The following is a 57,259-nucleotide window of genomic DNA, read 5'->3' on the forward strand; positions in this document are numbered from 1 at the left end:
TTTAAAAATTAAATTGTGGGTTTGTAGCTCAGTTGGTAGAGCATTAGATTGAAGCTCTAAGTGTCGGCGGTTCGATTCCGTCCAAACCCACCATATTTTTGCCGGTGTAGCTCAGTTGGTAGAGCAACTGACTTGTAATCAGTAGGTCGAGGGTTCGACTCCTTTCGCCGGCACCATTACCTGGAGGGGTAGCGAAGTGGCTAAACGCGGCGGACTGTAAATCCGCTCCTTAGGGTTCGGCGGTTCGAATCCGTCCCCCTCCACCATCCTTTTGATAGGGGCATAGTTTAAAGGTAGAACTACGGTCTCCAAAACCGTCAGTGTGGGTTCGATTCCTACTGCCCCTGCCAAATAACTTATAAATACTTAAAATAATATAGTGGCGGTTGTGGCGAAGTGGTTAACGCACCTGATTGTGGTTCAGGCATTCGTGGGTTCGATTCCCATCAGTCGCCCCATTTTTATTTAGGTTTAAGTATTAAAATTATATTATAGTGGCGGTTGTGGCGAAGTGGTTAACGCACCTGATTGTGGTTCAGGCATTCGTGGGTTCGATTCCCATCAGTCGCCCCATTCTATATAAAATTTAAATATTTGGGGTATAGCCAAGCGGTAAGGCAACGGATTTTGATTCCGTCATGCCCTGGTTCGAATCCAGGTACCCCAGCCATTTTTTTATTTGCGGAAGTAGTTCAGTGGTAGAACACCACCTTGCCAAGGTGGGGGTCGCGAGTTCGAACCTCGTCTTCCGCTCCAAATATGGCGGCATAGCCAAGTGGTAAGGCACAGGTCTGCAACACCTTTATCACCGGTTCAAATCCGGTTGCCGCCTCCATATTTTATTAAATCGGAAAACCCGATTTTTTTTTACCTTATTTTGCCGAGTTGGTGGAATGGCAGACACGACGGACTCAAAATCCGTTGCCGCGAGGCGTGTGGGTTCAAGTCCCACACTCGGTATCTAAAAAAAGACTTCACAGTTCATACTGTGAGGTCTTTTTTTATTTTTATAATCGATATATAAAGTCCCATAATCTTTTTAAAGAGCATAGAATAGATTATAGAATCCGACTTCAACAGTGTTATTTATAATTGAAATTAGGAAAGAATATATTTATAAATTCTTTTATATGATAATGAGAAAAATGAAGTCTGCGTACGGAATATTGGGAAATTAGTATTGGAGAATATTATATTATATACAAAGAAAATTAGTATTTTTTTCAGAAAATCCTGCACGTTTTTTCTGGCGTATTAAAATTATTTACTATAAAATTAACATAGTGATGTTAGGAATGAATTTAAAAAAACGTATTTTATTTAAGTGATCTATAAATTATGGAATATAGCGAGGAAGTAGGGAATTAAATAAATGAATGTAGCAACAAACTTTAAATGGATTGAAGCGGCGAACTATGATGAGATGAGTAAAATTGCCGCAACAATTTTTATAGACCAACTGAAAAAGAATAGTGAAACGGTATTAGGATTGGCTACTGGAGGTACTCCTGAAGGTTTTTATAAAGAGCTGGTAGCAGCATACAAAGCAGGCGAGGTCTCTTTTGCACAGGCCAAGTCCTTTAATTTGGATGAATATATCGGCATTAATCCGGCAAATGAATCGAGCTACCATTATTATATGGATCATCATCTGTTTAATCATATCGATATGAAACAGGTAAATATTAATTTACCTGCAGGCAATAAATCAAATTTAGAAAAGGCCGCTGCTGAATATGATGCGATGATTAAGGAAGCAGGAAATATTGATATCCAGCTTTTGGGAATTGGTGTAAATGGACATATTGGTTTTAATGAGCCGGGAACTCCCTTCGATTTAGGTACAAATATTGTAGAGCTTGCACAGTCTACACGTGAAGCGAACCAAGTTTATTTTGATTCAATTGATGATGTGCCGACACATGCTATTACAATGGGTATCAAAACAATTTTGAGTTCTAAAAAGATTGTATTATTAATTTCGGGTGCATCAAAACAAGAGGCCTTTGATTGTTTGCGCAGTGGGATAGTAACAGAAGACTTCCCTGCAAGCGCTCTGCACAACCATCAGGATGTGACCGTTATTTATACAGATGTAAAATAAAATAAAGGAGTGCATACAATATGCACTCCTTTTTATATTATTTCATCGTCGAAATAAATACCCCAGCAATAACAGCAATCCCACCGATTACTTGTGCAAGCAGGAGTTGCTCATTTAAAAACAGCACGGCAAAGATTGTAGCGAATAGTGGAATGAAGTTAAGGTAGATTCCTGCTTTGTTTGCACCTAAGGAGACAACTCCAGTGTTCCAGCTTAAAAAGGCAACAATTGAAGCAATGATCCCTACATAAATAATCGCCCCCATTGTCGAAGCGTTCCATACGATTGCTTGTGACGTTGTAAGTTGTTCATATACTGCAAACGGGAGTAACATAATGGCACCGATTACGATCGTCACTAAAAATGTAGAGTATCCGGGCAGTTTACCAGAGTACTTTTTAATGAGTAATGAGTAGACACTCCAGCACACTACCGCAACTAATACGATTAAGTCTCCTTTGTTAAATGAAAATGAAAACAGGCTTTGTACTGAACCCCCAGATATAATAAAGAGCACTCCGGCTAAAGACAGCAGCGTGCCGAGCAGTTGAAATTTTGTTAAACGTTCTTTTAAAAAGATGAAGCTCAGTATGTATATAATAATTGGTGTTGATGAATTCATTAATGATGCATTAATGGATGTCGTATAATGCAAGCCGATATAAACGAGCGTATTGAATGCAGCAACTCCTGTAAGTGCTAAAACAATGACGACGCCCCAATGCTGTCTCAGTGCAGACCATTCTTTTTTCGTACGTTGGTAAGCGATAGGGAAAAATACGAGAAAGGCGACTATCCATCGCAAAAAAGCAAGAGTAATCGGAGGAATATCTCCAGAAACAGCGCGTCCAATTACAAAGTTACCGCCCCATAATAAAGTAGCTAAAATGAGCAGTAGCGGTGGTGGAAATTTCATTATTGTACATCTCCTTATATTGGAAAAATGATTTTATCTATTATAGGGACAACCCCATGGAATTTGCAATGCGCTTTACATAAAACGCTATGATACAATAGCGACAGAAGTAAAAGGAGGTCATTAACATGAAAATTCGACCAGCAAGATTACAGCATGGCGATACTGTAGGATTAGTTAATTTAAGCAGTCCGCTTAAGACAGAATCATTAGGTGATAAATTAGCGCTTTTAGAAGAGCTTGGTTTAAAATATAAGCTTGGTAATACGGTACAGGATTATGAAGGCTATTTGGCAGGTTCCGATGAGGAGCGAATTAAAGATTTCCACCAGATGATTGTCGATCCAGAAGTGAAGGCAGTCTTTTTAGTGACGGGCGGCTATGGGGTCTCAAGAATTATCGATAAAATAAGTTACCCATTAATCGAGGACAATCCAAAAATTATTTGGGGCTTTTCTGATGTGACGGCTTTACATACTCAAGTAAACGAGTTTGCAAATTTAGTGACATTCCATGGCCCGATGATGTCCAGTCCAAAAGGGGAGCTGGATACTCTTTCTAAAAAGATGTTCCAACAGCTTTTCCAACCGATTGAAATTCAGTATACGGAAAGCATTTCTCCTCTTACGACAGTTGTACCGGGAGTTGTACGCGGAGAATTGATAGGCGGAAATTTAAACCGTATTGTCAGTACGCTAGGAACTAAATTTGAGATTGATGTACGTAATAAAATTTTACTTCTTGAAGACATAGGGGAAACAATTGAGCAAATTGATTTAATGCTGAACCAGTTGCGTCTTTCAAGAAAGCTGGAGCTTGCAGCAGGTTTTGCTATAGCAGATTTTAATATGCCGGATGATACATATAGCTATGAAGATGTATTGAAGGTAATAGAAGGGTATTTGAAGCCGTTTAACAAACCAGTATTAGCTGGTTTCAAAATTGGCCACTGCGAACCTAATATTGCGATTCCATTAGGTGTGGAAGTAATTTTGGATGCAGATGAAAAAGCATTAAGAATTTTACCAGGTGTAGAGTAAGAATTATATATAATTAAAAGCAAAGACACCTTTTCACAAATGTGAGCAGGTGTCTTTTAATAACGAGCGAGCAAAATTACTCTATAGTTTGTGTTAGCCTTTACTATGGTTGGTTATGAGTTAAAGGTAACATTGTAAACGGTAAAGAGTTATTGGTTTCACCAGTTGTTGGGAATGCCGAAGCATAATCGCTCGTTATTACCTAGTTTGGAGTCTCACCGCCCTAGGTTTAGAAATAATTGCTGTCATCAAATTCAATTTCAACTTGATAGTTTTTGGCATTAATTAAGTTGGAAAGGCGATGTGCCTCTTTTTCAAGCTCGTTTGCACGGTTTCGATATGTCATTGGATCATACAATGCTACGCGGTAAAGCATAGCATCACCGGAATTGTGGTAAAATGCTTCTTTTTCTTCTGAACCAAGGTTTTTACAAAATTGTGCTTCTGCGCGTAATTGGCTCGCCAGTTCAATCGCTTCGACAATAGGCATTTCCTCATCTTTAAATACAACCGTATTGTCGATGTTAGCTCGGTAGATTAGGGCATCAAGCTTACGTGAATCATAACGAAGCTCTTTTAGCTCTCCTTCAAGCATTTCAAGAGAATAGTCAGGTGTTTTTGGCTGTTCACCTTTCTCGATAATAACATGTGTTAATGAATGCACTTGCATTGTTCGTTCCTGTATTCTTTTCGTAATGATACTTTTCAGTTTTACTGCCTCAGCTAAGTTAATACTCAAATGATTCCACTCCTTAAAAATGAACTTTTGAATTTTCCTTTGATAGAATATGTACTTCATATTCGCCACCGCTAATTTGTGTAAACATGTTTCCTGCACTGCTCAATAGTTTAGTTGCTTCTTCTTCACTTAAGGAAGGGCGTAAATAAAAGATTTGCAGCGCATTTGTCGTAGCTTCTGTTACAGCCGTCCTTTTTGAATCAACAAAGGGACTGCCGAATGGGCCGAGCGCATCTTTTGAATGGATGATATTTTCCAATGAATTAAACCGTCCATTGATCCCCTCGTAGCCTGTCGATGCATTACCAACTTCGATTTCCACGTCCCCTTTAATAACATCTAAATCATATATGCCAACAGGAATCTCGTATTGCAGTGAAAAGAAGTTGTTTAAATCAACAGCCGAATGGAACGGTGCTAAATATTGCTGTTTAGCGATACGTCGCATTAAACTTTCGGCAGAGTGACGGTAACGGTTCGGATCACCGCCGAAAGCCTTCCAAAGCTGGCGCCACTCTTTAATACCAGGTCGTTCTGTCACAGGTGTTTCCTGTAATTCCAAATATAGATTTTCCTGATAAAGTTGTGTACGTCCTTTAATCATTTGAGGAGATTCTTCAACGATAATTTTGCTATAATGGATAAGGCCAATTTTTAATTGTTCATTTACAGAAAAAAGAGCTTCATTTATTGAAATAGTCATGTAGAACACCTTCTTACATTGTTTTTATGGAATAAATACTAAAATATGTAATGAGAAATAAATTTATATTTATTGTACCATTTGAAAGGAGCATGTGAAATGAAAGTACATCAACTTCAAGAAGATTTAGTGAAATATGCAGCATCCATTGGTGTTGATAAAATCGGATTTACAACCGCTGCTCCGTTTCATGAATTAAAGAATCGTCTACGTCGTCAGCAACAATTAGCATACCAATCAGGCTTTGAAGAAGCAAATGTAGAGCTGCGTACAGAGCCTTTAAAATTATTAGATGAAGCAGAAAGTATTATTGCGATTGCGATTGCGTATCCTTCACGCATGCAAGATGCCCCGCAAGGAAAGAAAGGGGAGCGTCGCGGCATTTTTTGCCGTGCTTCATGGGGAATTGATTATCATACAGCAGTTCGTGAACGTCTGCAGCTCATTGAAGCTTGGCTGCAGGAACGTGTGCCGAATGTAAAGGTAAAATCGATGGTAGATACCGGGGAACTGGTAGATCGTGCGGTTGCAGAACGAGCAGGAATCGGCTGGAGCGCCAAAAATTGCTCTATCATTACACCTGAATATGGTTCGTACGTCTATTTAGGCGAAATCATCACGAATATCCCGTTTGCTCCAGATACACCGATGGAAGATGAATGCGGGGACTGTACATTATGTATTGATGTATGTCCAACTGGAGCAATCGTTGCACCAGGGCAGCTGAATTCACAGCGTTGCATAGCTTTTTTAACTCAGACGAAAGGATTTTTGCCCGATGAGTTTCGTGCCAAAATCGGAAACCGTTTGTATGGCTGTGATACATGCCAGACAGTGTGTCCGAAAAATAAAGGAAAGCTAAACTGGATTCATGATGAATTCACGCCGGATCCTGAAATCGCAAAACCGTTACTTCAGCCGCTTTTATCGATTTCCAATAAGGAATTTAAAGCAAAGTTTGGACATGTATCCGGCTCATGGCGCGGCAAAAAGCCGATTCAGCGCAATGCCATTTTAGCGCTTGCCCACTTTAAAGAAGAAGCGGCAATGCCTGACTTAGTTCAAGTATTGCAAAAAGATGAACGCCCTGTATTAAGAGGGACGGCTGCATGGGCAATCGGAAAAATTGGAACAGATGGGGCAGAGGACATTTTATTGGCTGCCAGAAAAACAGAGCAGGATGAAGAAGTGCTGGCCGAGATTGAAAAAGGGCTGGCAATGTTAAATCATTAAGAGAGAAGGATCAGAAGTGCCAAACCATATTGTATTATATCAACCAGAAATCCCAGCAAATACAGGCAACATTGCCCGCACTTGTGCTGGAACGAATACATCATTACATTTAATCCGTCCATTAGGTTTTTCAACAGATGACAAAATGTTAAAGCGTGCTGGATTGGATTATTGGGAACATGTGAATGTCGTATACCATGATTCTTTAGAAGATTTTATCGAGTACAGTAAAGATGGCGATGTTTATTTAATTGAAACATATAGTGATGAGCCATTTACGACACATGATTTCAGAAATTCAGAACGTGACCTGTACTTTATGTTCGGAAGAGAAACGACAGGCTTGCCGAAAGAATTTGCAAAAGAACGTGCCGATATGTGTCTGCGCATACCGCAAAGCGACCATATCCGCTCGCTGAATTTATCAAATACAGCGGCAATTGTGATTTACGAAGTACTAAGACAGCAAAACTATCCAGGTTTAAAATAAAACAAGGCAAGAAGCGACTGATGCTTCTTGCCTTGTTATTATTTCATCTTCGTTTTTATCACTTGCTCAAGCTTTGCCTGGATATTGTCGTGTTCGGATAATGTGAGGCGGATGAAGCTTTCATCCATATCGAATGCTTCGGATAAAAAACCTCCAAGTCCGCGTGCACGTCGATCTACCTGCAATAAAATTTCGACTGAGTTTGGTGATTGATGTAAAAAGACAACTTCAAGTTCGTCTAGATACCGGCGATAAGTGTTGTTTGTTGGTGTAAACTCAAATTCCTGGACAATCGGTGTTTGGCGGCGTAAATAAGAAGGGGCTTGTTCGTTATCTACTTTACGCAACCGGAAACCCATGTTTTGAATCGCTGTTAACACACCATTCGCAAGACGGGTCGGCTGAATCTCGATAAAGTCTTTATCTTTAGGGTCTACCGCATTTTTAATATCTAAGCCGGTTTGAATCCATACACGCGAGTTGCCCGTCGTTACCGGAACAACAGGGGGCAGGGCGAATGAAAATGGGATTTGGCGTTTTTCTTCTGCCTGAATTGTAAATGGCTCATTTAATTTGTATTTGTGCAGCACCGCTACATCTTTAATCTTTTTATCATCAATTTCGCGGATAAAGTTTGTATGAAGTGTTAGATAGATTGCATCAACCTGCTGTTCCGTGCTACCCCCGATGATTTCGACAACACCTGAAATATTTTCATTTAACGTGTAAGTTGATTTGTGCAATTTTGTATCAACTTTTGCTGCTCCTATACCAACACTTGCTAAAACTTTATTAAATAGTGACAAATGAATTCCTCCGTTTATTGTAATTAGTTATGTATACGTAGGACAGAAAAGAAAGTTTCAAAAAGAGCCCGAAAAATTTTTCGGGCTCTTGCTTTAGGTTACCGGTAATTATTCACCGTCTAATGTAAATACGATGCGTAAACCGTTTGGATCGACTGTTGAGAATAACTGAGTACCACCGTGTGATGGTGCTTCTGCAAAGTTTTCAACGATGAATCCGTTATTTGTCAGGCTTTGTTTTACTTCTTCAGCATATTGCGCATCCTTTAACACGACAGTAAAGGATTTTAAGCCAACCATATCGTTCGTTGGAGCATGGCCGTTGTTGCTGTTCCAAGTGTTTAATCCGAAATGGTGGTGGTATTTTCCTGTTGATACGAACAATGCCTGTGCACCGTAACGAGTCACAACATTATAATCTAATACATTTGTATAAAACTGCTCCGATTTGTCCAGATTTACTACGGATAAGTGTACGTGCCCCATAACAGTGTCAGCAGGCAAACCGTTCCAGTTGCCGTCTGCAGCTGCTAAGATCGGCTGGAAATTCAGCTGTTCTGTCACCATATGCACTTGTTCGTCCTGATTCCAAGTCCATTCCGATTCATGACGATCGATATAAATTTCGATTCCGTTTCCATCCGGATCGTTCAAGTAAAGCGCTTCTGAAACATCATGGTCTGCAGCACCGAGACGAATATTCATGTTAACAAAATGCTGTACGATGTTTCCTAAGTCCTTGCGAGAGGGTAATAGTAATGCTAAGTGGTATAAACCTGCAAAGCCTTGTTTAAGTGGCTGCGCATTTTGTACTTCGACTAGTGATACTAAGCTTGTTTGTCCGTCTGCTGTTAAGTATGCTTCCGTTTCTGTTTGCTGTAATACTTTAAAGCCGATAACCGTTGTGTAGTATTCGATCGAACGTACTAAGTTAGAAACCTTTAATTGAACATGAGCTGGGTATAGATTAGGTTTTTTATGAAAATGTGTAGCCATAATATATGAACTCCCTTAATGGTTATTTTTTATAATCAACTTACTTTATGTAACTAATATAAAATATGCGACAATAAAAGTCAAATGAAAAAGACAATCGCTACTCGACGATTGTCCTTTACTGGAAAGCTAGTGGAATTATCTTTCTTTTGGGAATGGTTTGCTATCATAGCCAGCTGTGAAAATAGCGATTAAAAATGATATGCTGACACCAAGAATTAAAAGTAATTTCATGGAAGAATCCTCCTCATGTTTTAATTATCTCTTTTTTCAGTATAGCATAAATTATTTGAAGGAATACTTTATTTATGACAGAAATCAGTCAAAATTGGAAAAAAATAATACTAAATTAATTTGGAGGGATTTATATGAAAAGAGAAGAAATCGTTAATGGAAATATGGCGAATACGATGGATGAGCTGAAAATTCTCGGGAAGCAAATGGAGAATTTAAGAGATGGCGGACAACTGGAAGAAGCGGAACGCATTTCAGATCCGCAGCAATATGATGATGAAGAGGATGAAGGGAAATAAATAAATGTGCACTGAAATTTACGTTTCAGTGCACATTTTTTTTTCGTTAAATTTGAACCTTATAGTCTTTTAATTGTTCTCGTAATGTTGCTTTTAAAAATTTGCCGACAGAAGTTTTTGGAATTTCATTTAAAAATACGACATCATCCGGAAGCCACCATTTTGCAAAGTCCAGTTCGATTGACTCGATAAGCTCTTCTTTAGAGGCCGTTGCACCTTCTTTTAAAACGACACATGCCAGCGGACGCTCTTGCCACTTCGGATGGGGAACTGCAATTACGGCTGCCTCGAAAACAGCAGGATGTGACATAAGGGCATTTTCCAGATCAACGGACGAAATCCATTCTCCGCCGGATTTGATAAGATCCTTTGTACGATCGGTAAGTTTGATATAGCCTTCTTTTGTGTAGACCGCAATGTCACCTGTATAAAGCCAGCCATCTCGGAATGCTTCATTCGTCCGTTCATCGTTGTAGTATTCAGAGGCAATCCATGGACCGCGGACACGCAGTTCACCCATTGTTTTGCCATCCCATGGAACCGGGCCATTTTCATTCACAACTTCTGTTTCAATTAGCGAAACTGTCAAACCTTGAGAAACGCGGATATTTAACTGTTCATCTGCTGTATAGTCGTTCATATCGCTTGTTAGATGCGACATACTAACAAGTGGTGAAGTTTCCGTCATACCATAGGCGTTGATATACGGAACATCAAGTTTTTCATTGTAAGCTTGAATTAAGCCTTTTGGTGATGCGGAGCCACCTGAAATAATTAAACGGACAGATGAAAGGTCACGTGGATTTTTTTCCTGTTCAACCAGTGCGCCTAGCCAAATTGTAGGGACACCTGCTGTAATTGTGACCTTTTCTTGTTCAATCAAGTCCAGTATTAAACTTGGTGTCATCATTGGTCCTGGCAAAACGATATTGGAGCCGAAATTCAATGCAGCAAACGGGAAGCCCCATGCATTTGCATGGAACATCGGCACAACAGGAAGGGCAGTGTCACTTTCTTTTACTGCAAAGGATTCAGCTAGACCAAGTGCCAGGCTGTGAAGCACGATGCTTCGATGTGTATAGACGACACCTTTTGGCATACCTGTCGTTGCAGAAGTATAGCACATCCCAGCTGGCAGATTTTCGTCCAGATCAGTCGGGAACTCGTAATTTTCATCCGCTTCCTGTAGAAGCTGTTCGTAGCTGTATACATTCGGGAAACTGGATTGTGGAGCGCTTAATTCATCACCCATGACGATAATATGTTTAACCGTTTTCAAGTGGCCAAGAGCAGGTTCGACTAACGGGAATAAGTCGCTATCAATCAATAAAATTTCATCTTCGGCATGATTGATAATATAAACAATATGTTCAGGGGCAAGGCGGATATTAATCGTGTGTAAAATTGCACCGCCGCATGGAATCGCAAAATACGCTTCTAGGTGACGATGATGATTCCAGGCAAATGTGCCGACTTTTGTACCACGCTTCATCCCTAGCTTTGTCAGGGCATCCGCTAATCGGTGCGTTCTTTTTACATAGTCATTGAATGTAATGCGATGTGTTTTAGTGGGGCTTGTACGAGAGATGATTTGTTTGTTCGGGAAGTACCGCTGTGCACGCTTTAAAAATCCAGTCAAAACTAGTTGTGTATCCATCATAGTTTTTCAGCTCCTCAATGAGAATATATTATTATATATACTCCTGAAGTTGGAGGATTATTCTGTAAATAGTAATATACTAGATAACAAGTTCACAAGACTGTATATATTAACAAATACTAGCAATTAATAAACGATGAATAATTAGAATGTTATAATAAAGACAATCAAATTTAAGAGGTGAACAATATGAACTTACAATCAACGAAAAAGTTAATGAATGGCGCAGAAATGCCTTATTTAGGTTTAGGGGTTTATAAAATGACAGATCGTGATGAAACACTTCAAGCGATTGAAACAGCGCTGGATTTAGGCTACCGTGCAATCGATACAGCCGCGCTTTATTACAATGAAGAAGAAGTAGGGGAAGCAATTCGCCATTCTTCTGTACCGCGCGAGGACATCTTTGTTACAACAAAAGTTTGGAATAGCGACCAAGGGTATGACAATACATTACGTGCATTTGAAACATCATTGAAAAAGCTTGATATGGATTATGTGGACCTTTATTTAACACATTGGCCGGTTGAGGATAAATATGTAGATACGTACCGTGCAATTGAGCGCTTGTATAATGAGAAGCTTATCCGTGTACCTGGGGTATCCAATCATCATGAACATCATTTGAAAAAAATCATGGCAACTTGCAATGAAGCGCCAATGGTCAACCAAATCGAAGCACATCCGTATTTGTCCCAAGAACCGCTGCGCACATTTTGTGAACAGCAGCAGATTGCTGTAACAGCGTGGTCACCGCTAGGCCGCGGAAATGTTTTAAACGATGAAACGATTATTCGTATTGCAAATGAATATAATGTATCACCGGCACAAATCATTTTACGTTGGCATTTACAAAATGATGTCATCATCATTCCGAAATCTGTTACTGCTTCACGTATTAAAGAAAATAGTGAACTATATCATTTCGAATTAACAAATGAAACAATGCAGCAGTTAAATGCATTGAATCGCAATGAACGATTCGGGAAAGATCCGGATAATTTCAGTTTTGATTTCTAACATCGTTTTTACTTAGGGGGAGTGAAACTGTGTTTAAAAAATTTTCACCGAGTTTGTTTTTCTCAATGTCAGCAGTAACGGTTATAGTTGTTGCACCATTTTTTATGATATTCCATCCGATTTTTCAAAATGAGTTTTTTCAGTTTAATAAGTCGTCCGCTACATTTATTCCAAACCCTATTAATTTTAGACTTGTACTTGTAACAGGTTTGGTTTTGATTGTGATGTTTTGGCTTTTAGCGTACAGGCGTAATATGAAAGTTTATTTGATCGGTCTGTTACTCTTTATATTGAGTATTGGCATTGGTTATTTATCGACTCAAAATTATTTGTTGATTAGCCAGGAACAATTGGAACGTCACTATTTATTTGAGGAACAACAATATCGGTGGGAAGAATTCGATGAAGTTGTTTATGAATATGTGGTAGGCAGTAACAAGGGAGATATCACATTTACAACAAAAACAGGGGATCAGTTTGTTATTAAAGAAAAAGAATTGCACTCAACTGGTAGAAGCTTAATTTATCAACTTTCGCGAGAGAATGAAGTAACCTATATTGAGCGTGAAAAAAGATAAGAAACAGGCGTCCGTAGTTTAATTACGGACGCCTGTTTTTTAGTTATCTTTAACGATGATTTGCTCGTCTAAAAACGGGTGCATAAATGCTAGTTGAATGGCATGCAGTGCATAATCGCCTGATGCAGTTTCACGTGCACCGTACATTGCATCGCCTACGATCGGGTGACCTAAATGTGCCATATGCACGCGGATTTGGTGAGTACGACCTGTCTCAAGAACAACATGGACAATACATGTGCCTTTATAGCGATTCATTACTTCATAATGTGTCACGGCATGCTGGCCAGTAGGTGACACGACGCGGCGAGTATTGTGATGACGGTCTTTACCGATGGCCGCGTTAATCGTACCGCTGTCAGTACGGAGATTGCCCTGAACTTCTGCAGCATACGTACGGACGATTGTTTTCTCCTCGATCATACGGTCAAAAATAGACTTAGCAATCGGATGCTTTGCGACAAGCAGTAAACCGTTTGTCCCTTGATCGAGACGGTGTACGTGCTCTGCATAGTGTCCGCCGTTGTCCAGAATGTGACGCATTACATGATTCATGCATGTATCATTGTCAGTTGGTTCGTTTGGATGTGTTGCCATCCCTTTAGGCTTTGAAACAATTAGGCAGTGCTCATCTTCATAGCGGATCTTTACATCACAGCTGTCCGTTGGAATATAGTTCGAAGCGGGTATATCAAAAGCAAATTCGATTTTCGTTCCTTTTTCGAATGGCTCCTTCCAAATAACAGGCTCTCCATCGATTGTAACTGCCTTAGCCATACGCAATTCATGAACAAGCTTTTTGCCTAAGCGCCACTTTTCGCGCAGCAGGTCTTCAACGGTTTGTCCGTTTTCGTGAATGATATATGTGAACATTAATTTTCCTCCAAATGAAAAATCGTGCTCGTAAAGAACACGATTTTGAATATAGTCTTATTTTAACACAACATCGTTAAAGAATTGACGCGTTGTTTCATCTGGAGCGTCACCTTCTAAACGAGCAACTTCTTCACCGTTTTCGAAATAGATAAGTGTTGGTGTTGCTTGAATATTATAAGTATTCCACTCATCCGTATACTCAAGAATGTTTAATTGATCAACTTGAACATCTAGTTCATCGGCAATTGGCATAAGTTTTGGAGTGTAGTTTTGGCAGTGTGAACATTCGGGACTGAAGAAATAGCCGACAACGCCGTCACCTGACTCGATTTTTTCTGCTAAAGCATCCGGTAAAATGATATTTTGATAGTTTTCATCGTCCAATAAGTCGATTGTTGATTGTTTTAAGTTGTCTGTACCGTACGGATTGTTTTCTAGTTTTTCATTGTTTTTCATGTTTGTCAGTACAATAATTGCTGCGAATAATAACACAATAACCGCACCGACAATCGCTAACTTTTTCAAATTATTTCTCCCCCTTTAAAACCTTTAACATATAAAAACTAACTGCTGCTATAATAACAAAAGCAGTAAGCGCCAAAAATGGGATCGTAATGAAGCCTAGCCAGTTAATATACTGACCGGTACACGCTACTCGACCACAAGCAGGTGCTGCATCCTGCATAAAAACTAACTTTTGCAGGCTATAATGATAAAGAGATGTTGCCGCTCCAATTGTAGAGAACACGGCTGTTGTTAATGCAATTTTCGCATTTTTCTGGATGTAGGCAATCGTTGAAATCAGCACAATAGGGTACATTATAATGCGCTGGTACCAGCATAATGTACATGGTTCATAGCTTCGTATTTCAGAAAAGTACAATGATCCGAGCATTGCTGTCAAAGATACAACCCAAATAATAAGCAAGGCATTTTCAAGTTTTTTGGACATAGTGCTACCTCGATATTCAAATTTTAACTTCTATCGGCAGAAGTTTTTCATATTTATTCTCATTGATTATAGTTTGAATTCGAGAAAAAGTAAATTACTACGTTTATCAAAGGCTATTAAAAGGAAAGTTAAATATGGAGGGGGAGTTTTGCATGACAGATTCATTAGATATGTCCCAATTTGAAAAACCAATGATTATCCGAAATATGACAACAGAGGATATTGACTCGATATTAGAAATTCAGCGTATATGCTTTCCAGGTATGGAGCCATGGGAACGAGCGCATTTATACAGCCATTTAACGATTTTTCCTGAGGGTCAAATGGTGGCCGAGCTTGATGGGAAAGTAATCGGTTCCTGCTCAAGTTTGCGCATTAATTTCGATGAATACGATGACCGCCATACATGGAATGATATTACCGACAATGGCTTTATTACAAACCACAATCCGGATGGCTATAATCTGTACGGAATTGAAGTAATGGTACACCCGGCATATCGACGTATGAAAGTCGGTCAAAGGCTTTATGAGGCGCGGAAAGACCTGGCACGAACACTTAATTTAAAATCCATCATTATTGGCGGCCGTATTCCAAACTACCATGTCCATTCGGATGAAATGAGTCCGCGTGATTATGTGGATGCGGTAAGCCGCCATAAAATATATGACCCGGTGCTGACATTCCAGATGATGAACGGCTTTATTTTAATGCGTATCAATCCAAACTATCTGCCGGACGATAGAGCTTCGGGCAAGTATGCGACATTAATGGAATGGAACAACGTGGATTATCGTCCGCTGACAAAACGTCATTTCAAGACAAGTTATCCAGTGCGTATTTGTGTTGTGCAATATATGATGCGCGCGATCGATTCTTTCGAAGACTTTGCGAAACAGTGCGAATACTTTGTGGATGTCGGGTCTGATGCAGGCTCGGATTTTGTTGTCTTTCCGGAGATTTTTACGACGCAGCTGATGAGTTTCTTAAATGAGAAATCACCATCACAGGCTGTCCGTAAATTGACGAAATATACACCTGAATACATCGAACTGTTTACAAGTCTGGCGGTCCGCTACAATGTCAACATTATCGGCGGTTCGCATTTCGTTGAGGAAGAAGATGAGGAAATTTACAATATCGCCTACTTATTCAGACGTGACGGGACAATTGAAAAGCAGTATAAAATTCACATTACACCAAATGAACGCAAATGGTGGGGAATCAGTAACGGTGATAAAGTACGCGTATTTGATACGGACTGCGGCAAGATCGCCATTCAGATTTGCTATGATATCGAGTTTCCGGAACTTGCACGCATTGCGACAGATATGGGCGCGAATATTATTTTCACGCCGTTTTGTACAGAAGATCGTCAAGGCTATTTACGCGTGCGCTATTGTGCACAGTCACGAGCAATTGAAAACCAGATTTACACGGTTATTTCCGGAACGGTCGGCAACTTGCCTGAAACGGAAAATATGGATATCCAATATGCGCAATCGGCCATTTTCGCACCAAGCGATTTTGAATTTGCGCGAGATGGAATTGTCGGAGAGACGAGTCCAAACCTTGAAATGGTATTGATCGGGGATGTCGATCTGGAAATATTGCGCCGACAACGCCAAGACGGTACCGTAAAGCACCTTAAAGACAGACGCCATGACGTATATCGCGTGGAATATTTGAAATAAATTACAGGGGAATTCTGCTATTGTAAAAGATAGCAGGATTTTTTTCATTCAAAAGTATGAGAGGGATAGCGGTGCGTTCTATTTAATTGAAATGGTATGATAGAGAAAAGTGAAGTTGCAAAGGAAGAGCCAGTATGACAAAAGACCAATCGAATATTGCCATATTAAAAGAAATTGCTGAGCTGTTAAACGAGGAAACAGAGATGATTCCGATGCTGAATGGTGCGCTGTCGAAATTTTTAAGCGGTACGAAATTCGAGACAGGCTGGATTTTCTTTATCGATGAAAAAGGAAAGTCGGAGCTTGTAGTGAAGCAGGATTTACCGGATGCGCTTAGCCATAACGATTGCCATTATTTAAAGAAGGGCGGATGCTGGTGTGTGTCCCGTTTCCGCAATGAAGAATTAAAAAAAGCTTCGAATATTATTGAATGCCAGCGCATTGAAAGTGCCATCGCAGCAAATGTAGGCGATCATAACGAAATTACCCATCATGCGACTGTACCATTGCAGTCAGGACAGGAACGCTTCGGGTTGCTTAATGTCGCTTCAAGAAATACAGTCCGCTTTTCCGACGAAGAGCTGGATTTACTTGAATCCGTAGCCTTTCAGATGGGTTCGGCGATTAAACGTATTTATTTAACAAATGAACAGCAGGAAATTGCGCTTGTTCAGGAACGCAACCGTTTAGCGCGCGATTTACATGATTCTGTCAACCAGCTTCTTTTTTCAGTAACACTTACAGCCCGTGCTGGAGTAGAGATGAGCAACGAGCAGGATATTAAAGAAACATTTAAAGATATTCAGCAGCTTACACAGGAGGCTTTGACGGAAATGCGTGCACTCATTTGGCAGCTCCGTCCAAAAGGTTTGGAAAGCGGGCTCATTGAAGCAATCAAAGTGTATGCAGAAATGCTGAGCCTGAAATTAACGGTTAATGTTTCGGGGGTCATTCAATTCCCCTCAAGAGTAGAGGAAACGCTTTTCCGAATTACTCAGGAAGCATTGAATAATGTACGTAAACATTCAGGTGTAAAGACTGTGGAAATATATATCAACGTGACCGCTACCGATGTATTACTCGTTATAAACGATACAGGCCAAGGCTTTAATGTGGAGGCGCATCGCCGCATACCATCAATCGGCATGCAATCAATTATTGACCGGGCACATGCAGTTGGAGGCACCGCAGATTGGGTAAGTGAAATTGGAAAAGGAACAGAATTGCTTGTTCGTTTACCATACTAGGGGGGATTTGATGATACGGGTACTAATAGCAGATGACCATCATGTAGTAAGACGGGGGTTATTATTCTTTTTAAAAACTCAAAAGGACATCGAAGTTGTAGGCGAAGCGAAAAACGGATTAGAAGCAGTAGATCTTGTTGAACAACTTTCTCCCGATATCGTTTTAATGGACCTTGTCATGCCTGAGATGGACGGCATCCAGGCAACTAAAAAAATAAAAAAGAATTGGCCGCATATTAAAATACTGATGCTGACAAGCTTTTCAGATAAAGACCATGTGCTGCCGGCAATGGATGCAGGGGCATCAGGCTACCAGCTAAAAGATATTGAACCGGATGATTTGGTGGAATCAATCCGTCAGATTATGCGCGGAGAAAATACGATCCATCCGGAAGCGACTACGCAATTAGAAGAAGGGCTGCGCGAAGATGAGAACAAGCCCCATATTTTAAATCCGCTGACACCGCGGGAACAGGACGTATTGGCGGAACTGACAAAGGGTAAAAGCAATAGGGAAATCGCTTCTTCGTTATATGTGACGGAAAAAACGGTTAAAACCCATATATCGAATATTTTTGCGAAGCTCCATGTACAGGACCGTACTCAGGCCGCTTTATATGCTGTAAAACATAATTTGACTGAGACGAATGAAAGCTAAACGAAGTTAATTTAAATAGCAATCAGATAAAATTAAAAACCTCACTTTTTCTCCGGTAGGAAAAAGAGTGAGGTTTTTTGTATTGATTATAGAATTTCCTCGTCTGTCGTTTCAGACGGCGGAAGTTTTGTTACTTCAATATACAAAATGTGGTGACCATCGAGTTCGGTTACTTTGAACCTATAGCCCTCTGATTCAATGATATCGCCTTCTTGAACATCGAAGCGTTGTGTCATGAACCAGCCGCCGATTGTGTCGATATCTTCATCTTCAATTGTTGTACCTAAAATATCATTCATTTCCTGCAACAACATTTTAGAGTCAAAGATGTAGTGATCCTCTGCGATTTCCTGTATTTCCGGAATTTCATCTTCATCGAACTCATCTTGAATATCACCGATAATTTCCTCGATAATATCTTCAATTGTTACTAAACCGGAAGTACCACCGTATTCATCCATTAAAATAGCCATGTGAATACGTTCGCTTTGAATTTTTAATAATAAATCACTAATAGGAATTGTTTCGATTACCCGAATCACCGGTTGCATATAGTCATCAACAAGCTTATCGCCATTTGCTGAATCTTTAATATAGGCTGTTAATAAATGCTTCATATTAACAAGGCCGATGACATGGTCTTTGTCGCCATCTGTAACAGGGTAACGTGTATATTGTTCAATGCCCATTACTTCAAATACTTCGCGAATCGTTTGACCTCTTTCAATACTGATAATTTCAGTACGAGGTACCATTATCTCCTTCGCTATTCGATCAGAAAACTCAAAAATACTATTTACATATTCGTATTCCGAGTGGTTAATTTCCCCACCTTTAAAGCTGTCTGATAAAATCATGCGAAGCTCTTCTTCAGAGTGCGCTTCTTCAGATTCAGAAATCATTTTTAAGCCGAAAAGTCCAGTTAATCCACGTGCCGATCCGTTTAAAGCACGGATGAAAGGATACATGATATTGTGGAACAGAATTAAAAATCCTGACAGCTTTAATGTTACGGCTTCTGCTTTTTGAATAGCGAGAGTTTTTGGTGCTAATTCCCCTACGACAACGTGTATGAACGTTACGAGTGAGAAGGCAACAATAAATGAAAGAACAGTTGTGACATTACCGCTTAAGTTAAAGAACTCAAATACTGGATGAAGAATTATTTCGAAAGTCGGTTCTCCGAGCCATCCGAGTCCTAATGCCGTAATCGTAATTCCGAGCTGACAAGCAGATAAATACTCATCGAGGTTTGAAATTACCTTTTTTGCCCGTATTGCAGATTTATTTCCTTCTGCTACAAGCTGATCAATTTTTGTCGTTCTTACTTTAACTATTGCAAACTCAGTTGCAACGAAAAATGCCGTAGCGGCAATTAAGATAGCAAATGCTATCAACCTAATGGTTAGTTCGATTCCTATGTCTACGTCCAACTATATTCCCTATTCGCGGCGCAAATGAGCGTGGCAAATAAAGAGTACACCTCCTAAAAAAATTTTAATACTACAATCATAAAATATTTACGTAAAAAAAACAATTTATGAATTTGAAAATTGAGGAAATAATTTGAAGTGGGATTGATGTCTATAATAAAAAAATGAATGATTTACCAGATGTGGATAAATTGATAGAAAATTGAAATTTCAATAGATTTATGCTACTGTGAAATGGTAGATAATGATAATTTAGTAGGCAGAGTAATTAGCAAACGCCAGCAGCTATAATTACCTGCAGCCAGCTATTAAATTATGATTACTCGAAACGCGCATAAAAATGGGAGCATCGAAAATTCGACTGCTCCCATTTCTTTTTTATTCGTAAACATGAAAGAGCATTAACTCGTGAATCATTTTCTCAAGCTGTTCTTTCTGTTCTTCAGCAGGACTTTCCCCAAAGAATTTGATGCTTCCATCTTTATAATATTCCGCTACATAACGTTTTTGCTCATAGAAAAAGCGGATGGACCACCCCGGAATTTGACTGTTTTCAAATAATGGCTTATAGCTAAAATGTTGAATCATGAAACTTCCCTCCCTATTTTATCGTACAAGAAAGTAGTACATTGTTGCAATTTTTCTTTTTTGAAATTAATAATAGAACATACACATGATGAAGAAAGAGTGAGCAAAATGGGAGAATTTATTTCGCTATTATTCCTGCTTGGTGTTGTAGGGGCTGTCGTTGGTGCAGCGACAAATTATATGGCAATCAAAATGCTGTTTAGACCTTATAAGCCAATCTATTTTAAAAAATGGAAGCTGCCGTTAACACCGGGGCTTATTCCGAAACGCCGTGAGGATTTGGCGATTCAGTTAGGAAAAACCGTTTCGGAATATTTACTGACACCCGAAACAATTAAGAAAAAGTTTTTATCAAAAGAAATACGCGAAAATGTATTAACTTTTGCGCAAAATAAAGTGTCGCAAGAAATTTTTACTAACGAAAAAACGATTAATGACTGGATTCGTTTGGCGGGTTTCACACAATTACCGCAAACAGTGGAAGGGAAAGTGGATGAACTTATTCACCTACAATTCCATAAAGTAAAAAATACGTTATCATCAAAATCGATCCGTGAATTATTACCGAATGATTTGGAGCCTATGCTGGACCAGAAAATCGATGAGGCTGTCGTACAGATATTGCAAAAGGGCGAAGATTATTTTATGTCGCCAGAAGGTACGATGACAATCAAAAACATGCTGGATGACTTCTTATCGACAAAAGGTTCATTTGGCGGAATGATCCAGATGTTTTTAGGAGACTCCACATCACTCGTTGATAAAGTACAGCGTGAACTTATAAAGTTTTTAAAAGCTCCAGGAACAGCTGCACTTTTAAATCGAATTTTCACAACAGAATGGGAAAAAATTAAAAATCGCCCGGCAATGGACTTTATGAATGATGTAAACTTTGATACGATTGAAACGAGTATCCAAAGCTATGCAAAAAATGCATTGGCATTGGAGGCACGCCTGGATAAAACGATTAATGACTATTGGCCACAAGGAAAAGACTGGGCTACAAATGATTTGCTCCCTAAAATGATGGATAAAACATTTATTGCAGCAGAAGGAAAAATCGAAGACGTACTGAAGCGATTGAATTTAGCGGAAGTCGTTCGAGAGCAGGTAGATTCTTTCCCTATCGCCAAATTAGAAGAGCTTGTACTAGGTATTATTAGTAAAGAGCTGAAATTAATCACATGGCTGGGCGGCATTATTGGTGGTCTTGTCGGGATCATTCAAGCGTTAATCGTCTTTTTGACGAACTAAAAAGAGAAAGTAGGAATATTACATGATTAATATTTATGAAGATATTAATAAACTTGAAGCAACATTCCGCAAGACTGATGAGTTTCAAAATTTAAAGAACGCAGTGGAAACTGTACGTGCAGATGAGGAAGCTAAAGTATTATTCACAAACTTCCGCGATGTTCAATTAAAGATGCAGGACAAACAAAATGCTGGTGAAGAAATTACAGAAGAAGAGTATGTATTTTTACAAAAAACAGCACAGTTGGCTCAGCAAAACGCTAAAATTATAGCAATGCTTGAAGCGGAGATGGCTTTAAGTGCAGTAATTCAGGAAATTAACCGTATTATCACACAGCCAATCCAAGCAATGTACGACGGACTATAAGATTCAAAGGGGTCACACTTTTGTGTGGCTCCTTTTTATTTTGAGGATAATGAGGGCAATATCCCAATTAAATTTACTAACAATAAACATGTTTTTTTTCTTCTACCTTAATATTTGTTACAATGAGATAGATTTTTTATTTAATATCATAAGAAGGTAGAGAATAACATGAAAACGATTCATATTAATGAGCAATTCAAAGAAGACTGGACACGTGTTCTTAATCATATAGCCAATTTATTTTACGAGGATTCCGTTATTCAAATCGATCAGGATGGTTCGGATATGTCGATTGAATTTAACAAGTCTATTGATGAAACTTTTACGATTTACACATTCGCCAAGTTAAAAGTGGATGGGCAGGAATATACGAGCGACTATTCGATTAAGTATGAGACAGAAGGAACGGAAAAAGAACAAAACATCCGAATGAAGCGTGCATTGTCACATGTCATGCTTGATGTACTTGAACAATATTCCGGTATGACTCAGCAGTGGGGTATTTTAACAGGAGTGCGTCCGACAAAGCTTTATCATAAATATCGGAAAGCCGGTATGAATGATGAGCAAATTGCCGCGGTACTAAAAGAGGATTACCGAATTTCGGATCAGAAAATCGCTTTGATGAAAGCGATTGTTGAGCGACAACTTACGGTGATTCCGGATTTGGACGAGCTTGGAAAGGAAATTTCAATTTATATTGGGGTTCCATTCTGTCCGACAATGTGTGCATATTGTACATTCCCGGCCTATGCAATCCAGTCAAATCGTAAGGCAGGACGCGTAGAGAAATTTATCGATGGCCTTCACATTGAGCTGCGTGAAATGGGCAAATGGCTGACAGAAAAAAATATGCGCATTACTTCGATTTACTGGGGCGGGGGCACACCGACATCAATCGAAGCACATGAAATGGATGCATTATATAAAACAATGTTCGATGCTTTCCCGAATCCAGAGTCTATTCGTGAAATTACTGTAGAAGCAGGGCGCCCGGATACGATTACACCTGAGAAGATCGAAGTGTTGAAAAAATGGGGCATTGACCGTATTTCCGTTAACCCGCAAAGCTATACGCAAGAAACATTAAAAGCAATTGGCCGCCATCATACTGTTGAAGAAACGGTTGAGAAGTTTTGGCTATCACGCAATTCCGGTATGAATAATATCAATATGGATTTGATCATCGGTTTGCCGAATGAAGGTATTGAAGAATTCGAGAATTCATTAGCAGAGTCTGCTAAAATGCAGCCTGAAAGTTTAACGGTTCATACACTCAGCTTTAAGCGTGCATCGGAAATGACGCGAAACAAAGATAAGTATAAAGTAGCCGACCGTGATACAGTAGGGAAAATGATGCAAATGGCAACAGAATGGACAGCTGAAAACGGCTATGTTCCATATTACTTATACCGCCAGAAAAATATTTTAGGAAACTTGGAAAACGTCGGCTATTGTAAACCGAAAGAAGAGTCGATCTACAATATTGTCATTATGGAAGAAGTGCAAACAATTTTAGGTATCGGCTGCGGAGCTTCCTCGAAGTTCGTGCATCCAACGACGGGTAAAATTACACAGTTCCACAACCCGAAAGATCCAGCAGCATATATCCTTACATTTGAAGAATCAATCGCCAAGAAAATCGCTATTTTAGATGAGCTTTATTCTTAATTTGATGAACTTTAAATATCGCCAAATAGCACAGCCAAACAATTGGCATGTGCTATTTGGTGTTTCTGCGAAGGGGAGATTTTTATAATATGATCAACTTGTGTAAACTAGTAAGAGAGTAAAAGAAAAGGATTTGTTGCAATGAAAAAAATAATGGGACTGATAATGTTCACGTTACTATTCGTAGCAGGATGTACAGAAACAGCCGAAGACACATATGAAGAACCACTAAAAGAAATGGCCGTCCACTTTATTGATGTAGGACAGGGGGATTCCATTTTCATCGAAGCACCGAACGGGAAAACGATGCTGATTGATGGTGGCGTAAAGGGTGCCGGTAAGGAAGTTGTCGCCTATTTAAAAGCACAGGGAGTCAATCGTTTGGATTATGTAGTCGCTACACACCCGGATGCCGATCATATCGGTGGATTGATTTCAGTGCTAAATTCCATCTCCATTAAGGAGTTTATCGATTCGGGAAAAGTACATACATCCCAAACATATGAAGAAATGTTAAACCTCATTCAAGCTAAAAATATTAAGTTCACGATACCTGAAGCAGGCGATGAAATTCAACTTGAAGACAACCTTATTGTAGAAGTTCTTGCTGCAGATGAATCTGCTTCTGATAATAATGACGCTTCAATCGTTCTACGCGCGGAATACCAAAATATTTCGTTCTTATTAATGGGGGATGCCGATCACGGGGTAGAGCAGGAGCTTCTACAAAAGGGAACCGATGTACAGGCAACCATTTTAAAAGCCGGTCATCACGGATCGAATACGAGCAGTTCGCCAAGGTTTGTTGAAGCGGTGAGTCCACTAGCAACAATATTAAGCTATGGACAGGACAATAAATACGGTCACCCGCATGCAGAAGTAATCGATATACTGCAAAACGTAAACAGTGAAATATATAGTACCGCAGAAGCTGGAACGATTGTGATTACAACAGATGGGGTAACATATGACATAGATGCACAGCAGTGGACAGGTATCGGGGCAACGAGTTCGATACCGTTACCAGCTTCAACAAAGAGCGGTAAAGTCGAATTGGTCAGCAAAGATGTGCATGAAGAAATTGTTGTCATTCAGAATAATAGTAATCAAACTGTTAATTTGGAAGGCTGGGAAATAGTATCTGTTGAAGGCAATCAAGTATTTAATTTCCCGGATATTAATTTAGCACCAGGGAAAAAGCTATCGATAACAAGTGGTCCCAATGCAAAAACAGGTGAGGCCACACTGGAATGGTCGAAAAGACAAATATGGCTAAACAGTGGTGATGCAGCCCAATTAGTCAATACGAAAGGGGAAGTTGTAAGTGAACTACAATAAATACACGCTAGACCGATTTGATGGAGATTATGCGATTTTTTTAAAACACCCGAAAGAAACGGAACAACTTCTGATCCATCATGCTGAAATTCCATCAGAGCTTAAAGAAGGCGATATTGTAAATATTATGGATGATGGTTTTGATTATAAGTTTGAGTTACTGAAAGAAGAAACTGAAAATCAAAAAGCACGGGTCAATAATCTGTTACAGCAATTAAGAAACAAGGAATAACAGTCTTTATTTCTTAATGCTATTTATCCTCAAAAATTAGAAAAATCAAAAAGTACCGGAAATTGGACGCTTTAGTATGGTAAAATATATGGGTACATATATTAATTTTAGGAGCGTAACAATGGCTATTAAAACAATAATTTTCGATTTAGATGATACTTTATTATTCGATCAACATTCAGTAAAAACGGCATTTGAAAAGACATGTGACTATGCAGCGACTAAAAAAAACGTCGACGCACAGGAATTGGAAGAAGCGGTAAGATCGGCAGCGCGCAGTCTTTATGAAAGTTATCCTACATATGACTACACGGTCTTAATCGGTATTAATCCATTTGAAGGTCTTTGGGGTACGTTTGATGATCCGACACCGCAATTTCAGCAACTGAAAGAAATTGTACCTGCGTATCGAGCTGAAGCTTGGACAAAAGGTTTGGCGGCAGTTGGAATTGAAGATGCAGCATTAGGTACAGTACTTGGGGAGCGTTTCGTAGAAGAACGTAAAAAAGCACCATTTTTCTATGAGGATACATTTGCCGTATTGGATGAATTAAAAGGGAAATACGAACTTGTGTTATTAACGAACGGTGCACCAAGTTTACAAAATTTAAAGTTGGAGATTACTCCGGAGATTGTACCGTATTTTGACCATATTATTATTTCAGGTGATTTTGGTAAAGGGAAACCGGATGCTTCCATTTTCGAGTTTGTAATGGAAAAAGCGCAGGTTACGAAAGATGAAGCCATTATGGTCGGCGATAATTTAATGACCGATATTTTAGGTTCTTCTCGTGTCGGTATGCGCAACGTTTGGATTAACCGCGAAAGTAAACCGCGCAATCCGGAAATTGTTCCGACATATGAAGTAACATCTCTTACAGAATTTTTACAGTTAGTGAAAACATTATAAACTAGCAGACGCACTTTACTTTAAGTAAGTGCGTTTTTGTATTAAAAGAATGAATTTTCTAAAAATTCATGTTATAATGGGTGAATGAAAGGGATGAAAGAGGTTTTTCTATGGTAAATAATAATATATGTCGCTGTGAAAACTGCGGCCGCACAAACAATTCAGTACAGATCAATCCGATAACGATTGACCATCATACAGCATACCTTTGTTTGGCATGTGAACATGTGCTTCATTTACCTGAAAACAAAAACCGCTTCTTCAGCCTTGTACGCAGTAAAAACAGAAAACAGGCCAATCCGGAAATGCTAGGAGTTCACCGTATATTGTCTGCATTTATTGCAGTTGGTGTCTTATTTTTCGTTGCGATTGCAGCATTAGGAGTAGCGCAAAGTGCTGACATTGTGACATTGTCACTATTTGAAACGGAATCTATTTTAATAAATGAGTATTTATCTTTTTTACAGCTAAAATCATTGTAAATTATAGACCTGGTGAAACCATTCACCAGGTCCTTTTATTATTTTCCTAACAGTTCGGAGACAGTCACAAATTCGAAGCCCTGTTTTTGTAGTGTTGCAAGCACATCATCCAATGCATCGGCGGTTGCCTGATGAATATCATGCATTAATATGATACTCCCATTTTTTGCATGTTCTTTTACTGCCAGCACCGTTTTTTCTGGATCACGATGCTTCCAGTCAAGTGTATCAATTGTCCACAGCACATTCGGAACATTTAATTGATCAGTAATGGTTTCATCATAGCTCCCATACGGCGGGCGGAAGACGGTTGCCCGTTGACCGATAGTCGATTTAATAATTGCATCGGTTGACTGGATTTGCTTCTTTATTTCCTCAGGTGTTAATGTTGTCAGTCTTTCATGATTAAATGTGTGGTTGCCGATTTCATGGCCCGCGTTATATACGGCTTTTAAAATTTCTGGATGTTCCTTCACCTCTTGCCCTACAACAAAAAACGTCGCCTTTGCCTCATACTTCTCCAATGTTTTTAAAATTTGTCTCGTCACCTTTGGGTGGGGGCCATCATCGAATGTTAAGGCGATCTTCTTATCCGTTGCTGGTTTAGGATTAACTGGTTTCTCTGGCTTCTCTGGTTTCTCCTTTTCAACTGGTGGTGTAACCAGTCCGTTCGTCAGCACATAGCCAGATAGCTTATCCGTTGTGACAAACGCCCAACCTTTTAAATTAGTAAGCATTTTAACAGGGCTGTTTTTACGTAATACACCAATTTCAGTACTCGAAGAACTGGCAATCTCTCTTACAACTAAATCGGCTGAGCTTTTGACGATCATCGCTTTTGAAGCAGGTTTCACAAGTGCCTGCTGATTGACAAAACCGGTAAGACGTCCGTATTTTACAAAAACAAAGTCGGCAGTTGCAGATCCGTAAAGCTCTACAATTGTATTTAAGTGAAGTTTTCCTTTAATCTCGCTCTCTTGTTTATTCGTCACACGCACAAGTGGCTCTTCTTTCGCTTGTACGAGCATATATTGAGGGGTTGCAGACATTAAATATTCGCTTGGAATATAGCCGATCACCGTTTTATATTGAACTTCAGCCCATCCATCCGCTTCTGAAAGTACGATAACGGGTGTTGCTTTAGACAGTGTAATCACTTTTTGCTTTAAAGTTTCATCAAATACTCCGGTCTCTATTGCCGTGATTTTAATTGTGGCAGAAGGGGCTGCTGCATGGACACGCCCGTTATTTACTAGGGAAACACCAACGATACAGAAAACAATTAATAAGAAATAAAGTATTTTTCTCAACTAAACTCTCCTTTTAGTAAAAAGTGAGCGAATAGAGTGAACGGTTGGTGGGAATCGGGTAGGGGTCTTCACTTTCGCCAAGTTTTATGTAAGATTTTATCCAATCGAAGTTTCAAATAATAAAAGATAAAATCGTCCTTTAAACTTATGTATGCGAATGGGGAATATGTTAAAACAAAAAACTACTGATGAAGGAAATTTTCGTTCATCAGTAGTAGGAATGATTAAAGTGAAATGGCTTTTACTTCATCAATATTTTCAAGTTGTGCTACAAAAATTAAATCTTCTGTTGTTACTTCATTATCTACGACAAGCATCATGACTGCAGAGCCGCCGATTTGATCGCGACCTACTTGCATTGTTGCGATATTGATATCTTTTTCTGCCAGCTTAGTAGCTACACGGCCGATTGAACCTGGCTTATCTTGGTTTTTAATGTAAAGCAGGTTGCCGTTAGGAATAACATCCACTACGAAACCTTCCACTTTAACGATGCGGGCACCAAGACCATTTAATAACGTACCAGCTACAGTATGTTTTTCTGTTTCTGTCACGATTTCGACCGTAATTAAATTTGTGAAGCCTTTAGCAGTTGTTGTTTTATGCTCATTAATTTGAATGCCGATACGCTCAGCCAAGTAACGTGCATTTACATCATTTACGTGAGAGCCGTGGTTCGTTGAAAGCAGACCTTTAATAGCATTTGCTGTTAATGGGCGTACATCAAAGTTAGCGACTTCACCAGCGTAAGAAATGTTCAATTGTTTGATGCTTTCTTCTGTAACCTGAATTAAAAACTTACCAAGCTTTTCAGCTAATGCGAAGAATGGCTCTACTTCCGCAAGCTTTTCTTTCGGAATAGATGGCATGTTTACCGGATTTGTTACAGTACCTGTTTTAAAGAACTTAATAATATCGTTTGATACGTCGACTGCTACTGATTCCTGTGCTTCCACTGTAGATGCACCTAAGTGAGGTGTTGCAATCACTTGCGGCAATGTTAACAGTTTATGGTCTGTTGCGGGCTCTTGTACGAATACATCTAGTGCAGCACCAGCTACTTTACCTTCAACAATCGCATCGTATAAATCATCTTCGTTAATGATACCGCCGCGAGCACAGTTGATAATACGGACACCGTCTTTCATAATGGCAAAGCGTTCTTTGTTAATGATGTTACGAGTTTCAGGTAAAAGTGGTGTATGAACTGTTACAAAGTCGGCTGCAGCACATACTTCGTCAACAGTACCTTTTGTAATACCTAATTCTTTTGCACGCTCTTCAGTTAAAAATGGGTCATAGGCGATCACGTCCATACGTTGACCTTTTGCACGGTAAGCCACTTCAGCACCGATACGGCCCATCCCAATTACACCTAATGTTTTGTTTTTAAGTTCAACCCCAACATAAGATTTACGATCCCATTTACCATTCTTTAATGTGTTGAATGCTTGTGGAATAAAGCGGGCAAGTGATGTCATCATTGCGATTGTATGCTCAGCCGCAGAGTTCGTGTTCCCGTCTGGAGCGTTTACAACAATAATTCCGTACTCTGTCGCGGCATTTAAATCGATGTTATCAACACCTACACCGGCACGCCCGATTAACTTCAAGTTTTTCGCTGCTTCAATAACTTCGCGTGTAACAGTTGTTTGAGAGCGGACAAGTAATACATCCACATCTGCAATTCGAGCGATTAATTGTTCTGGAGATAATCCTGTATCGACGATGATGTTTAAATTTAATTCTGTTTCTTGACGAAGCGGGAAAATCCCGTCATCACTTAGTGGATCTGCAATGAATACGTTGATTGTTTTTGTTGCCTTTTCGATTAATTGTGTTGCTGTCATAATAATCTCTCCTTAAATTTCACTATTATTTTTAAATTACTATACAAAAAAAGCCTTCCGTCCCTTACGAATAACGTAAGGGGCGAAAGGCATTCAATAAACAAATCGCGGTACCACCCTTATTCGTTGCCGACTATTTGAAAAAATAGTCATACAACCTTATCAATATGCGTAACGTGCATGGGACGGAATAACTTACTTGGGATTTTCGGCTATTCTATTCAAGAGTGGAACTTATTTAGCGTATACACTGGTTTACACCGACCACCAGCTCTCTTTGCTATACAAAACTAAATAGTATGTCTCTATCACAATAGTTTTTCGTTTTTAAATTTGATAACATCATAAACCTGATTGTTCATCTTTGTCAACGGAATTTTCAAAATTAATAAATAATTAGTGAATTAATTAGCGGATATATGGTTGTTTCACGAACTATATTTAGGGTTTCTAAATTTAATGTTCGTAATTTAGGAAAAGTATGAAAGCGCTAACGATATTGATTTAAAGGGATTTGTTTGAATTTACAGAAAAATAATGATTTGTAGAATTCATCGGAAAAATAACGGTTTTACTATTTCACTAAAATTTTCCCTTGTTTAAATTTTCAATGCTTTAAAGAAAAATAATAAAGAAGGTGAAATAAAAAATACCACGAAATTGTATAACATATGCACTGACAAAGGGGGAGTAGAAAATGCATTATGATGCAATCGTAATTGGAGCGGGGTTAGCAGGATTAACTGCGGTTTGTCAGCTCATAGATGCGCAAAAAAAGGTATTGCTTGTTGATCAAGAGCCCGAAAATTCAATCGGAGGTCAGGCATTTTGGTCATTTGGGGGACTGTTTTTAGTAGATACCCCTGAACAAAGAAGGTTGGGTATAAAAGACAGTAAGGAGCTCGCATGGCAAGATTGGCGCGGTTCTGCAGGATTCGACCGGTTAGAGGATGAAGATTACTGGGCATATGAATGGGCAAAGGCCTATGTAGATTTTGCAGCGGGAGAAAAATATGATTGGCTAAAATCACAGGGCATTCAATTTTTCCCGGTTGTTGGCTGGGCAGAGCGTGGGGGTGCTTTAGCAGGCGGACATGGGAATTCGGTTCCCCGCTTTCATATCGTTTGGGGAACTGGACCCGCGATTGTAGAGGCATTTTCGAATAAAGTATTGGAAGCTTCGGAAAGTGGTTTAATCGATTATTTGCCACGTCACCAAGTAACGGATTTAATGACTGAAGATGGTGCAGTTACCGGCATTCAAGGCAATATTTTAGAAAATAGTATCATTCGCCGCGGGGAAGAAAGTTCAAGAGAAGTCATCGGAACATTTGAATATACAGCAGATGCTGTCGTAGTAGCTAGCGGTGGCATCGGAGCAAATTTAGAACTTATCAAAGAAAATTGGCCGTCACGACTAGGTCTTCCACCGGAAAATATGGTGTCCGGCGTACCTGCATTTGTTGATGGGAAAATGCTCGAAATTACCGAGCGGGCAGGCGGACGGATCGTCAATCGAGACCGGATGTGGCATTATACGGAAGGGTTGAAAAACTGGGATCCGATATGGAAAAACCATGGGATTCGTATATTACCCGGACCGTCATCGATGTGGTTTGATGCAACAGGAAACCGATTTAAAGCACCGAACTTTCCCGGTTTTGATACCCTCAGCACACTAGAAGCAATTCAAAAAACAGGGTATGACTATTCCTGGTTTATTTTGACGGAAAAAATAATTGAAAAGGAATTTGCATTATCCGGTTCTGAGCAAAATATGGATCTGACAAATAAAAGCATAAAGGACGTGCTGAAGCGTGTTTTACCAGGGCCGCCTAAAGCCGTTCAGGCATTCAAAGAAAACGGGGAAGACTTTGTCATAGCGGATAGTTTAAAAGATTTAGTGGATGGTATGAATAAACTGGCAGGTAATGACTTGCTTGATTTTATGCAAATTAAAGAGCAGATTTTAGCGCGGGACCGTGAAATCGAAAATCTCTTCTCAAAAGATGCACAAATTAATGCTATGCATGGAGCGAGAAACTATATCGGTGATAAATTGATCCGTGCAGCCAAGCCCCACAAAATTTTGGATCCAAAAGCTGGACCGTTAATTGCCGTACGCTTAAATATACTCACAAGAAAAACATTAGGGGGATTACAAACCGATTTAAACGGGCAAGTAATAAATGACGAGGGCAACCCTGTTCAAGGACTCTTTGCGGCAGGAGAAGTCAGTGGCTTTGGTGGCGGTGGGGTACATGGTTACCGCTCATTAGAAGGGACGTTTTTAGGAGGATGCTTATTTACTGGATTGCAGGTCGGTAAATATTTATCCAATTATAAGCCGGTACCGAACAAAGCTAAAGTGTTAGAAGTATGAAAATAAAGGAGATATGAAGTCATTTGTCGAAATGAATGATTATTCATAAATAAGGGGTGTATACAATTGAACTTTGAAACAATTAACTTGGAAATTGCGGAGCGAAAAGCAACATTAACATTAAATCGCCCAAATGCTATGAATGCAATGGATTTTACGATGATGCGCGAGTTGGCGGATTGCTTTGAAGCGCTACATAATGAAAAGGATGTTCAAATTCTTATCATTAGAGGGGAAGGGAGAGTCTTCTCTGCTGGTGGCGATGTAAAAATGATGGTTTCATCAGACGACTTTTCTGATTTTGGAACAATTATGGAAGACATTTCACGTTTAGTGAAGGCTTACTATACACTTCCGATGATTACGATTGCACAAATTCATGGAGCTGCAGCCGGTTTAGGATTTAGTCTGGCATTAGGAAGCGATATCATCGTTGCGGAGCAATCTAGTAAATTAGCGATGAACTTTATCGGAATCGGTTTAGTTCCTGACGGTGCAGGACACTTCTTTATGAAGGAACGTCTCGGGACACCAAAAGCAAAGCAAATGATATGGGAAGGAAAAGTGTTAAGCGGCGATGAAGCGTTAACATTAGGACTCATTGATTATAATGTGGAAGATGGTCAGGCACTAGTAACAGTTGACCAACTTGTTGGCAAGCTGTTAGCATCACCAATTTTGGCGAAGATTGAAACTAAGCTGATATTGCATAATGCGAACTTGCCTGTGTTAGAGCAGATATTGGAAGGCGAATCGGCAGGACAGGTGAAAATGCGCCAAACACAAGACCATTTAGAAGGTATTCAGGCTTTCGTTGGAAAGAGAATGCCGCAATTTGAAGGAAAGTAAATAATATCGGAGGATGCTGGTGAAACAACGCTGGCTCCTTCTTTTTTATTGGGAAATAAAATATTACTGTACAACATTACCGAATGCTTATATGATAGTGAAAGACGAAAAATGGAGGTAACTTCATGGACCAAATTTGGCTATCAAACAACCGGCGACAAATCGTACACAATGTGTATTGTCCCAATGTAAATGATGCGATTGCAATTTGCGAAATTGAACTAAAACAGCTAGATCAGGAACAAAGTAATTACTTGGAAGTTCCTTTTGAGCAATATAATGAAATACATGCACATTTTAATAATAGCGATATTATTAAACAAGGTGCATTCACATATGAGCAAGTTCGTCACATATTAGATGCTGGAAATATCCATAATCTAGTCATTGATGAAAGAGGCTGCATCGATTTTAAGAAAGAAACGATCGGAATGAGTACCGCAATTTCTTTCGCCCAAAGTAAGTGGAATGGTGCAGAACGAGGTACCGCAGTTGAAAATGCTGTACTGACAGGTTTAACAGTTATAGGAGAGCCATTTGCTGAAGAAATTATTGAAAAGCAAATCGACAACCTGAATATTGTTGACCATATTGAGCTGGATGAAGGTATTGCAAGTGCCGTAAAGAAAAACGGTGCAAAAGCAGTAGTGAAGAGGATGGCTAGTACGGCCACGAAAAAGGCGATGTACAGCTCTGTTATAGCTAAAAAAGCTATCACATTACTGAATGCAAATGTTGTAACAGGAGCAATCGTAACAGGTGTCATGTCGAGCGTCGATATAATTCGCGCAATTAAAAAGCAGATGTCTCCGGCACAGCTATTTAAAAATATTTCCAAAACGGCTGCAAGTGTTGCAGGGAGTATTATTGGTTTAATCGTAGGTGGAGGAGTCGGCTTATCGATTCCGAATGTTAGTACAACTGTCATTAGCTTAATCGGCGGGATCATCGGTCTTATTATAGGGAGTATATTGACGACGACGCTTGTCAAAAAAGTGCTTGATCTATTTATAAAAGATGATGCCGTTAAAATGCTGGAGATCTTTAATGAGGAGCTTGTCAATTTAGTAGAGCAATATTTATTAAATGAAAAAGAACTTCAACTAGTGTTAAGCGATTTTAATGAAATGTATAATATGCAGGAAGAGTTCCGGAAGATGTATGCTACTGAAGATCGTGTGATGTATGCACGATGTATGATTGAAAAGGAATTGAATCGTATTGTAAGGCTGCGCATGTATTTGCAAGTACCAACAAATGAAGAGCTCTATGGGGCGATCAAACGTTTAGTATAATAAAGAGGTGCCCTGAATTTCAGGGCACCTCTTATTTATCCCGCATAGGCGGAAGATCAACTACCGGTAAAAGCCGGATTGATAGTTTCATTATGTACGTTTAATTTTAAACGTGGAATAAAATTAATTTACCTGATGAGTTTACTAATCGGTGTGTTTTCTCAGCAATACCTTTTTCTTCGATTTGCTTTTGACCTTCGATTTTTGCAGCATCATCGTTTGCGAAATTCCACACTTCATCAAATAATGTTTCCCCAGTTTTTTCAAATGCAGTAAAACGATAATTCTCCATTTAAACCACCCTTTATAAGCAAGATAATATAATTATACTAGAAATTTTCCGAAAATTCACGAAGCAGCTATCATTATTCGAGAAATATTTGCAGTTTATGAACTGTTCATGAACATTTTAATTCATCGAAATTTACCCGGATTTTTGGGTTGCTAAACGCTATTTTGTGAAAAAAATTCAGCTTTCGGTAACGGAGGAGCAATTGATAGTCTTTTAATCGATAAATAACGCATATACATGTTACAATAAATTGTAATAGAGTTATAAAGGGGCGATTGCTTGTGAATGGAATTACAAAACTCCAACCTGGTGAACAAGTGGACCAATATTTATTGATAAAAGAAGCAAAAAAAGGCGTAACGACTGTCGGTAAGCCTTTTATGTCACTAATTTTACAGGATCGTAGCGGCGATATTGAAGCGAAGCTATGGGATACAAACGAGGAACATGAAAATCTATACCGTGCGCAGGTTATTGTGAAAGTTGGGGGAGAGATTCACGACTATCGTGGAAAAAACCAACTGCGTGTGAAACAAATCCGACCTGCACGTGATGAGGAAGGCGTTCAAATCAGCGATCTTTTGCCAACGTCTGCGGTGCCAAAGGAACAATTATTTGAAGAGCTGACACAGTACTTCTTTCAAATTCAAAATCCGAATATCTCGCGTATTACACGCAATCTTACAAAAAAATATCAAGATCAAATACTGATTTACCCTGCGGCAACTAAAAATCACCATGACTATGCGTCAGGCTTACTTGATCATGTTGTATCGATGCTTAAATTAAGTGAGGCGATTTGTGATCTATATCCAACGCTGAACCGTGATTTATTATATGCAGGGGTTATTTTACATGATATCGGTAAGGTCATTGAGCTGAGCGGTCCGGTAGGTACTATGTATACGGTGGAAGGCAACTTGCTTGGTCATATTTCGATTATGGTCAATGAAATTGGTCAAGCTGCCAATGAGCTGAAAATCGAAGGAGAAGAAGTGATGCTGCTTCAACATTTAGTGTTGTCACATCACGGAAAAGAAGAGTGGGGCAGCCCGAAAAAGCCTATGATTCAGGAAGCGGAAATTCTGCACTATATTGATAATATCGATGCGAAGATGAATATGCTGACACGTGCCCTTGATAAAACGAAGCCTGGTGAATTTACAGAGCGTCTATTCCCATTAGATAACCGTTCATTCTACAAACCGATGATTTAAGCTGAAAATTTAGTTGTTCGGAGTGAAGGCGGCGACTCCCAGGGGAAAAGCACGTGGGAGAGACTTGGAACAAAAGCTAGGAGCGCCACGTCCTGTGGCAACGCTTTTGTGACCAACATCGTTTTGGCCTCGTGCCCCCAGGAAAGCGTCCGCCGTAACGGAGAACAATGTATAAAGAGCAGGAACTAAATAAGGCCGTTCAAATTCTAAAAATTTGAACGGCCTTTAATTATGAGTTATGGTACTTGTTATTGATTATCCTGCTGGAATTTCAACATGAAATCAGCAAGGGCTTTGCATGTTTCGACTGGGACAGCGTTGTAAGTAGAAGCGCGGCAGCCTCCTACAGAACGGTGACCGTTTAAACCGACAAATCCGGCTGTTTTTGCTTCAGCAAGGAACTTTTTCTCCAGCTCTTCATCTGCTACACGGAACGTAATGTTCATCAATGAACGTGAATCTTCAGTTGCATGCCCGTAGTAGAAGCCGTTCGAATTGTCGATTACATCATAAATAAACTTCGCCTTTTCTTCATTACGCTGCTCGATCGCTTCTAAGCCACCTTCAGCTTTCACCCATTTTAATACTTCGCCTAACATATAAATACCGAAAGTAGGAGGCGTATTGTACAACGAGTTATTTTTAGAATGTGTTGCGTATTTCAGCATTGTCGGGATATTTGAATTTGCTTTTTCAAGAAAATCTTTACGGATGATGACAACAGTTACACCTGAAGGACCTAAGTTTTTCTGTGCACCTGCATAAATCATGGCAAAATTCGATACATCAATTTTCTTCGATAAAATATCAGAAGACATGTCCGCAATTAGTGGAAGGTCACCAGTAGTCGGGAATGTTTTCCATTGTGTCCCGAAAATTGTATTGTTTGATGTTAAGTGAAGGTATGCTGTATCTTCATCGATTTGGATATCTGAAAGTGCCGGGATATTTTTGTAGTTATTGCTTTTTGAGCTTGCTGCCTCTACAGGTGTCCCGAATAGCTTCGCTTCTGCAAAGGCTTTTTCTGACCATGCACCTGTTTGGATATAGCTCGCCTTTTGACCTTCACTTAAGAAGTTCATTGGAATCATTGAAAATTGAAGGCTTGCTCCGCCTTGTAAAAATAGTACTTCATAGTTTTCAGGGATTTCATATAATTGGCGTAAATTTGCAATCGCTTCATTATGTACTTCTTCAAATGCAGCGCTACGGTGGCTTAATTCCATTACAGACATACCAGTACCTTTAAAATCTACTAGCTCTGCCTGTGCTTTTTGTAAAACTTCTAATGGTAATGCCGATGGACCAGCATTAAAGTTAAATGCGCGTTTAGTTGTTACTGTCAATGCAATCACTCCTGAATTTTAGAATTAGAATATAAATTGATAATATACTCTTTCCGAACAAATATGTGAAAATTCTTGAAATTATTTTTTTAATAGTCATAAAAGAGAAGAACTTATAGAAAATTTATAGATTTTTGTCACAAAGGAAAAGGGAATGTTCGTGTTTTGAGCATATTTACTTTTATAACCTTGTTTATAAACAGGAACTATGCGAGTATAGAGGGGATGAAATACAGGAGGTAAATAAAAATGGAACAATTACCGAAATGCCCGGAATGCGGATCAGAGTATACGTATGAAGATGGACAAAATTATGTGTGCCCGGAATGTGCGCATGAATGGTCTCAAGCAGTTGAAACAGTGCAAGAAGAAGGATTAGTCGTTCGTGATGTAAACGGTAACCTGTTGGCTGATGGTGATACCGTAACAGTTGTAAAGGATTTAAAAGTAAAGGGAAGCTCCTCTACGCTAAAAATCGGTACACGTGTTAAAAACATTCGACTTGTAGAAGGCGACCACAATATTGATTGTAAAATCGACGGGTTTGGTGCAATGAAGCTGAAATCGGAATTCGTAAAGAAAAACTAAAAAATGCGAGACCCGTTTGTGGGTCTCGCATTCATATGTCAACGATTATTCAGCTTTGAAGCCTGAAAATGCGTCTTTTAAATCTTCGTCTTTAACTTTTACATCAGCATCGTTGATTAACTCTGCCATTTTCGTGTTCCAATCAGCTTTTGTAGCTGCAATTGACTCACGGATTTCTTCTTTTTTGTCTTCAAGTTTACCGTAATCTTTAACATCACGTTTTTCAGTCACTTGAATAATGTGGAAACCATGTTCAGATTGTACAGGCTCGCTGATTTCATCGATTTCCAATGCATATGCAGCATCGTTGAATTCAGGCACCATTGTACCTACTGTAAACCAACCTAAATCTCCGCCTTGTGCTCCAGAACCAGGATCAGTTGAGAATTCTTTCGCTAGTTTAGCAAAATCTTCTCCAGCATCTAATTTAGCTTTGATTTCTTTTGCAGTCTCTTCATCTTCCACTAAAATGTGGCGAGCGTTTAATTCTTGAGATGCTTGGTTGTAGTACTTTTCGATTTCCTCGTCAGTTACTTCAACATCTTTTAAAGCTTTCTCTTGTAACAATGTGAAACGAATATTTGTTTTTAACGTTTCTTCCGTTAAATTGCTTTGTGCTAAAACAGACTCATAGCTCTCGCCATACTGCTCTTTTACACCCTTCAATTCTTCTTCGATTTCTTCATCTGTTACTTTATATTTATCGTTTAAAATCTGTTCAACTACTACTTGTTGCAGTAATTGGTCACCTGCGATGTCCTTCATTGAATTATAAAATTCTTCTTGAGTGATATCGCCTACACTTGTTGATACGACAACTTCATCTCCAGGATTACTGCATGCAGCTAAACCGATTGAAGCAGCAACTGTTAATGCAAAAATGGTCTTTTTCATTTGAATACGCTCCTAACTTAACTTTAATGCACTTGTAACTATAACATAAACGATTTAAAAACAAAATGGTTGCATGTGAAGAGTGCCTAAGTTTTGTATCAACAGGTGCATACGATATTGAGAGAAAGAGAGAAGGGAGGTGGCAATATGGGTGGCGGAGGTTACAATGGCGGCGGCTCAGGCTACGGCTCTGGCTTTGCTTTATTAGTTGTGTTGTTTATCTTATTAATTATTGTAGGTGCAGCTTTCATCTACTAAGAAAGAAAGGTGTGTTAAAAGTCTTTACGGCTTTTAACACACCTTTTCCAATTATTAAAGTATGGACAAAAAAATTATTACATAAATAAAATTTTTTTAAACGGCTAGCAGTACTTCAACGTACATGCTTACAAGTAAAATTGTAATCAGTACATTAATCGTACGGAAAATTTTTGGCTGTTTTTCTTCTGGAATTTCACGTCGACTGCATAGCGCCGCAGTCATTCGATTTATTTGGAATAAGTATATTACTGAGAATAAGATCACAACAAGTAGTAACAAATTTATTCCTCCCCTCTAAAGCATCAATAAAAACCTAAATATCAAGCGGAACTAAAATTTCATAACCTCTTGGCGTTTCTTCAATTATAGCATTGTTTGGTGCATACATTAAATTTTTCACATATAAAAAATCCATAAGACATATACAGCAGTGAAATGCGAGCAAACCACTGAAATAATGCGCATATTCAGGATAGTAAATGCCCCCAGCGATCAATGCAGCATTAATAACGATAAAAGGTGTTACGAGTGCAAAAAGGTAAGACTTTTTTGGAATGCCGTTTTGCAGGCGCATCCGGACAACCGGCATGAGATGTTGAATTTTAAAGCGAATGACGAGTGATTTTCTATGTTGAAACAGAGCGAAATAATGTATTAATTTATGCATAGGATAAATAAAAGGTATTACTAATAAAACTAACCATAAATGTCGATCGATATGCTTACCGTTAAAATTAAAACTAAATGCAATGTATGAAAAGCAAAATACAAGGACGAAAAGAGTGATTGCCAATAATACAAGTCTTCCCGTACCATACTCTCGCTCAATGTTGATCGTTTTCCAACAATGCATGTGAGCCCCCCTAAAATATTATGGAAAAGGACGTATAATGCTTTTCCATTAACGAAACATTATTAAACATAAAACTAACTATAATAAATAAAAAAAGAAATGTCATCAATTTAAATTGGCGACATTTCTTACTGGGAGTTTTATAAAGTTGTAGTGATTGATGGCTTACCTTTGTCATCAATTGTTTCTTTAAAGTTAAAGAAAGAACGTTCAAATATTTCGATGAAGTCATCCCCGTAAATATTGCGAATAACAGCCATTACATCTAAAAACTCAGGGAAACGTCCGTATAGTTCTTTTAATGGCAATGCGCCTGTTAAAATCGTATGTTCTGTATCGTGATAATGATCGTACATACGTAGAATGAGTTCTGCGCCTTTATCAGTTAACTCAACATATGTATTACGTTTGTCTTCATCACGTTTTGAGAAAGTTAGTAATCCACGTTCTTCTAATTTTTTTGAAAAGTTGAAAGCGGTAGATACATGCATGACACCAAATTTAGCTACATCTGAAATGGAGGCACCTTTCAAATGATATGAAATCCATAAAATATGGTGTTCATTAATATTTAAATCAAAAGGTTTAATCCATGTTTGCCAATCTTTTTCGATAGCTTTCCATAGTGCTTTCGAAAGTTGTGCGACTCTTTGGCTAAATAACATAGCCTCTCGTTGTGAGTATAAATCTTCTGTCAAAGCAATCACCTTCTTCTTTCATTTACATTTTAAAATTATTATAGCAATAAAAGAAAAGAGTTTAAAGTTAGAAAAATGGAATAATTCAACATTGGTTGATTTATGCTATAAAAAGATAATTTTGGGATTAAATTGACCGTTTTCAAACTTTAATGTAGTTCTAAAGTTATATTGGTGAATCGCTGTTCATTACTCGTTATTTCTATTTGAAGGTATATTTTTCTCGATTTCACTTATAGAATTCTGTAATTTCTCGATTTCTTGTTTTAAATTTATTGCTTCCGGTTCTATCTGGGTTTTGAAATTTGCGAAATTATCCTTTAATTCATTTACTATACTAGGCATACTATTTTGTACTTCTGCCTTTAAAGTTGTAATCGATTGCTTGACGTTATTTAGTTCATGTTGTACGTCTTGGAGCTTTGATGTGGCCTTTTTAGTATTCTCCAATAAGTTTTGTCGTAAAGCTGTCCCTGATTGCGGTGCTGTAAATAAAATAACAGCCGCACCGCCAACGATGCCAGTTGTAATACCTAGTAAAAATGATTTTGCTTTCATATTGATAACCTCACTTTATTTATATTTGTTATCCAAATCTTTTTCCAAATCCATGTTCCAATAAACATTGGAAAGATTGGGCGGGGAAGTAATAAAAGAAAAACCAGCATTTTCATAGATGAAAAAGATGCTGGCCATAGTCTCCTCATACAGTCGTGTAAATATAACTGATAGGAGCAATTATAAGTGTGATTTAATTTCCTCAGAAAGTGTCGACAGCACATCTGGCGGGAATTCCTGTGAACGACCATTCCAGTTGACAACTAGTCCATCTTTTTCGTCATAGCGGGGAACGAGATGCAGATGGTAATGGAAAACGGTTTGGCCTGCTTCAGCACCGTTATTATTAATCGTATTCATACCAGCCGGGTTAAAAGCAGCTTTAATGGCATTAGCCACTTTCGGGGCAGCAGCATATAAATTACGTGCTACATCTTCTGACATTTCAAATAGATCTTTACAATGTGTTTTCGGGATTAACAGTGTATGGCCTTTTGTTAATGGGGCAATGTCCATGAAGGCAAAAGTATGCTCGTCCTCATAAACTTTAATACTTGGAATTTCACCGGCAATGATTTTGCAAAATAAGCAATCACTCATCTTATTTATCGCTCCTTTTTTATTTTTGATTTTCACCATTAGAAGTTAGAAAATAATGTTATTGTAAGTTATGTGGAGTACAGGGCGGCAATTCCGTTGGAAAGCATCCGCCAACAATAAAAATCAACTGTACCACCCCAATTTATGGTGAAGATACTATTATTTTTCTTTATTCTATCATAGATTATTCGGAAAACTACTTTCTTATATGAAGGATTTACTTTTTGTTCTTTGAATTGAGTGTTGCATTCAGTGTTCAATTTTATTCGCTTTTGATAAACTAAATTTTAGAAAAGAGGAGTGACGACTGTGACAATTTTACAACTGCAAAATGTAACAGGTGGTTATACGAGAAAGCCTGTGATTCAAGATTTATCATTTGAAATTAACAAAGGAGAGCTCGTTGGATTAATCGGCCTTAACGGTGCTGGGAAAAGTACGACGATCAAGCATATTATTGGCACGCTCTTACCGCGCTCTGGAGAAATTCGTTTAAACGGTGTGACGTTAAAGGGAAATTTGGACAAGTACCGATCAAGCTTCTCCTATATTCCGGAAACACCCGTACTATATGAAGAATTAACATTAAAAGAACATTTACAATTAACGGCAATGGCCTATGGTTTAGATGAGAGAACATTGGAAGAACGCTCTGAAGTTTTATTGAAGGAATTCCGTATGGAAAAGCGATTAAATTGGTTCCCTTCGCACTTTTCTAAAGGGATGCGCCAGAAGGTAATGATTATGTGCGCATTTTTAGTCGATCCAAGTTTATATATTATCGATGAGCCGTTTGTCGGTTTAGACCCGCTCGGCATTCAGTCATTGCTTGATCAAATGGATGATAAAAAACGTGCAGGGGCATCGATTTTAATGTCGACACATATTTTATCGACTGCAGAAAAACATTGTGACCGCATCATCTTACTTCATGAAGGACGTGTTCGTGCACAAGGAACAATGAATGATTTGCGCAAAGCGTTCAATATGCCGACTGCGACACTGGATGATTTGTATATTGCAATGACAAAGGAGCAGGACAATGAACAGCATGCATAGTGTATGGGCTAAGCGCTTCGAGCATTACATCGGCGAAGTGATGAAGTATATGCGCTTCGTCTTTACAGGGCATATTGCGATTGTCCTTGTCTTTATCGCAGGGGCAGGGGGATATCAGTACAGTGAATGGCTGAAGGTCGTGCAGCCTGATTTTCCGGCAGAGTGGCTCATTGCCCTTGTAATCGGGTTCTTAGTTGCATTAAGTAGACCTGTCACATTGCTGAAAGAACCCGATCAAGTATACTTATTGCCGCTAGAAAGCCAAATGCCGAACTATTTCAAAAAGGCGATGAACTGGACGTTTTGGTCACAGCTATTGTTGCCGGTCGTTCTGTATATTATAACGATTCCGTTATTGAAAGAAGTTACGACACTTAGCGTAGCTGAAATTTGGCTGACAGCTCTATTTATCGCGGTGCTGAAATTTATTAATGTGCGCGCCGAATTCAATTACCGTTATGCAAATCGTGGGAATGCCATTGTACTCGACCGATTTGTGCGGGCGATCGTGTCGATTATCGGGATTCAAATGACATTGACAGACGGTTTGCTGGGCATCGTATTTCTTATTATGATGACTTATTATACATTTACATTGAAGAAAAAAGTGCAGGACAATCCAGTGCCTTACGAACATTTTATTAAGCTTGAGCAAAACCGCATGATGCGTTTTTACCGTTTTGCCAACTACTTCACAGATGTCCCGCATTTAAAGGGCTCTGTAAAACGTCGTGCATGGCTGGATATTGCGTATAAAGCAATCAGCTATAAAAAGGAAAATACACAGGCATATTTAATTTACCGCACGTTTATCCGTACAGATGACCATTTTTATTTATGGGTACGGTTAACAGCAATTTCAGCTGTTGTAGCCATGTTTATTACAATTCCGTTTGTAACTTGGATTGTTGCAGGAGCACTTGCATTTGCGACAACGCTTCAGCTTAAGTATGCACTTATGTCAGCAGGGGATTTCCGAATGGACATGCTTTACCCGATTCCCCGTGATACGAGAAAGCAGGCTGTCGCAAAACTGCTTCGTCAATTGAGCATTGTACAGGCTATTATTGTGACACTGTGTGCAGTAATGCAGCCACAGTTTTATTTCATTCCGATTGTCATTATTGCAGTCAGTGAACTGACGATGAGAATGTCAAAATAATAAATAGAATTGTAAAACAAATAAGGCACCCATTTTCTAGAGCGAAAATGGGTGCCTATTATGTTTATAACAAGAATCCGCCAATTAATAATCCGGCGGCGATTACTATAATAGAAGGAACTTTGAATTTTTCCAGAGCAATATAGCTGCCGACAATCATTAAAATCGTTGGAATCAGTTTATTTGATTCATAGGAAGACTTGGCGAAATCGAATGTTAATGTAATTAATAATACGGCAATTGCAGGTAATACAAAGCTTGATAACCGCATTACTTTAGGCGAATCTCTATATTTTTGTAGAAGATTCAAAAGTGTAATCATTAAAATCAGGGTGGGGGCTACTGTCGCAAATAACGCTATAATACTCCCTAAAATACCACCAACTTCAAAGCCGATATAACCCGCCATCTTCGTTGCGATAGGACCGGGCAATGAATTTGCCAAAGCAAGAAACTCACTGAATTCACTTTGGGTCATCCATTCATACCTGTCTACCACTTCATGTTCAATTAACGGGATTGAAGCAGGCCCGCCTCCGTATGCCAAAAGGTTCGGTATTAAAAATGCAATAAAAAGCTCCCAAAATATCATTGTTCTTTTCCTCCTTTATTGGGCAATGCCAGCGCCAATATTAAGAGGGAACCGATGATAATCCCAGGGTGGAGATCGAATACAACAATCGTTATAAAACTGAACACGAAAATAATTGCGCTGATTTTTAGACCTAAAGCTTTATGCGATTTCTTTAAAAAGTCAAATGCATAAATCCCCATCATCACTGTCACAATGGGGATGACGCCATTAGACATGTTGTTGATAAAGTCAGAGTTACTGAATTGGTTTAATGAATTTAATAATAAAATAATTAATAGTACAGTAGGCATAACCGAAGCAAACAGAGCGTTAATTAATCCGAGAAAACCGCCTATACGGTAACCAATGTAGCCTGCCATCTTTGTAGCAATTGGACCAGGCAATGTGTTTCCAATCGATAACACATCTGAAAAGTCATCATCTGTCATAAGTTTATATTTTTCAACTACTTCTTTATGAAGCAATGGAATGATTGTCGGACCTCCCCCGAATCCAAGAATTCCTGAAACAAAGAAAGCTTTAAACAACTGAATTTGTATTTTCACATAATAACCGCCTTTTGTTTAGTGAGAAGCAGAATAGTTCGGAAAACGAAATATTTTCTAAATATGTATTATTTTATATAAAAATGCTACGAAACACAATCGTAGCATTTTTTATAAAAGCATTATTCTTTTGAAGCTGCACTATATGTCGTAATATAGGATGATGAGTTAAACATCGACTGTAGCACTTGTGTCGTGCCTTCAAAGATAGGGGCAAATGAAGTCTTATACTCATTGCTGGCTTTCCAGACTTCATAAGAAGCAGGCCCGCCCCATTGAATAATAAATAAATAGGTTTCTGCTTTAATCGGACGCAGTAAACGATAGGCAATTACAGCGTCATTGGAGTTCAAAGCAGGGATGACATCGAGAGCTTTTTTCTCGAAAACCGGGCGCTCATCTGACATAATGGGCATATTGAAAAAAGTATAATAGCCCTTTTGTGTAAACTGTCCATCTTGAGCAATAACTTCAAACTTGCGGGGTACTGCGAAAATAGATTTGTTCTCTGTTTCATGCAACACCACTGAATTACCATTTCCGTGTAATAAAATTAAAGGGTGCTGTGGATTTTTTGTGATTAAATTTTCCATATAGTCAGGTGTTCCTGAAGTTACATAAAAATTCATATATACCGACCTCCTTACACTATTATTTCCATTTATAAAGATATTCAAGCCATTTGTCAAAAAGTTCTATAGCAGAAAAGACAAATTCATGACATTTATTGAAGAAATCTATACAATTATTTATGAAAAGTTTATAGTCGATGATGGATATCAATGACGTTTTTGAGTTATAAAATAAAAAAGAATTTACTTTAAGGGGTAGAAATCAAAAATGATGAAATTTAATGACACATTATTACGTGCTGCTCGCGGTGAGCAAGTTGAACATACACCAGTTTGGTTTATGCGCCAGGCAGGCCGTTCACAGCCAGAATATCGTGAAATAAAAGAAAAATATTCATTAGAAGAGATTACAATGCAGCCGGAGTTATGTGCATATGTGACGCGTTTACCTGTTGATCAATACAATGTAGATGCAGCGATTCTTTATAAAGATATTGTTACCCCTTTACCAGGAATGGGAATTGATGTAAAAATAAAAGCGGGAATCGGTCCGGTTATTTCAAATCCTATCCGTTCAGCAGCTGATGTAGAAAACTTACGTGATTTCAACGCACAAGAGCATACACCTTACGTGCTAGAGACAATTAAAATGTTAACGACAGAACAGTTAAATGTTCCGTTAATCGGTTTTGGCGGTGCTCCGTTTACGCTTGCGAGCTATATGATCGAAGGCGGCCCAAGCAAAAACTATGCTAAAACAAAATCATTCATGGTTTCACAGCCAAAAGCATGGTTTGCTTTAATGGAAAAACTGGCTGATATGATTATTGTGGATATTACAGCGCAAGTAGAAGCTGGTGCAAAGGCAATCCAAATTTTCGATTCTTGGGTTGGTGCATTAAATGTAGAAGATTACCGAATTTTTATCAAGCCGACGATGACACGCATTTTTGCTGAATTGCGCGCATTAAATGTACCGTTAATCCAATTTGGTGTAGGTGCATCACATTTAGTAAAAGAATGGCATGACCTGCCAGTTGATGTAGTAGGTTTGGACTGGCGTTTACCGATCCGTGAAGCAGAATCTCGCGGCGTAACAAAAGCGGTACAAGGGAACTTGGATCCTACATTATTACTTGCTGACTGGAATGTAATCGAAGCACGAGCGAAAGATATTGTGGATCAAGGATTAGCACATACAGGCGGACATATTTTCAACTTAGGCCACGGTGTCTTCCCAGAAGTAGATCCAGCTGTATTAAAACGACTAACAACATTTGTACACGAATACAGTCGCGAACAAATTGCAAAACGTTCAATACAACAATAAATTTAATTTGATTATTCACCGGTGAAGGTGAGAAAACTATATAGATGAAAAGTTGATTGGAATGGAGGGGAGGCGACTCCAGCGGGAACAGTACGACGCCTGAGACTACAGGCTCTGGCCGTGCCCGCGGAAAACGTCCGACCCGGAATGTAAATCAACCCCTTATTAAGATGAAGAATCTTTAATAACTTACTAAAAAAGAAACGTGTTAAAAAACATGCAGAGGTGAACTTACATGAAAGAAGTACGCGGGTTATTAGTAATGGCTTATGGTACGCCATATAAAGAAGAAGATATCGAACGTTATTACACACATATTCGTCATGGCCGTAAACCGAGCCAGGAACATTTGGACGACTTAACAGAACGTTACCGTGCAATCGGCGGTATTTCTCCGCTTGCGAAAATGACGGAAGCACAAGCCCATGCATTATGTGCACGTTTGAACGAAGTACAGGACGAAGTGGAATATAAAGTATTTATCGGCTTAAAGCATATTGAACCATTTGTAGAAGATGCAGTAGAAGCAATGGTGAAAGAAGGGATCACTGAAGCGGTATCAATCGTTTTAGCACCACACTTCTCAACTTTCTCTATTAAATCGTACAATGGACGAGCAAAGGAAGCTGCTGAAAAATTAGGCGGTACGTTAAATATCACTTCTGTTGAAGCATGGTATGACGAGCCTAAATTCATTGAATTCTGGAAAAATGCCGTGAATGGCGAGTTGGCAAAAATGACAGAAGAAGAGCGCGCAAATGCTTGCTTAATCGTGTCCAACCACTCATTGCCGGAAAAAATTAAGCTTGCGGGCGATCCGTATGAAGAGCAGTTAATCGAAACAGCACGTTTAATTGAAGAGGCTTCTGATATTGTGAATGTTGAAGTAGGCTGGCAGTCAGCCGGACAAACACCAGAGCCATGGCTAGGACCGGATGTACAGGACTTAACGAAGGAATTATTTGAGCAAAAAGGTTATAAAGCATTCATCTATACACCAGTAGGATTTGTTACTGAGCATTTAGAAGTGCTATATGATAATGATATTGAGTGTAAAGTTGTTTGTGACGAAATCGGTGCAAGCTACTATCGCCCGACAATGCCAAATACACATCCTTTATTCATTGATGCAATGGTAGATGCTATCAATAAAAAATTAGCGAAATAGTAGAGAGTGATGATGAGGGTGACTTTAAAAAGGAACAAGGTTGTTATCGTTGGCGGTGGCATCACTGGTTTAACGACGGCATACTATTTACAGCAAAAAACGAAGGCGCATAATTTACCGATAGACATCGTGCTGATCGAAGCGTCACTACGTTTAGGTGGTAAAATCCATACAGTACGTCAAAATGGATATATTATCGAACGTGGGCCTGAATCGTTTTTTGATACAGGTAGCAGTGTCCGAAAGTTGGCACGTGATTTAAATATCGAACATGAGATGATTCAAAATAATTATGGTCGAACATTCATCGCAGTTGGTAGCAAGTTGCACCAAATTCCGAGTAATATCCTGCTCGGAGGGTCACCTAAAATCCTCCCGTTCATGAAATCGAATGTTCTATCTCTAATGGGGAAATTCCGCGCAGCAGGGGATTTGTTATTACCGAAATTACCGCATGCGGCAGACGAACCGATTAGTGAATTTTTCAATCGACGCTTTGGTAAAGAGGTTGTAGAAAATTTAGTTGAGCCGGTGTTGGCAGGTACATTTGCAGGTGATATCGACCATCTTAGCATGCAATCGATGTTCCCGCAGTTTTATCAGTTGGAAAAGGATTATCGCAGTTTGCTGCTCGGTATGAAAAAAACCGGTAAAGGTATTTACGCACTCGTTGACACTCCAGGTGAACTACATTATGAATCATTTGAAAACGGGCTGGAATCATTAATTGAAACTTTGGAAAATGCTTTAACCGATGTAACGATTTTAAAAGGTTTGAAAGTGAATTCCATTGAAAAAAATAATGATGATACTCATCTTATTGAATTGAATGATGGGACGTCCATTCAATCAAATAATATCATTGTAACGACACCGTTTAATGTAACGAAAAGAATTTTCCCGGACTCTGTAACAATGCAGCAAGTTCCGGATATGAATTATGCTACAATCGCAACGGTTACGATGGCATTTGAAAAAGGTTCGATGCAAAAATATGAAGATGCACTTAACTTCTTCGTTTCACGCAATAGTCATTTTGCCATTACAAGCTGTACGTGGAGTCACCGGAAATGGGATAATGTTTCCCCGGATGGCCATGAACTACTTAGGGTATACATTGGCCGTGTAGGGGATGAATCGATTGTAGAGCTCTCCGACAGTGAAATTGAAAAAATCGTATTGCAGGATTTGGAACGGGCGGTAGGTTTAGATGCCCAGCCATTGTTGACGACAGTTGCACGCTGGAAGGAAGCAATGCCTCAATATACAATTGGTCATGAGTCTCGTATGTCAACTATGAAAAAACAGTTTTATCAAGAGTTTCCGAATGTCTTATTAACAGGAAGCTCCTATGAGGGAATTAGTATTCCGGACTGTGTTTTACAAGGAAGAAATACAGCCGAGCAATTACTCAACCAGTTGGCCGAATCAAAATTAGCAATGTAACAACAATTCAATAGACTAGTTGAACGACATGCTGTATTAAAAGTGAACCGCTTTTAATGCAGCATTTCTCGTTTGAAGAGTTTCCGAATGGTTCACAAATTTATCTTAATTATAGTAATGCATCTGTCCGGATTTTTTAGTACGCTAATAAGGATGGAGAAAAGATTGCAATAAATTACATAATTATAGCAAGGATGGGAGATTTCACGATGAAAAAATGGTTTTACAGTTTAGTTGCAGTACCTTTTTTGTTAGTTGGGTGTGGGGATGATCCAAAAGTGGAGACACTTGATACTGCCGAGGTACCGGCAATTGTAGATGTACATATTCAAACGGCTGAACAATTGAATGCTGGGGAAACGATTCAGCTTGCGGCACGTGTGACTCAAGATGATGAAGCGGTAAATGATGCGAAAGAAGTGAAGTTTGAAGTATGGGAATCTGGCCTTCGCGATGAAGGGGAGATGCTGGACGGAGAACTGACAGAAGACGGAATCTATGTCGCTGACTATACGTTTGACCATGATGGCGTATACTATATGTTTGCCCATACGACGGCGCGCGGTATGCACGTGATGCCAAAGCAGGAGCTGATTGTCGGCAACCCAGATATGAGCAAAGTGCTGGAAGATACAAGTTCTAATTCGATGGAACATGACGAAGAAATTACAGAAGAAAAAGAAGACGATCATAACCATTAAATATTGCAATATAAGAAAATGGGTGTATAATAGTGACTGAATGACCGAAGTGTTCATTTGGTCACTTTTTTGAGGAGGTGGATTTATGGATCGTCGACATGAAATTTTATTAGCTGCTACAAAATCTTTCACATTATTTGGATATAAAGCGACAACGATTGAACAAGTTGCTAAAATTGCAAATGTAGGAAAAGGGACTATTTATACTTTTTTTAAAAATAAAGAAGAGCTGTTTCAGGAAGTTGTATTCCATTTAATCGGTGAAATGAAGCGTGAAACAGATCAGCTAATCGATGCAAATGCGAGCTTTATGCAAAATGCCCATACAGCATTGATGAAAATGCTGCAATTCCGTGAGCGTCATTTACTGTTTGCCAAACTAATAGAAGAGGAAACAGCACTTGGAACTCCTGAAGTACAGCAGATGCTGTTGAAAATCGAGTCGGAAATCATTTCTTACGTCTCGATGCGTATTCGTAATGGCATTGCAAAAGATGAGGTTATTGACTGTAATCCTGAGCATGTGGCTTTTTTATTATTTAAATCGTATTTGGCTTTTATTGTAGACTGGCAGTTGACACATAAAGAACCACTCAACGAACAAGAAATTCTGACATTATTCAGCGAAACCATTTTCCGTGGTTTGGCAAAGAAAAAGTAGCAGTCACTTCCTGGTGAAGTGGTTTCTTTTTACCATGAAATGACCGAAAAACGATATTGGTCATATAGTTTTAGAAGGAGGAAATTAGTGTGATAAAAGCAGAATGGCTGAAGATTTTTAAAACAAAGAAAATGCTTATTTCAGTTATTGCCGTTCTATTTGTTCCTGTTATGTACAGCGGGATGTTCTTATGGGCATTTTGGGATCCATATGCCAACTTAAAGGACTTGCCGGTTGCCGTTGTCAATGAAGACAAAGGTGCTGTGATGGATGAGGAAACAATGGAGCTCGGTCAAACATTGGTCGATAAGCTGATAGGTAGCGAGCAATTCCGATTTGAGGAAGTTGATGCAAAGGAAGCGGACCAAAAATTAAAGGATCAAAAATATTATATCTTAATTAAAATTCCGGAAAACTTCTCTGAACATGCAACTACATTATTAGATGAAGAACCACAAAAATTGGTTATTGATTATATTCCAAATGAAGGCTTCAACTTTTTAGGAGCACAAATTGGTGAAACTGCAATGGATCGCATAAAAGCGGAAGTAAATACGCAAGTTTCAGCAACATATGCAGAAAAATTATTTGATTCCATTACGCAGCTTGGTGACGGTTTTACCGAGGCAGCAGATGGAGCAGGGGAACTGGATGAAGGTGCCGCGAAGCTGGCGGATGGCGCTGATGAGCTGAAAGGCTATTTAGAACAATTGGCATCAAGCTCTGTTCAATTATCTGATGGTACGGACGCTTTAGTTGCCGGTGCTAAAAATGCTGCGAAAGGTGCTGCCGATCTGGCGGCAGGTGTAGCAAAAATTGCGGATGGCAGCAGCCAACTTGAAACAGGAGCAAAATCTGCAGCAGATGGCGCCAATACATTGCAGCAAGGTATTGAAAGCTATACGGGTGGTGTTGCACAAGTAGCAAACGGACAAAAGGACATCACATCCGGTCAGGCAAGCTTAGCTGAAAATCTGAAATTATTAACACAAGGTACAGCGAATATCGATGACAAAGTAAAAGCGCTCGCAGATGGTTCAGCTAATGTAGCAGGCGGTATGGATCAATTGGCGGGTCAACTTGAAGCGATATTACCAATGTTGCCTGAAGAAAATCAAGCAGCATTAAAAGCCGCACTAGGGCAACTGCAAGAAGGCAGTAAACAAGTAAGTGGCGGTTTAAGCCAGCTGCACGCAGGAACAAACGGATTGGACGATAAAATTGCGGCAATCAGTGATGGTGCAAGTAAATTAAATGCAGGGCAACAACAAGTAACAGCAGGTGTTGCACAATTACAGCAAAATTCAGCACAGCTAATAGAGGGTGCCAATTCATTAGCACAAGGCAATACAACAATCGCCGGAAAACTAAATGAACTAACAGCAGGCGCATCAAGTGCTGCAACAGGTGCCAACACATTAGCGCAAGGTTTGAACACATTAGTTGATGGTTCGAATAAATTATATGACGGTACTAGCTTATTGGCAGAAAAGTCAGGTGAGTTGGCACAAGGTTCTACTACTTTAGCGGATGGCACGAAAGAATTGAAGGATGGTACGACAACTTTATCTGAAAAATTGGCGGAAGCAGGCGAAAAAGCCGCTGTAAATCCGACTGAAGATACGTATAATATGGTCGGTTCTCCAGTAGAAGTCGAAAAAGATTCCGTAAACCATGTACCGAATTATGGTACAGGTTTTGCACCATACTTTATTTCTTTAGGATTATTCGTTGGGGCATTATTAATTTCGATTGTATTCCCATTAGTTGAACCAGCCATTATTCCGAAAAACAGTGCAAGCTGGTTTGTAAGTAAAGTAACTGTATTAATCGGTGTTGGATTGGTGCAGTCATTTATAACGATTGCAATTGTCGTTTGGGGACTTGGACTTGAGGTAAATAATATGCCGCAGTTCATACTGACAACAATTATAACTAGCTTTACATTTTTAGCTATGGTTCAATTGCTTGTATCTGTGTTTGGTGATCCAGGACGATTTATTGCCATCGTCGTGTTGATTCTTCAATTAACAGCAAGTGCAGGGACATTCCCGATTGAGCTAGTACCAGAGCAATTGCATTTCTTCAATAAAATTTTACCGATGACATTTTCTGTACAAGGCTTCAAAGCAGCCATTTCAACTGGTGATACATCATTCCTAATGTTCAACTGGTCAATTTTAGGTGCAGTTATGATTTCATGCTTAGCAATCACGTTCGGTTATTTTGCATTGCTTTATAAAAAACGTTATTCAAATCAACAAACAGAACTATAAAAAGAAAAAGCATGGACTCGGGTTTTCCGTTGAGGCCATGCTTTTTTTATACAGAAAAAACCACGAGCATTGAGCAAGCCCGTGGTTCAAGTAAGCTATTATAGGTTCATCCTATTTCTAAGATGAAGGTTGTCAGTAATGCGAATTAAACAGTGTGTAAAGAATTAAAGAGAGTTACATTTATCACAATTGTTGCTGTAGCATTCGCTTTGTTCTTCGATTCTATCACCGCATTGAACGCAAATTTTATCAGGTAAATTCTTGAAAAATTCCACTACGTTTTCTAACATTGTGCATGCCTCCTTTAAGTTTCTGTTATATTACTTCTGTTTATATAATGTATTGTATTATAACAGATTTAATTCGTCAACACAAAATGCCTAAATTAAGTTAAAATATAAATGGACGATTTTTGAAGGAGTGAGCCTCTTGTATTTTATCGATAATAAAGGAATTACAGATCCGCGTATAAACCTGGCAATAGAAGAGTATATACTGAAAAACATGGATATCGAAAAGGATGATTTTTTACTGTTCTATATTAATCAGCCTTCGATTATCATCGGAAAAAATCAAAACACGATCGAAGAAATCAACACAGATTACGTTGAAGAAAACGGAATCATTGTAGTACGTCGTCTTTCCGGCGGTGGGGCAGTTTATCATGATTTAAACAATCTGAACTTCAGCTTCCTGACAAAGGATGACGGCAACAGCTTCAGCAACTATAAAAAATTCACACAGCCTGTTGTTGATGCACTTGCAAAATTAGGGGTTAACTCTGAGCTTTCAGGCCGTAACGATATTTTGGCTGAAGGAAAAAAGGTTTCCGGCAATGCCCAATATTCGACACGTGGCCGCATGTTCAGCCATGGGACACTTATGTTCAATCTTGATATTGACGCTGTCGTGAACTCACTTAAAGTAAAACAGGACAAGATTGAATCAAAAGGAATCAAATCAGTGCGCTCGCGTGTTGCGAACATCATTGATTTCCTTCCTGAAAAAATTACGGTAGAAGAGTTCCGTATGGAGATTTTAAAATCGATTTTCGGTGGCGAGGAAAATATTCAATACTACGAGCTTACCGAAGAAGATTGGGAAAAGATCCATGAAATTTCAAAAAACCGTTACCAGTTATGGGAGTGGAATTACGGGAAATCACCGCGCTTTAACATTCAAAAAACGAAGCGTTACCCTTCAGGAAGCTTGGATATTCGCTTAGAAGTGAATAAAGGTGTTATTGAAGAGGCGAAAATTTTTGGAGATTTCTTTGGTGTCGGTGATGTAGATGAGGTCGCTGAATTATTGGTCGGGACGAAATATGACCGTGCCGCAATTGCAGAAAAGCTGAAAGATATTGAAATCCCGGTATACTTTGGCGGGATTACGGAAGAGGATTTCCTTCATTTAATTTACTAGCAGCTTCTGTCAGTCATCATGAACGTAATAGTGAGTGTAGAAAAGGAGGCTCCTGTTTTCGGGAGCCCCCTTTTTTTGATACAATGGAACAATATGAACAATTAACTTATGTAGGGATATTTTAGTTGGAAACCTATTGAAAAGGAGGTCATTCAGATGGAAAAACATCGAATTTTCATCGTTGAGGATGATCCTAAAATAGCTGCACTACTCGCAGACACATTAAGAAAATACCAGTATGAAGTCGAAACAATTAAAGACTTTGATTCATTAATGGAACAATGCTTAGCATTTTCTCCTCATATAATTTTACTCGATATTAATTTACCTTCCTATGATGGATACTATTGGTGCCGGGAGCTGAGACAATTTACGAAATGTCCGATTTTATTTATCTCTGCTCGCTCGGGGGAAATGGACCAAATATTTGCATTGGAAAACGGCGGAGATGATTTTATAACGAAGCCGTTTAACTATGAAATCGTACTTGCTAAAATTCGCAGCCATTTACGTCGTACATATGGAGAATATTCTGCAAGACAGGAAGAGCGGAAAATTGTACAAGGACAGCTTACATTGTATTTGGAACGGATGGAACTTCAATTGAAGGATCTTGTCGTTCCGCTTCAAAAGAAGGAATGTGTAATTTTAGGATTATTAATGGGACAGGCGCCAAAAGTGGTGTCACGCGAACAGCTGCTGGAGGAATTGTGGGATGATCAGGCATTTGTTGATGAAAACACATTAAATGTAAATATGACGCGTGTTCGAAAGAAGCTGGCCGATTATGGCATTTCATCGGTTATTGAAACAGTGCGCGGAGCAGGGTACCGCTTTTTATTAAGCTCGGAGGAAATGTAATGACGATTAAATTATTTGTGAAGGAGCATCTTTCCTACCTGATTTTTCAAATCGCCCTTACATTATTTTTACTTACATTATTTTGGCTTGATGGCTTTCGTAGTGTCACTACGGCCATTTATGCGATTGCAATCAGCCTTCTTTTAATCGTCTCATTTTTAGTCGTGCGCTATATGTTGAGGCGCCGTTATTTGGCGAAGATTTCCACGCTGCCGCAAACGATGGAGGACGCGCTTCAAAAGAATGCGAAAACAACGGAATACATGGAGACAGAGCGTTATTTGCATGAGCTGTACAAATTGTATCAGCATGAAGTACAGGCGCTTTATGCGACACAGTCCAGACAATATAAATTTATGAACCAGTGGGTACACCAGATGAAAACCCCTGTCTCTGTTTTGGAGCTTTTGCTGCAGCAGGAAGAAGAGCTGGATAAAAAAAGTGTGCAGGAAGAGGTCGAACGTTTGAAGCGCGGTCTTGAAATGGTTTTAGTGAATGCACGTCTGGAAAACTTTTCGGATGATATGCAAATCGGAAAAGTGCAGCTTAAATCGGCAATCATGGCAAATGTTAATGACAATAAACGTCTGTTTATCGCCAACCGAGTATTTCCGGAAGTGAACATCGATGAAGATTTAATCGTAATGAGCGATATAAAATGGCTGAACTTCCTTATTGGACAGTTCATTACAAACGCGGTGAAATATACATTTGAGCCGAATAAAAAGTTGTATATTACGGCAGTGCAAAAAGAACAGCATGTCCACTTGCTCATCCGTGATGAAGGGGTCGGCATTCCTAAATCTGATTTACCCCGTGTAATGAAGGCATTCTTTACCGGTGAAAACGGCCGGAAAACTGGAGAATCTACCGGCATGGGACTCTATATCGCAAAGGAGATTTGTGATAAGCTCGGACACCAGCTTTTGATTACATCGGAAGTTGGTAAAGGTACACAAATTGAAGTGATTTTTCAGTCATGAGGGATTATTATTGATTGAAAGAAACAGACTTGGTTAAAAGGAGTTACTATGTCTATTTTACAAATACAAGATGCTACGAAAGTATATGAAGGAAAAGTGACGAAGCGAGCACTCAACCAGCTTAGTTTTGAAGTGGAAAAGGGTGAATTTGTCGCAATTATGGGCCCATCCGGCAGCGGGAAAACGACGTTGTTAAATATGGTATCCATGATCGATACGCTGACATCCGGCGAGATTGTTTTTAATGGGATGAAACCGCAAAAGCTTAATAGTGAGGAACTTGCCTATTTCAGACGCCGCCAGCTAGGTTTCGTCTTTCAGGATTTTAATCTGCTGCCGACATTGACGGTGGAGGAAAATATCATTTTACCGCTGACAATTGATGAACAGCCGATATCTGTCATGGAGGAACGGCTGCAATATTTAAGTGAGCTGCTTGATTTAACGTCAATTTTAATGAAGCGTCCGAATGAAATATCAGGAGGACAAGCCCAAAGAACAGCAATCGCACGTGCACTGATCCATCATCCGATGCTCGTTTTAGCCGATGAGCCTACAGGAAATCTGGATTCGAATGCATCGCGAGAAGTGCTTGAGCTCTTAGCAAGAATGAATAAAGAAAACGATACGACGATTTTAATGGTGACACATGATCCGATTGCGGCGAGTTATTGCGATCGTGTAATTTTTATTAAAGACGGCGAGTTTTTCAATGAAATATATACAGACGATCGTCGCCAAACATTTTTCCAGCGTATTTTAAATGTATTAAGTTTATTAGGGGGACATGTAGGTGACTTTTCTTCAATTCGCTTACCGTAACGTTTTCCGGAATTTTCGTAACTATGCCGCCTTCTTTATGGCCAGCTTTTTCAGTGTTTTTGTGTTCTTTATTTATTCGATGCTCATGTTTCATCCGGAAATCGAACGTGGTTTTTTAGGAGAAGTATCGATCGCCGGAATG

At 39.1% G+C, this 57,259-nt stretch carries 61 protein-coding genes, 10 tRNA genes and 1 other annotated feature (1 of these 72 cut by a window edge); of the genes, 46 read left to right on the forward strand and 25 right to left on the reverse strand.

All coding sequences use genetic code 11. From position 1 onward, the window contains the following. The first annotated feature begins 17 nt into the window (after positions 1–17). The 11 genes from AC6CH1_RS12350 (at position 18) to nagB (ending at position 2,104) form a co-directional block, all read left to right on the forward strand. Positions 18–93, forward strand: a tRNA-Phe gene (locus AC6CH1_RS12350). 7 nt (positions 94–100) lie between these two features. Then, positions 101–176 (forward strand) — tRNA-Thr (locus tag AC6CH1_RS12355). Between the two features lie 6 nt (positions 177–182). Continuing rightward, positions 183–266, forward strand: a tRNA-Tyr gene (locus AC6CH1_RS12360). 10 nt (positions 267–276) lie between these two features. Next, a tRNA-Trp gene (locus AC6CH1_RS12365) sits at positions 277–350 on the forward strand. Between the two features lie 32 nt (positions 351–382). Then, a tRNA-His gene (locus tag AC6CH1_RS12370) sits at positions 383–458 on the forward strand. 39 nt (positions 459–497) lie between these two features. Further along, positions 498–573: transfer RNA gene (locus AC6CH1_RS12375), tRNA-His, on the forward strand. Between the two features lie 22 nt (positions 574–595). Beyond that, positions 596–670: transfer RNA gene (locus tag AC6CH1_RS12380), tRNA-Gln, on the forward strand. An 11-nt stretch (positions 671–681) separates the two neighbouring features. After that, positions 682–756 (forward strand) — tRNA-Gly (locus AC6CH1_RS12385). Between the two features lie 5 nt (positions 757–761). Beyond that, a tRNA-Cys gene (locus AC6CH1_RS12390) sits at positions 762–835 on the forward strand. Between the two features lie 44 nt (positions 836–879). Then, a tRNA-Leu gene (locus tag AC6CH1_RS12395) sits at positions 880–960 on the forward strand. A gap of 412 nt (positions 961–1,372) precedes the next feature. Further along, a complete protein-coding gene (nagB, locus tag AC6CH1_RS12400) occupies positions 1,373–2,104 on the forward strand; it encodes a glucosamine-6-phosphate deaminase (protein WP_498317793.1) in 732 nt (243 codons plus the stop codon). Between the two features lie 37 nt (positions 2,105–2,141). Here nagB and AC6CH1_RS12405 read toward each other — a convergent pair whose 3' ends face one another. Further along, positions 2,142–3,020 carry a DMT family transporter gene (locus AC6CH1_RS12405; RefSeq protein ID WP_498317795.1) on the reverse strand — a complete coding sequence of 293 codons (879 nt, stop codon included), beginning with the start codon at positions 3,018–3,020 and terminating at the stop codon, positions 2,142–2,144. A gap of 128 nt (positions 3,021–3,148) precedes the next feature. Between AC6CH1_RS12405 and AC6CH1_RS12410 the strand changes: the two genes are divergently transcribed. After that, positions 3,149–4,060 (forward strand): S66 peptidase family protein, encoded by a 912-nt coding sequence (locus AC6CH1_RS12410; protein WP_498317797.1) that lies wholly within the window; start codon positions 3,149–3,151, stop codon positions 4,058–4,060. A gap of 229 nt (positions 4,061–4,289) precedes the next feature. Here the strand turns inward: AC6CH1_RS12410 and AC6CH1_RS12415 are convergent, their stop codons facing one another. After that, positions 4,290–4,799 carry a DIP1984 family protein gene (locus AC6CH1_RS12415; RefSeq protein ID WP_427713296.1) on the reverse strand — a complete coding sequence of 170 codons (510 nt, stop codon included), beginning with the start codon at positions 4,797–4,799 and terminating at the stop codon, positions 4,290–4,292. Between the two features lie 13 nt (positions 4,800–4,812). Beyond that, positions 4,813–5,502, reverse strand: a complete 690-nt coding sequence (locus AC6CH1_RS12420; RefSeq protein ID WP_498317799.1) for a B3/B4 domain-containing protein — start codon at positions 5,500–5,502, stop codon at positions 4,813–4,815. A 99-nt stretch (positions 5,503–5,601) separates the two neighbouring features. Here AC6CH1_RS12420 and queG point away from each other — a divergent pair, with 99 nt between their 5' ends. Together queG and trmL are read left to right on the forward strand one after the other, a co-directional pair. Then, positions 5,602–6,735 carry a tRNA epoxyqueuosine(34) reductase QueG gene (gene queG / locus AC6CH1_RS12425; protein WP_498317801.1) on the forward strand — a complete coding sequence of 378 codons (1,134 nt, stop codon included), beginning with the start codon at positions 5,602–5,604 and terminating at the stop codon, positions 6,733–6,735. Positions 6,736–6,751: 16 nt separating this feature from the next. After that, entirely contained in the window at positions 6,752–7,225 is a 474-nt protein-coding gene (gene trmL / locus AC6CH1_RS12430) for a tRNA (uridine(34)/cytosine(34)/5-carboxymethylaminomethyluridine(34)-2'-O)-methyltransferase TrmL (RefSeq protein WP_251690440.1), read from the forward strand. Positions 7,226–7,263: 38 nt separating this feature from the next. Here the strand turns inward: trmL and AC6CH1_RS12435 are convergent, their stop codons facing one another. Together AC6CH1_RS12435 and AC6CH1_RS12440 are read right to left on the reverse strand one after the other, a co-directional pair. Beyond that, positions 7,264–8,031 carry a sporulation protein gene (locus AC6CH1_RS12435; protein WP_251690439.1) on the reverse strand — a complete coding sequence of 256 codons (768 nt, stop codon included), beginning with the start codon at positions 8,029–8,031 and terminating at the stop codon, positions 7,264–7,266. Positions 8,032–8,139: 108 nt separating this feature from the next. Next, positions 8,140–9,027 (reverse strand): VOC family protein, encoded by an 888-nt coding sequence (locus AC6CH1_RS12440; protein ID WP_498317803.1) that lies wholly within the window; start codon positions 9,025–9,027, stop codon positions 8,140–8,142. 368 nt (positions 9,028–9,395) lie between these two features. On the opposite strand from AC6CH1_RS12440, the gene AC6CH1_RS12445 reads away from it, so the two are divergent. Next, the gene (locus AC6CH1_RS12445) at positions 9,396–9,560 is read left to right on the forward strand and encodes a multidrug ABC transporter ATPase (RefSeq protein WP_251690437.1); all 165 of its coding nucleotides are present in this window, start codon (positions 9,396–9,398) and stop codon (positions 9,558–9,560) included. Between the two features lie 46 nt (positions 9,561–9,606). Here AC6CH1_RS12445 and AC6CH1_RS12450 read toward each other — a convergent pair whose 3' ends face one another. Beyond that, on the reverse strand, positions 9,607–11,220 hold the full coding sequence (locus tag AC6CH1_RS12450) for a long-chain fatty acid--CoA ligase (RefSeq protein ID WP_251690436.1): 1,614 nt from the start codon (positions 11,218–11,220) through the stop codon (positions 9,607–9,609). 189 nt (positions 11,221–11,409) lie between these two features. On the opposite strand from AC6CH1_RS12450, the gene AC6CH1_RS12455 reads away from it, so the two are divergent. Together AC6CH1_RS12455 and AC6CH1_RS12460 are read left to right on the forward strand one after the other, a co-directional pair. After that, complete coding sequence (locus AC6CH1_RS12455) at positions 11,410–12,240, forward strand: aldo/keto reductase (protein WP_251690434.1); 831 nt, start codon at positions 11,410–11,412, stop codon at positions 12,238–12,240. A 29-nt stretch (positions 12,241–12,269) separates the two neighbouring features. After that, positions 12,270–12,818: an acyl dehydratase gene (locus tag AC6CH1_RS12460; RefSeq protein WP_251690432.1), complete on the forward strand. Its 549-nt coding sequence runs from the start codon at positions 12,270–12,272 to the stop codon at positions 12,816–12,818. 39 nt (positions 12,819–12,857) lie between these two features. Here the strand turns inward: AC6CH1_RS12460 and AC6CH1_RS12465 are convergent, their stop codons facing one another. Genes AC6CH1_RS12465 through AC6CH1_RS12475 form a run of 3 tightly spaced genes read right to left on the reverse strand, consistent with a single transcriptional unit; the run spans position 12,858 to position 14,646 of the window. After that, positions 12,858–13,691: an RluA family pseudouridine synthase gene (locus tag AC6CH1_RS12465; protein WP_498317805.1), complete on the reverse strand. Its 834-nt coding sequence runs from the start codon at positions 13,689–13,691 to the stop codon at positions 12,858–12,860. Between the two features lie 57 nt (positions 13,692–13,748). Continuing rightward, entirely contained in the window at positions 13,749–14,219 is a 471-nt protein-coding gene (locus tag AC6CH1_RS12470) for a thioredoxin family protein (protein WP_251690428.1), read from the reverse strand. Between the two features lies 1 nt (position 14,220). Beyond that, entirely contained in the window at positions 14,221–14,646 is a 426-nt protein-coding gene (locus AC6CH1_RS12475) for a disulfide oxidoreductase (RefSeq protein ID WP_498317807.1), read from the reverse strand. Positions 14,647–14,798: 152 nt separating this feature from the next. On the opposite strand from AC6CH1_RS12475, the gene AC6CH1_RS12480 reads away from it, so the two are divergent. The 3 genes from AC6CH1_RS12480 (at position 14,799) to AC6CH1_RS12490 (ending at position 18,245) form a co-directional block, all read left to right on the forward strand. After that, positions 14,799–16,340: a bifunctional GNAT family N-acetyltransferase/carbon-nitrogen hydrolase family protein gene (locus tag AC6CH1_RS12480; RefSeq protein ID WP_251690425.1), complete on the forward strand. Its 1,542-nt coding sequence runs from the start codon at positions 14,799–14,801 to the stop codon at positions 16,338–16,340. Between the two features lie 134 nt (positions 16,341–16,474). Further along, positions 16,475–17,587, forward strand: coding sequence for a GAF domain-containing sensor histidine kinase (locus tag AC6CH1_RS12485; protein ID WP_498317809.1), 1,113 nt, complete (start codon positions 16,475–16,477; stop codon positions 17,585–17,587). A 10-nt stretch (positions 17,588–17,597) separates the two neighbouring features. Continuing rightward, positions 17,598–18,245 carry a response regulator transcription factor gene (locus AC6CH1_RS12490; RefSeq protein ID WP_251690421.1) on the forward strand — a complete coding sequence of 216 codons (648 nt, stop codon included), beginning with the start codon at positions 17,598–17,600 and terminating at the stop codon, positions 18,243–18,245. An 86-nt stretch (positions 18,246–18,331) separates the two neighbouring features. Here the strand turns inward: AC6CH1_RS12490 and AC6CH1_RS12495 are convergent, their stop codons facing one another. Beyond that, positions 18,332–19,642, reverse strand: coding sequence for a hemolysin family protein (locus AC6CH1_RS12495; RefSeq protein WP_251690457.1), 1,311 nt, complete (start codon positions 19,640–19,642; stop codon positions 18,332–18,334). A gap of 414 nt (positions 19,643–20,056) precedes the next feature. After that, entirely contained in the window at positions 20,057–20,266 is a 210-nt protein-coding gene (locus tag AC6CH1_RS12500; protein ID WP_008406488.1) for a YheE family protein, read from the reverse strand. Between the two features lie 108 nt (positions 20,267–20,374). On the opposite strand from AC6CH1_RS12500, the gene AC6CH1_RS12505 reads away from it, so the two are divergent. The 7 genes from AC6CH1_RS12505 (at position 20,375) to AC6CH1_RS12535 (ending at position 26,520) form a co-directional block, all read left to right on the forward strand. Continuing rightward, the gene (locus AC6CH1_RS12505) at positions 20,375–21,520 is read left to right on the forward strand and encodes a DUF445 family protein (protein WP_251690419.1); all 1,146 of its coding nucleotides are present in this window, start codon (positions 20,375–20,377) and stop codon (positions 21,518–21,520) included. Between the two features lie 22 nt (positions 21,521–21,542). Then, positions 21,543–21,887: a YlbF/YmcA family competence regulator gene (locus tag AC6CH1_RS12510; protein ID WP_065216702.1), complete on the forward strand. Its 345-nt coding sequence runs from the start codon at positions 21,543–21,545 to the stop codon at positions 21,885–21,887. A 168-nt stretch (positions 21,888–22,055) separates the two neighbouring features. Further along, a complete protein-coding gene (locus AC6CH1_RS12515; RefSeq protein ID WP_498317812.1) occupies positions 22,056–23,558 on the forward strand; it encodes a coproporphyrinogen III oxidase in 1,503 nt (500 codons plus the stop codon). A gap of 141 nt (positions 23,559–23,699) precedes the next feature. Beyond that, positions 23,700–24,896, forward strand: coding sequence for an MBL fold metallo-hydrolase (locus tag AC6CH1_RS12520; protein ID WP_498317814.1), 1,197 nt, complete (start codon positions 23,700–23,702; stop codon positions 24,894–24,896). After that, a complete protein-coding gene (locus AC6CH1_RS12525; protein ID WP_251690413.1) occupies positions 24,883–25,128 on the forward strand; it encodes a DUF3006 domain-containing protein in 246 nt (81 codons plus the stop codon). Before AC6CH1_RS12520 ends, AC6CH1_RS12525 begins: the two co-directional genes overlap by 14 nt. A 121-nt stretch (positions 25,129–25,249) precedes the next feature. Then, positions 25,250–26,038: an HAD family hydrolase gene (locus AC6CH1_RS12530; protein ID WP_498317816.1), complete on the forward strand. Its 789-nt coding sequence runs from the start codon at positions 25,250–25,252 to the stop codon at positions 26,036–26,038. Positions 26,039–26,148: 110 nt separating this feature from the next. Beyond that, the gene (locus tag AC6CH1_RS12535; RefSeq protein ID WP_498317818.1) at positions 26,149–26,520 is read left to right on the forward strand and encodes a DNA polymerase III subunit delta; all 372 of its coding nucleotides are present in this window, start codon (positions 26,149–26,151) and stop codon (positions 26,518–26,520) included. Between the two features lie 38 nt (positions 26,521–26,558). Here the strand turns inward: AC6CH1_RS12535 and AC6CH1_RS12540 are convergent, their stop codons facing one another. After that, positions 26,559–27,830 (reverse strand): polysaccharide deacetylase family protein, encoded by a 1,272-nt coding sequence (locus AC6CH1_RS12540; protein ID WP_251690407.1) that lies wholly within the window; start codon positions 27,828–27,830, stop codon positions 26,559–26,561. Positions 27,831–28,054: 224 nt separating this feature from the next. Then, complete coding sequence (serA, locus tag AC6CH1_RS12545; protein WP_251690405.1) at positions 28,055–29,680, reverse strand: phosphoglycerate dehydrogenase; 1,626 nt, start codon at positions 29,678–29,680, stop codon at positions 28,055–28,057. A 75-nt stretch (positions 29,681–29,755) separates the two neighbouring features. Continuing rightward, positions 29,756–30,001 (reverse strand) — a binding site (T-box leader). Between the two features lie 376 nt (positions 30,002–30,377). On the opposite strand from serA, the gene AC6CH1_RS12550 reads away from it, so the two are divergent. The 3 genes from AC6CH1_RS12550 to AC6CH1_RS12560 all read left to right on the forward strand — a co-directional run bounded on the left by AC6CH1_RS12550 (position 30,378) and on the right by AC6CH1_RS12560 (position 34,207). Next, on the forward strand, positions 30,378–32,063 hold the full coding sequence (locus AC6CH1_RS12550; protein WP_498317821.1) for an FAD-binding dehydrogenase: 1,686 nt from the start codon (positions 30,378–30,380) through the stop codon (positions 32,061–32,063). A 66-nt stretch (positions 32,064–32,129) separates the two neighbouring features. Beyond that, positions 32,130–32,912, forward strand: a complete 783-nt coding sequence (locus tag AC6CH1_RS12555) for an enoyl-CoA hydratase (RefSeq protein ID WP_427713340.1) — start codon at positions 32,130–32,132, stop codon at positions 32,910–32,912. A 125-nt stretch (positions 32,913–33,037) separates the two neighbouring features. Next, entirely contained in the window at positions 33,038–34,207 is a 1,170-nt protein-coding gene (locus tag AC6CH1_RS12560) for a hypothetical protein (protein WP_498317823.1), read from the forward strand. A gap of 106 nt (positions 34,208–34,313) precedes the next feature. Here AC6CH1_RS12560 and AC6CH1_RS12565 read toward each other — a convergent pair whose 3' ends face one another. Next, on the reverse strand, positions 34,314–34,499 hold the full coding sequence (locus tag AC6CH1_RS12565; RefSeq protein ID WP_008406474.1) for a YhzD family protein: 186 nt from the start codon (positions 34,497–34,499) through the stop codon (positions 34,314–34,316). A 281-nt stretch (positions 34,500–34,780) separates the two neighbouring features. On the opposite strand from AC6CH1_RS12565, the gene yhaM reads away from it, so the two are divergent. Then, a complete protein-coding gene (gene yhaM / locus AC6CH1_RS12570) occupies positions 34,781–35,716 on the forward strand; it encodes a 3'-5' exoribonuclease YhaM (RefSeq protein WP_339173491.1) in 936 nt (311 codons plus the stop codon). Positions 35,717–35,964: 248 nt separating this feature from the next. Here the strand turns inward: yhaM and serC are convergent, their stop codons facing one another. Continuing rightward, entirely contained in the window at positions 35,965–37,062 is a 1,098-nt protein-coding gene (gene serC / locus AC6CH1_RS12575) for a 3-phosphoserine/phosphohydroxythreonine transaminase (protein WP_427713346.1), read from the reverse strand. Between the two features lie 249 nt (positions 37,063–37,311). Between serC and AC6CH1_RS12580 the strand changes: the two genes are divergently transcribed. Then, positions 37,312–37,650 (forward strand): zinc ribbon domain-containing protein YjdM, encoded by a 339-nt coding sequence (locus AC6CH1_RS12580; RefSeq protein ID WP_251690394.1) that lies wholly within the window; start codon positions 37,312–37,314, stop codon positions 37,648–37,650. A gap of 45 nt (positions 37,651–37,695) precedes the next feature. Here the strand turns inward: AC6CH1_RS12580 and AC6CH1_RS12585 are convergent, their stop codons facing one another. Next, positions 37,696–38,544: a peptidylprolyl isomerase gene (locus tag AC6CH1_RS12585; protein WP_498317826.1), complete on the reverse strand. Its 849-nt coding sequence runs from the start codon at positions 38,542–38,544 to the stop codon at positions 37,696–37,698. A 147-nt stretch (positions 38,545–38,691) separates the two neighbouring features. On the opposite strand from AC6CH1_RS12585, the gene AC6CH1_RS12590 reads away from it, so the two are divergent. Further along, a complete protein-coding gene (locus AC6CH1_RS12590; RefSeq protein WP_008406467.1) occupies positions 38,692–38,802 on the forward strand; it encodes a YjcZ family sporulation protein in 111 nt (36 codons plus the stop codon). A 96-nt stretch (positions 38,803–38,898) separates the two neighbouring features. On the opposite strand, the gene AC6CH1_RS12595 is transcribed toward AC6CH1_RS12590, so the two are convergent. The 5 genes from AC6CH1_RS12595 to AC6CH1_RS12615 form a co-directional block, all read right to left on the reverse strand. Continuing rightward, positions 38,899–39,084: a hypothetical protein gene (locus AC6CH1_RS12595; protein WP_079524475.1), complete on the reverse strand. Its 186-nt coding sequence runs from the start codon at positions 39,082–39,084 to the stop codon at positions 38,899–38,901. 34 nt (positions 39,085–39,118) lie between these two features. Then, positions 39,119–39,658, reverse strand: coding sequence for a DUF3267 domain-containing protein (locus AC6CH1_RS12600; protein WP_251690392.1), 540 nt, complete (start codon positions 39,656–39,658; stop codon positions 39,119–39,121). A 140-nt stretch (positions 39,659–39,798) separates the two neighbouring features. Continuing rightward, complete coding sequence (locus AC6CH1_RS12605) at positions 39,799–40,362, reverse strand: HTH-type transcriptional regulator Hpr (protein WP_251690456.1); 564 nt, start codon at positions 40,360–40,362, stop codon at positions 39,799–39,801. A 183-nt stretch (positions 40,363–40,545) separates the two neighbouring features. After that, positions 40,546–40,914, reverse strand: coding sequence for a YtxH domain-containing protein (locus tag AC6CH1_RS12610; RefSeq protein ID WP_251690390.1), 369 nt, complete (start codon positions 40,912–40,914; stop codon positions 40,546–40,548). Positions 40,915–41,094: 180 nt separating this feature from the next. Then, a complete protein-coding gene (locus AC6CH1_RS12615; RefSeq protein WP_008406458.1) occupies positions 41,095–41,514 on the reverse strand; it encodes an HIT family protein in 420 nt (139 codons plus the stop codon). A 309-nt stretch (positions 41,515–41,823) separates the two neighbouring features. On the opposite strand from AC6CH1_RS12615, the gene AC6CH1_RS12620 reads away from it, so the two are divergent. Together AC6CH1_RS12620 and AC6CH1_RS12625 are read left to right on the forward strand one after the other, a co-directional pair. Then, on the forward strand, positions 41,824–42,573 hold the full coding sequence (locus AC6CH1_RS12620; RefSeq protein ID WP_251690388.1) for an ABC transporter ATP-binding protein: 750 nt from the start codon (positions 41,824–41,826) through the stop codon (positions 42,571–42,573). After that, the gene (locus AC6CH1_RS12625; protein WP_498317829.1) at positions 42,557–43,735 is read left to right on the forward strand and encodes an ABC transporter permease; all 1,179 of its coding nucleotides are present in this window, start codon (positions 42,557–42,559) and stop codon (positions 43,733–43,735) included. The genes AC6CH1_RS12620 and AC6CH1_RS12625 overlap by 17 nt, the downstream gene beginning before the upstream one ends. 64 nt (positions 43,736–43,799) lie before the next feature. Here the strand turns inward: AC6CH1_RS12625 and AC6CH1_RS12630 are convergent, their stop codons facing one another. From AC6CH1_RS12630 to AC6CH1_RS12640, 3 genes are all read right to left on the reverse strand, one after another. Then, entirely contained in the window at positions 43,800–44,327 is a 528-nt protein-coding gene (locus AC6CH1_RS12630) for a chromate transporter (protein ID WP_014822746.1), read from the reverse strand. Continuing rightward, positions 44,324–44,875 carry a chromate transporter gene (locus AC6CH1_RS12635; RefSeq protein WP_008406451.1) on the reverse strand — a complete coding sequence of 184 codons (552 nt, stop codon included), beginning with the start codon at positions 44,873–44,875 and terminating at the stop codon, positions 44,324–44,326. Before AC6CH1_RS12635 ends, AC6CH1_RS12630 begins: the two co-directional genes overlap by 4 nt. Positions 44,876–44,997: 122 nt before the next feature. Then, entirely contained in the window at positions 44,998–45,504 is a 507-nt protein-coding gene (locus tag AC6CH1_RS12640) for a Target of RNAIII-activating protein (protein WP_251690380.1), read from the reverse strand. A gap of 211 nt (positions 45,505–45,715) precedes the next feature. Here AC6CH1_RS12640 and hemE point away from each other — a divergent pair, with 211 nt between their 5' ends. The 6 genes from hemE (at position 45,716) to AC6CH1_RS12670 (ending at position 53,029) form a co-directional block, all read left to right on the forward strand. Then, entirely contained in the window at positions 45,716–46,777 is a 1,062-nt protein-coding gene (gene hemE / locus AC6CH1_RS12645) for a uroporphyrinogen decarboxylase (protein ID WP_251690378.1), read from the forward strand. Between the two features lie 235 nt (positions 46,778–47,012). Then, positions 47,013–47,945: a ferrochelatase gene (gene hemH / locus AC6CH1_RS12650; protein ID WP_251690373.1), complete on the forward strand. Its 933-nt coding sequence runs from the start codon at positions 47,013–47,015 to the stop codon at positions 47,943–47,945. A gap of 12 nt (positions 47,946–47,957) precedes the next feature. Next, positions 47,958–49,391, forward strand: coding sequence for a protoporphyrinogen oxidase (hemY, locus tag AC6CH1_RS12655; protein WP_251690371.1), 1,434 nt, complete (start codon positions 47,958–47,960; stop codon positions 49,389–49,391). 209 nt (positions 49,392–49,600) lie between these two features. Continuing rightward, positions 49,601–50,092 carry a FixH family protein gene (locus tag AC6CH1_RS12660; protein ID WP_498317832.1) on the forward strand — a complete coding sequence of 164 codons (492 nt, stop codon included), beginning with the start codon at positions 49,601–49,603 and terminating at the stop codon, positions 50,090–50,092. Between the two features lie 85 nt (positions 50,093–50,177). Further along, a complete protein-coding gene (locus AC6CH1_RS12665; protein WP_251690368.1) occupies positions 50,178–50,753 on the forward strand; it encodes a TetR/AcrR family transcriptional regulator in 576 nt (191 codons plus the stop codon). Between the two features lie 89 nt (positions 50,754–50,842). Then, a complete protein-coding gene (locus AC6CH1_RS12670; protein ID WP_498317834.1) occupies positions 50,843–53,029 on the forward strand; it encodes a YhgE/Pip family protein in 2,187 nt (728 codons plus the stop codon). Positions 53,030–53,193: 164 nt separating this feature from the next. On the opposite strand, the gene yhfH is transcribed toward AC6CH1_RS12670, so the two are convergent. Next, positions 53,194–53,319: a protein YhfH gene (gene yhfH, locus AC6CH1_RS12675; protein ID WP_251690365.1), complete on the reverse strand. Its 126-nt coding sequence runs from the start codon at positions 53,317–53,319 to the stop codon at positions 53,194–53,196. 139 nt (positions 53,320–53,458) lie between these two features. Here yhfH and lplA point away from each other — a divergent pair, with 139 nt between their 5' ends. The 5 genes from lplA to AC6CH1_RS12700 form a co-directional block, all read left to right on the forward strand. Further along, positions 53,459–54,451 carry a lipoate--protein ligase gene (lplA, locus tag AC6CH1_RS12680; RefSeq protein WP_251690363.1) on the forward strand — a complete coding sequence of 331 codons (993 nt, stop codon included), beginning with the start codon at positions 53,459–53,461 and terminating at the stop codon, positions 54,449–54,451. Positions 54,452–54,607: 156 nt separating this feature from the next. Next, complete coding sequence (locus tag AC6CH1_RS12685; protein ID WP_251690361.1) at positions 54,608–55,312, forward strand: response regulator transcription factor; 705 nt, start codon at positions 54,608–54,610, stop codon at positions 55,310–55,312. Further along, positions 55,312–56,295: a sensor histidine kinase gene (locus tag AC6CH1_RS12690; protein WP_498317837.1), complete on the forward strand. Its 984-nt coding sequence runs from the start codon at positions 55,312–55,314 to the stop codon at positions 56,293–56,295. Before AC6CH1_RS12685 ends, AC6CH1_RS12690 begins: the two co-directional genes overlap by 1 nt. Positions 56,296–56,343: 48 nt before the next feature. Then, positions 56,344–57,117 carry an ABC transporter ATP-binding protein gene (locus tag AC6CH1_RS12695; RefSeq protein ID WP_251690358.1) on the forward strand — a complete coding sequence of 258 codons (774 nt, stop codon included), beginning with the start codon at positions 56,344–56,346 and terminating at the stop codon, positions 57,115–57,117. Further along, on the forward strand, positions 57,089–57,259 hold the beginning of the coding sequence (locus AC6CH1_RS12700; protein WP_498317838.1) for an FtsX-like permease family protein. Its footprint extends 1,764 nt past the window's final position; only the first 171 of its 1,935 coding nucleotides appear in the window; it begins with the start codon at positions 57,089–57,091; its stop codon lies beyond the right edge, outside the window. The genes AC6CH1_RS12695 and AC6CH1_RS12700 overlap by 29 nt, the downstream gene beginning before the upstream one ends.

The organism is Solibacillus sp. GQ1 (assembly GCF_059758555.1).

Excerpts from the sequence above, each read along its gene's own strand:
- nagB (WP_498317793.1), top strand. The coding sequence starts at position 1,373 with ATGAATGTAGCAACAAACTTTAAATGGATTGAAGCGGCGAACTATGAT.
- AC6CH1_RS12405 (WP_498317795.1), bottom strand. The coding sequence starts at position 3,020 with ATGAAATTTCCACCACCGCTACTGCTCATTTTAGCTACTTTATTATGG.
- AC6CH1_RS12410 (WP_498317797.1), top strand. The coding sequence starts at position 3,149 with ATGAAAATTCGACCAGCAAGATTACAGCATGGCGATACTGTAGGATTA.
- AC6CH1_RS12420 (WP_498317799.1), bottom strand. The coding sequence starts at position 5,502 with ATGACTATTTCAATAAATGAAGCTCTTTTTTCTGTAAATGAACAATTA.
- queG (WP_498317801.1), top strand. The coding sequence starts at position 5,602 with ATGAAAGTACATCAACTTCAAGAAGATTTAGTGAAATATGCAGCATCC.
- AC6CH1_RS12440 (WP_498317803.1), bottom strand. The coding sequence starts at position 9,027 with ATGGCTACACATTTTCATAAAAAACCTAATCTATACCCAGCTCATGTT.
- AC6CH1_RS12445 (WP_251690437.1), top strand. The coding sequence starts at position 9,396 with ATGAAAAGAGAAGAAATCGTTAATGGAAATATGGCGAATACGATGGAT.
- AC6CH1_RS12450 (WP_251690436.1), bottom strand. The coding sequence starts at position 11,220 with ATGATGGATACACAACTAGTTTTGACTGGATTTTTAAAGCGTGCACAG.
- AC6CH1_RS12455 (WP_251690434.1), top strand. The coding sequence starts at position 11,410 with ATGAACTTACAATCAACGAAAAAGTTAATGAATGGCGCAGAAATGCCT.
- AC6CH1_RS12465 (WP_498317805.1), bottom strand. The coding sequence starts at position 13,691 with ATGTTCACATATATCATTCACGAAAACGGACAAACCGTTGAAGACCTG.
- AC6CH1_RS12475 (WP_498317807.1), bottom strand. The coding sequence starts at position 14,646 with ATGTCCAAAAAACTTGAAAATGCCTTGCTTATTATTTGGGTTGTATCT.
- AC6CH1_RS12480 (WP_251690425.1), top strand. The coding sequence starts at position 14,799 with ATGACAGATTCATTAGATATGTCCCAATTTGAAAAACCAATGATTATC.
- AC6CH1_RS12485 (WP_498317809.1), top strand. The coding sequence starts at position 16,475 with ATGACAAAAGACCAATCGAATATTGCCATATTAAAAGAAATTGCTGAG.
- AC6CH1_RS12490 (WP_251690421.1), top strand. The coding sequence starts at position 17,598 with ATGATACGGGTACTAATAGCAGATGACCATCATGTAGTAAGACGGGGG.
- AC6CH1_RS12500 (WP_008406488.1), bottom strand. The coding sequence starts at position 20,266 with ATGATTCAACATTTTAGCTATAAGCCATTATTTGAAAACAGTCAAATT.
- AC6CH1_RS12505 (WP_251690419.1), top strand. The coding sequence starts at position 20,375 with ATGGGAGAATTTATTTCGCTATTATTCCTGCTTGGTGTTGTAGGGGCT.
- AC6CH1_RS12510 (WP_065216702.1), top strand. The coding sequence starts at position 21,543 with ATGATTAATATTTATGAAGATATTAATAAACTTGAAGCAACATTCCGC.
- AC6CH1_RS12515 (WP_498317812.1), top strand. The coding sequence starts at position 22,056 with ATGAAAACGATTCATATTAATGAGCAATTCAAAGAAGACTGGACACGT.
- AC6CH1_RS12520 (WP_498317814.1), top strand. The coding sequence starts at position 23,700 with ATGAAAAAAATAATGGGACTGATAATGTTCACGTTACTATTCGTAGCA.
- AC6CH1_RS12530 (WP_498317816.1), top strand. The coding sequence starts at position 25,250 with ATGGCTATTAAAACAATAATTTTCGATTTAGATGATACTTTATTATTC.
- AC6CH1_RS12535 (WP_498317818.1), top strand. The coding sequence starts at position 26,149 with ATGGTAAATAATAATATATGTCGCTGTGAAAACTGCGGCCGCACAAAC.
- serA (WP_251690405.1), bottom strand. The coding sequence starts at position 29,680 with ATGACAGCAACACAATTAATCGAAAAGGCAACAAAAACAATCAACGTA.
- AC6CH1_RS12550 (WP_498317821.1), top strand. The coding sequence starts at position 30,378 with ATGCATTATGATGCAATCGTAATTGGAGCGGGGTTAGCAGGATTAACT.
- AC6CH1_RS12560 (WP_498317823.1), top strand. The coding sequence starts at position 33,038 with ATGGACCAAATTTGGCTATCAAACAACCGGCGACAAATCGTACACAAT.
- AC6CH1_RS12565 (WP_008406474.1), bottom strand. The coding sequence starts at position 34,499 with ATGGAGAATTATCGTTTTACTGCATTTGAAAAAACTGGGGAAACATTA.
- AC6CH1_RS12580 (WP_251690394.1), top strand. The coding sequence starts at position 37,312 with ATGGAACAATTACCGAAATGCCCGGAATGCGGATCAGAGTATACGTAT.
- AC6CH1_RS12585 (WP_498317826.1), bottom strand. The coding sequence starts at position 38,544 with ATGAAAAAGACCATTTTTGCATTAACAGTTGCTGCTTCAATCGGTTTA.
- AC6CH1_RS12590 (WP_008406467.1), top strand. The coding sequence starts at position 38,692 with ATGGGTGGCGGAGGTTACAATGGCGGCGGCTCAGGCTACGGCTCTGGC.
- AC6CH1_RS12600 (WP_251690392.1), bottom strand. The coding sequence starts at position 39,658 with ATGCATTGTTGGAAAACGATCAACATTGAGCGAGAGTATGGTACGGGA.
- AC6CH1_RS12610 (WP_251690390.1), bottom strand. The coding sequence starts at position 40,914 with ATGAAAGCAAAATCATTTTTACTAGGTATTACAACTGGCATCGTTGGC.
- AC6CH1_RS12615 (WP_008406458.1), bottom strand. The coding sequence starts at position 41,514 with ATGAGTGATTGCTTATTTTGCAAAATCATTGCCGGTGAAATTCCAAGT.
- AC6CH1_RS12625 (WP_498317829.1), top strand. The coding sequence starts at position 42,557 with ATGAACAGCATGCATAGTGTATGGGCTAAGCGCTTCGAGCATTACATC.
- AC6CH1_RS12630 (WP_014822746.1), bottom strand. The coding sequence starts at position 44,327 with ATGATATTTTGGGAGCTTTTTATTGCATTTTTAATACCGAACCTTTTG.
- AC6CH1_RS12640 (WP_251690380.1), bottom strand. The coding sequence starts at position 45,504 with ATGAATTTTTATGTAACTTCAGGAACACCTGACTATATGGAAAATTTA.
- hemE (WP_251690378.1), top strand. The coding sequence starts at position 45,716 with ATGATGAAATTTAATGACACATTATTACGTGCTGCTCGCGGTGAGCAA.
- hemH (WP_251690373.1), top strand. The coding sequence starts at position 47,013 with ATGAAAGAAGTACGCGGGTTATTAGTAATGGCTTATGGTACGCCATAT.
- hemY (WP_251690371.1), top strand. The coding sequence starts at position 47,958 with ATGAGGGTGACTTTAAAAAGGAACAAGGTTGTTATCGTTGGCGGTGGC.
- AC6CH1_RS12660 (WP_498317832.1), top strand. The coding sequence starts at position 49,601 with ATGAAAAAATGGTTTTACAGTTTAGTTGCAGTACCTTTTTTGTTAGTT.
- AC6CH1_RS12665 (WP_251690368.1), top strand. The coding sequence starts at position 50,178 with ATGGATCGTCGACATGAAATTTTATTAGCTGCTACAAAATCTTTCACA.
- yhfH (WP_251690365.1), bottom strand. The coding sequence starts at position 53,319 with ATGTTAGAAAACGTAGTGGAATTTTTCAAGAATTTACCTGATAAAATT.
- AC6CH1_RS12685 (WP_251690361.1), top strand. The coding sequence starts at position 54,608 with ATGGAAAAACATCGAATTTTCATCGTTGAGGATGATCCTAAAATAGCT.
- AC6CH1_RS12690 (WP_498317837.1), top strand. The coding sequence starts at position 55,312 with ATGACGATTAAATTATTTGTGAAGGAGCATCTTTCCTACCTGATTTTT.
- AC6CH1_RS12695 (WP_251690358.1), top strand. The coding sequence starts at position 56,344 with ATGTCTATTTTACAAATACAAGATGCTACGAAAGTATATGAAGGAAAA.